57 protein-coding genes (1 of these 57 running past the window's edge) are annotated in these 57,671 nt (G+C 46.1%); 35 read left to right on the top strand and 22 right to left on the bottom strand.

The window, feature by feature from the left end; translation table 11 throughout:
• The 8 genes from KTG12_RS13565 to KTG12_RS13530 form a co-directional block, all read right to left on the bottom strand.
• Positions 1 to 271, bottom strand: the beginning of a protein-coding gene (locus KTG12_RS13565) for a putative porin (RefSeq protein ID WP_122300319.1). The gene continues 1,841 nt to the left of window position 1, outside the view; the window shows 271 of its 2,112 coding nt (coding positions 1-271); the start codon lies at positions 269 to 271; its stop codon lies off the left edge, out of view.
• 105 nt (positions 272 to 376) lie between these two features.
• Positions 377 to 931 carry a 2-oxoacid:acceptor oxidoreductase family protein gene (locus tag KTG12_RS13560; protein ID WP_005635292.1) on the bottom strand — a complete coding sequence of 185 codons (555 nt, stop codon included), beginning with the start codon at positions 929 to 931 and terminating at the stop codon, positions 377 to 379.
• Between the two features lie 25 nt (positions 932 to 956).
• Positions 957 to 1,721 carry a thiamine pyrophosphate-dependent enzyme gene (locus KTG12_RS13555; RefSeq protein WP_005635290.1) on the bottom strand — a complete coding sequence of 255 codons (765 nt, stop codon included), beginning with the start codon at positions 1,719 to 1,721 and terminating at the stop codon, positions 957 to 959.
• 139 nt (positions 1,722 to 1,860) lie between these two features.
• Positions 1,861 to 2,034, bottom strand: a complete 174-nt coding sequence (locus KTG12_RS13550) for a hypothetical protein (RefSeq protein WP_173022999.1) — start codon at positions 2,032 to 2,034, stop codon at positions 1,861 to 1,863.
• A 42-nt stretch (positions 2,035 to 2,076) separates the two neighbouring features.
• Positions 2,077 to 3,159 (bottom strand): 3-methyl-2-oxobutanoate dehydrogenase subunit VorB, encoded by a 1,083-nt coding sequence (locus tag KTG12_RS13545; RefSeq protein WP_005635285.1) that lies wholly within the window; start codon positions 3,157 to 3,159, stop codon positions 2,077 to 2,079.
• A gap of 97 nt (positions 3,160 to 3,256) precedes the next feature.
• Positions 3,257 to 3,490 (bottom strand): ferredoxin family protein, encoded by a 234-nt coding sequence (locus KTG12_RS13540; RefSeq protein ID WP_005635283.1) that lies wholly within the window; start codon positions 3,488 to 3,490, stop codon positions 3,257 to 3,259.
• 104 nt (positions 3,491 to 3,594) lie between these two features.
• Positions 3,595 to 5,940 (bottom strand): penicillin-binding protein 1C, encoded by a 2,346-nt coding sequence (pbpC, locus tag KTG12_RS13535; protein WP_005648697.1) that lies wholly within the window; start codon positions 5,938 to 5,940, stop codon positions 3,595 to 3,597.
• A 138-nt stretch (positions 5,941 to 6,078) separates the two neighbouring features.
• Positions 6,079 to 6,228, bottom strand: coding sequence for a hypothetical protein (locus KTG12_RS13530; protein WP_005635280.1), 150 nt, complete (start codon positions 6,226 to 6,228; stop codon positions 6,079 to 6,081).
• Positions 6,229 to 6,299: 71 nt separating this feature from the next.
• On the opposite strand from KTG12_RS13530, the gene KTG12_RS13525 reads away from it, so the two are divergent.
• A complete protein-coding gene (locus KTG12_RS13525) occupies positions 6,300 to 8,510 on the top strand; it encodes a BT4734/BF3469 family protein (RefSeq protein WP_229101486.1) in 2,211 nt (736 codons plus the stop codon).
• Positions 8,511 to 8,816: 306 nt separating this feature from the next.
• Here the strand turns inward: KTG12_RS13525 and KTG12_RS13520 are convergent, their stop codons facing one another.
• Both KTG12_RS13520 and KTG12_RS13515 read right to left on the bottom strand, forming a co-directional pair.
• Positions 8,817 to 9,065: a hypothetical protein gene (locus KTG12_RS13520; protein ID WP_005647203.1), complete on the bottom strand. Its 249-nt coding sequence runs from the start codon at positions 9,063 to 9,065 to the stop codon at positions 8,817 to 8,819.
• Positions 9,066 to 9,074: 9 nt separating this feature from the next.
• Positions 9,075 to 9,284 carry a DUF4248 domain-containing protein gene (locus tag KTG12_RS13515; protein ID WP_154291681.1) on the bottom strand — a complete coding sequence of 70 codons (210 nt, stop codon included), beginning with the start codon at positions 9,282 to 9,284 and terminating at the stop codon, positions 9,075 to 9,077.
• 208 nt (positions 9,285 to 9,492) lie between these two features.
• On the opposite strand from KTG12_RS13515, the gene KTG12_RS13510 reads away from it, so the two are divergent.
• The 6 genes from KTG12_RS13510 (at position 9,493) to KTG12_RS13485 (ending at position 14,912) form a co-directional block, all read left to right on the top strand.
• Complete coding sequence (locus tag KTG12_RS13510; RefSeq protein ID WP_005635270.1) at positions 9,493 to 9,999, top strand: HU family DNA-binding protein; 507 nt, start codon at positions 9,493 to 9,495, stop codon at positions 9,997 to 9,999.
• A 90-nt stretch (positions 10,000 to 10,089) separates the two neighbouring features.
• Positions 10,090 to 10,200 carry a smalltalk protein gene (locus KTG12_RS22295; protein WP_005635268.1) on the top strand — a complete coding sequence of 37 codons (111 nt, stop codon included), beginning with the start codon at positions 10,090 to 10,092 and terminating at the stop codon, positions 10,198 to 10,200.
• Positions 10,197 to 10,661, top strand: coding sequence for an N-acetylmuramoyl-L-alanine amidase (locus KTG12_RS13500; protein ID WP_005635265.1), 465 nt, complete (start codon positions 10,197 to 10,199; stop codon positions 10,659 to 10,661). Before KTG12_RS22295 ends, KTG12_RS13500 begins: the two co-directional genes overlap by 4 nt.
• Positions 10,662 to 10,780: 119 nt before the next feature.
• Complete coding sequence (locus tag KTG12_RS13495) at positions 10,781 to 13,156, top strand: ABC transporter permease (protein ID WP_155144282.1); 2,376 nt, start codon at positions 10,781 to 10,783, stop codon at positions 13,154 to 13,156.
• Between the two features lie 27 nt (positions 13,157 to 13,183).
• A complete protein-coding gene (locus KTG12_RS13490; protein ID WP_005635260.1) occupies positions 13,184 to 13,864 on the top strand; it encodes an ABC transporter ATP-binding protein in 681 nt (226 codons plus the stop codon).
• Positions 13,865 to 13,970: 106 nt separating this feature from the next.
• Entirely contained in the window at positions 13,971 to 14,912 is a 942-nt protein-coding gene (locus KTG12_RS13485) for a sugar phosphate isomerase/epimerase (protein WP_005635257.1), read from the top strand.
• A 223-nt stretch (positions 14,913 to 15,135) separates the two neighbouring features.
• Here the strand turns inward: KTG12_RS13485 and KTG12_RS13480 are convergent, their stop codons facing one another.
• Positions 15,136 to 15,564, bottom strand: coding sequence for an HIT family protein (locus KTG12_RS13480; protein ID WP_138273003.1), 429 nt, complete (start codon positions 15,562 to 15,564; stop codon positions 15,136 to 15,138).
• Positions 15,565 to 15,854: 290 nt separating this feature from the next.
• Between KTG12_RS13480 and KTG12_RS13475 the strand changes: the two genes are divergently transcribed.
• Both KTG12_RS13475 and KTG12_RS13470 read left to right on the top strand, forming a co-directional pair.
• Positions 15,855 to 16,160 carry a hypothetical protein gene (locus KTG12_RS13475; protein WP_005648700.1) on the top strand — a complete coding sequence of 102 codons (306 nt, stop codon included), beginning with the start codon at positions 15,855 to 15,857 and terminating at the stop codon, positions 16,158 to 16,160.
• Between the two features lie 204 nt (positions 16,161 to 16,364).
• On the top strand, positions 16,365 to 17,642 hold the full coding sequence (locus KTG12_RS13470) for a hemolysin family protein (RefSeq protein WP_005635249.1): 1,278 nt from the start codon (positions 16,365 to 16,367) through the stop codon (positions 17,640 to 17,642).
• Between the two features lie 7 nt (positions 17,643 to 17,649).
• On the opposite strand, the gene KTG12_RS13465 is transcribed toward KTG12_RS13470, so the two are convergent.
• Together KTG12_RS13465 and KTG12_RS13460 are read right to left on the bottom strand one after the other, a co-directional pair.
• The gene (locus KTG12_RS13465) at positions 17,650 to 18,336 is read right to left on the bottom strand and encodes a TrkA family potassium uptake protein (protein ID WP_005647197.1); all 687 of its coding nucleotides are present in this window, start codon (positions 18,334 to 18,336) and stop codon (positions 17,650 to 17,652) included.
• A 15-nt stretch (positions 18,337 to 18,351) separates the two neighbouring features.
• Positions 18,352 to 20,172 carry a TrkH family potassium uptake protein gene (locus tag KTG12_RS13460; protein WP_129943164.1) on the bottom strand — a complete coding sequence of 607 codons (1,821 nt, stop codon included), beginning with the start codon at positions 20,170 to 20,172 and terminating at the stop codon, positions 18,352 to 18,354.
• A gap of 225 nt (positions 20,173 to 20,397) precedes the next feature.
• Between KTG12_RS13460 and KTG12_RS13455 the strand changes: the two genes are divergently transcribed.
• The 7 genes from KTG12_RS13455 (at position 20,398) to KTG12_RS13425 (ending at position 28,109) form a co-directional block, all read left to right on the top strand.
• Positions 20,398 to 21,138, top strand: a complete 741-nt coding sequence (locus KTG12_RS13455) for an NUDIX domain-containing protein (protein WP_138273001.1) — start codon at positions 20,398 to 20,400, stop codon at positions 21,136 to 21,138.
• Positions 21,139 to 21,144: 6 nt separating this feature from the next.
• Entirely contained in the window at positions 21,145 to 22,632 is a 1,488-nt protein-coding gene (locus tag KTG12_RS13450) for a xylulokinase (protein WP_122202708.1), read from the top strand.
• A gap of 40 nt (positions 22,633 to 22,672) precedes the next feature.
• The gene (xylA, locus tag KTG12_RS13445) at positions 22,673 to 24,001 is read left to right on the top strand and encodes a xylose isomerase (RefSeq protein ID WP_005635242.1); all 1,329 of its coding nucleotides are present in this window, start codon (positions 22,673 to 22,675) and stop codon (positions 23,999 to 24,001) included.
• Between the two features lie 85 nt (positions 24,002 to 24,086).
• A complete protein-coding gene (xylE, locus tag KTG12_RS13440) occupies positions 24,087 to 25,631 on the top strand; it encodes a D-xylose transporter XylE (protein ID WP_005648710.1) in 1,545 nt (514 codons plus the stop codon).
• A gap of 35 nt (positions 25,632 to 25,666) precedes the next feature.
• Positions 25,667 to 26,485 carry a monofunctional biosynthetic peptidoglycan transglycosylase gene (gene mtgA, locus KTG12_RS13435; protein WP_138273000.1) on the top strand — a complete coding sequence of 273 codons (819 nt, stop codon included), beginning with the start codon at positions 25,667 to 25,669 and terminating at the stop codon, positions 26,483 to 26,485.
• On the top strand, positions 26,482 to 27,150 hold the full coding sequence (lipB, locus tag KTG12_RS13430; RefSeq protein ID WP_005647185.1) for a lipoyl(octanoyl) transferase LipB: 669 nt from the start codon (positions 26,482 to 26,484) through the stop codon (positions 27,148 to 27,150). Before mtgA ends, lipB begins: the two co-directional genes overlap by 4 nt.
• Positions 27,147 to 28,109, top strand: coding sequence for a tRNA-dihydrouridine synthase family protein (locus KTG12_RS13425; RefSeq protein ID WP_138272999.1), 963 nt, complete (start codon positions 27,147 to 27,149; stop codon positions 28,107 to 28,109). Before lipB ends, KTG12_RS13425 begins: the two co-directional genes overlap by 4 nt.
• On the opposite strand, the gene KTG12_RS13420 is transcribed toward KTG12_RS13425, so the two are convergent.
• The gene (locus KTG12_RS13420) at positions 28,079 to 28,840 is read right to left on the bottom strand and encodes an exodeoxyribonuclease III (RefSeq protein WP_005647183.1); all 762 of its coding nucleotides are present in this window, start codon (positions 28,838 to 28,840) and stop codon (positions 28,079 to 28,081) included. The two genes, KTG12_RS13425 and KTG12_RS13420, sit on opposite strands and share 31 nt — an antisense overlap.
• Before the next feature lie 351 nt (positions 28,841 to 29,191).
• Here KTG12_RS13420 and KTG12_RS13415 point away from each other — a divergent pair, with 351 nt between their 5' ends.
• The 11 genes from KTG12_RS13415 to KTG12_RS13365 all read left to right on the top strand — a co-directional run bounded on the left by KTG12_RS13415 (position 29,192) and on the right by KTG12_RS13365 (position 40,345).
• Entirely contained in the window at positions 29,192 to 30,241 is a 1,050-nt protein-coding gene (locus KTG12_RS13415) for a linear amide C-N hydrolase (RefSeq protein WP_119215948.1), read from the top strand.
• A gap of 44 nt (positions 30,242 to 30,285) precedes the next feature.
• Entirely contained in the window at positions 30,286 to 31,053 is a 768-nt protein-coding gene (locus KTG12_RS13410) for an ADP-ribosylglycohydrolase family protein (RefSeq protein WP_022321492.1), read from the top strand.
• A gap of 69 nt (positions 31,054 to 31,122) precedes the next feature.
• The gene (locus tag KTG12_RS13405; RefSeq protein WP_138272998.1) at positions 31,123 to 31,989 is read left to right on the top strand and encodes a hypothetical protein; all 867 of its coding nucleotides are present in this window, start codon (positions 31,123 to 31,125) and stop codon (positions 31,987 to 31,989) included.
• 253 nt (positions 31,990 to 32,242) lie between these two features.
• On the top strand, positions 32,243 to 34,831 hold the full coding sequence (gene clpB / locus KTG12_RS13400; RefSeq protein ID WP_022321493.1) for an ATP-dependent chaperone ClpB: 2,589 nt from the start codon (positions 32,243 to 32,245) through the stop codon (positions 34,829 to 34,831).
• Between the two features lie 110 nt (positions 34,832 to 34,941).
• Complete coding sequence (locus KTG12_RS13395; protein ID WP_138272997.1) at positions 34,942 to 36,648, top strand: ATP-dependent DNA helicase RecQ; 1,707 nt, start codon at positions 34,942 to 34,944, stop codon at positions 36,646 to 36,648.
• 176 nt (positions 36,649 to 36,824) lie between these two features.
• Positions 36,825 to 37,151, top strand: coding sequence for a hypothetical protein (locus tag KTG12_RS13390; RefSeq protein WP_005635220.1), 327 nt, complete (start codon positions 36,825 to 36,827; stop codon positions 37,149 to 37,151).
• A 45-nt stretch (positions 37,152 to 37,196) separates the two neighbouring features.
• Positions 37,197 to 37,880: an OmpA family protein gene (locus KTG12_RS13385; RefSeq protein WP_005647177.1), complete on the top strand. Its 684-nt coding sequence runs from the start codon at positions 37,197 to 37,199 to the stop codon at positions 37,878 to 37,880.
• Positions 37,881 to 38,094: 214 nt separating this feature from the next.
• Positions 38,095 to 38,577 carry a GNAT family N-acetyltransferase gene (locus KTG12_RS13380; protein WP_138272996.1) on the top strand — a complete coding sequence of 161 codons (483 nt, stop codon included), beginning with the start codon at positions 38,095 to 38,097 and terminating at the stop codon, positions 38,575 to 38,577.
• A 120-nt stretch (positions 38,578 to 38,697) separates the two neighbouring features.
• Positions 38,698 to 38,850, top strand: a complete 153-nt coding sequence (locus KTG12_RS21765) for a GNAT family N-acetyltransferase (protein WP_227226112.1) — start codon at positions 38,698 to 38,700, stop codon at positions 38,848 to 38,850.
• Between the two features lie 178 nt (positions 38,851 to 39,028).
• Complete coding sequence (locus KTG12_RS13370; protein WP_005635216.1) at positions 39,029 to 39,682, top strand: DUF4136 domain-containing protein; 654 nt, start codon at positions 39,029 to 39,031, stop codon at positions 39,680 to 39,682.
• A gap of 33 nt (positions 39,683 to 39,715) precedes the next feature.
• Positions 39,716 to 40,345 (top strand): porin family protein, encoded by a 630-nt coding sequence (locus tag KTG12_RS13365; protein WP_005647174.1) that lies wholly within the window; start codon positions 39,716 to 39,718, stop codon positions 40,343 to 40,345.
• A gap of 80 nt (positions 40,346 to 40,425) precedes the next feature.
• Here KTG12_RS13365 and KTG12_RS13360 read toward each other — a convergent pair whose 3' ends face one another.
• The 7 genes from KTG12_RS13360 to KTG12_RS13330 form a co-directional block, all read right to left on the bottom strand.
• Positions 40,426 to 41,067, bottom strand: coding sequence for a hypothetical protein (locus KTG12_RS13360; protein ID WP_173022552.1), 642 nt, complete (start codon positions 41,065 to 41,067; stop codon positions 40,426 to 40,428).
• The gene (locus tag KTG12_RS13355) at positions 41,048 to 41,854 is read right to left on the bottom strand and encodes a metallophosphoesterase (RefSeq protein ID WP_005648730.1); all 807 of its coding nucleotides are present in this window, start codon (positions 41,852 to 41,854) and stop codon (positions 41,048 to 41,050) included. The genes KTG12_RS13360 and KTG12_RS13355 overlap by 20 nt, the downstream gene beginning before the upstream one ends.
• Before the next feature lie 108 nt (positions 41,855 to 41,962).
• The gene (locus KTG12_RS13350; RefSeq protein WP_005635208.1) at positions 41,963 to 42,898 is read right to left on the bottom strand and encodes a phosphatase PAP2 family protein; all 936 of its coding nucleotides are present in this window, start codon (positions 42,896 to 42,898) and stop codon (positions 41,963 to 41,965) included.
• Positions 42,895 to 43,578 carry a CDP-alcohol phosphatidyltransferase family protein gene (locus tag KTG12_RS13345; protein ID WP_005647170.1) on the bottom strand — a complete coding sequence of 228 codons (684 nt, stop codon included), beginning with the start codon at positions 43,576 to 43,578 and terminating at the stop codon, positions 42,895 to 42,897. Before KTG12_RS13345 ends, KTG12_RS13350 begins: the two co-directional genes overlap by 4 nt.
• 17 nt (positions 43,579 to 43,595) lie before the next feature.
• Positions 43,596 to 44,102, bottom strand: a complete 507-nt coding sequence (locus KTG12_RS13340) for a GtrA family protein (RefSeq protein WP_005647169.1) — start codon at positions 44,100 to 44,102, stop codon at positions 43,596 to 43,598.
• Positions 44,087 to 44,560, bottom strand: a complete 474-nt coding sequence (locus KTG12_RS13335) for a phosphatidylglycerophosphatase A (RefSeq protein ID WP_005635202.1) — start codon at positions 44,558 to 44,560, stop codon at positions 44,087 to 44,089. Before KTG12_RS13335 ends, KTG12_RS13340 begins: the two co-directional genes overlap by 16 nt.
• A 182-nt stretch (positions 44,561 to 44,742) precedes the next feature.
• Positions 44,743 to 46,035 (bottom strand): inositol-3-phosphate synthase, encoded by a 1,293-nt coding sequence (locus KTG12_RS13330; RefSeq protein WP_005635201.1) that lies wholly within the window; start codon positions 46,033 to 46,035, stop codon positions 44,743 to 44,745.
• Positions 46,036 to 46,434: 399 nt separating this feature from the next.
• Here KTG12_RS13330 and KTG12_RS13325 point away from each other — a divergent pair, with 399 nt between their 5' ends.
• Positions 46,435 to 46,680 (top strand): RNA-binding protein, encoded by a 246-nt coding sequence (locus KTG12_RS13325; RefSeq protein ID WP_005635197.1) that lies wholly within the window; start codon positions 46,435 to 46,437, stop codon positions 46,678 to 46,680.
• Positions 46,681 to 46,788: 108 nt separating this feature from the next.
• Complete coding sequence (locus tag KTG12_RS13320; protein WP_138272995.1) at positions 46,789 to 48,039, top strand: hypothetical protein; 1,251 nt, start codon at positions 46,789 to 46,791, stop codon at positions 48,037 to 48,039.
• Between the two features lie 3 nt (positions 48,040 to 48,042).
• Here KTG12_RS13320 and KTG12_RS13315 read toward each other — a convergent pair whose 3' ends face one another.
• Positions 48,043 to 48,288: a hypothetical protein gene (locus tag KTG12_RS13315; RefSeq protein ID WP_022321345.1), complete on the bottom strand. Its 246-nt coding sequence runs from the start codon at positions 48,286 to 48,288 to the stop codon at positions 48,043 to 48,045.
• A 149-nt stretch (positions 48,289 to 48,437) separates the two neighbouring features.
• On the opposite strand from KTG12_RS13315, the gene KTG12_RS13310 reads away from it, so the two are divergent.
• The 6 genes from KTG12_RS13310 to KTG12_RS13285 all read left to right on the top strand — a co-directional run.
• Positions 48,438 to 49,037: an RNA polymerase sigma-70 factor gene (locus KTG12_RS13310; RefSeq protein ID WP_022321346.1), complete on the top strand. Its 600-nt coding sequence runs from the start codon at positions 48,438 to 48,440 to the stop codon at positions 49,035 to 49,037.
• A gap of 81 nt (positions 49,038 to 49,118) precedes the next feature.
• Positions 49,119 to 50,099, top strand: a complete 981-nt coding sequence (locus tag KTG12_RS13305; protein WP_138272994.1) for a FecR family protein — start codon at positions 49,119 to 49,121, stop codon at positions 50,097 to 50,099.
• Between the two features lie 181 nt (positions 50,100 to 50,280).
• Positions 50,281 to 53,610, top strand: a complete 3,330-nt coding sequence (locus KTG12_RS13300; protein ID WP_138272993.1) for a TonB-dependent receptor — start codon at positions 50,281 to 50,283, stop codon at positions 53,608 to 53,610.
• A gap of 11 nt (positions 53,611 to 53,621) precedes the next feature.
• On the top strand, positions 53,622 to 55,316 hold the full coding sequence (locus KTG12_RS13295; RefSeq protein WP_005635179.1) for a RagB/SusD family nutrient uptake outer membrane protein: 1,695 nt from the start codon (positions 53,622 to 53,624) through the stop codon (positions 55,314 to 55,316).
• A 24-nt stretch (positions 55,317 to 55,340) separates the two neighbouring features.
• Positions 55,341 to 56,516 carry an FN3 domain-containing metallophosphoesterase family protein gene (locus KTG12_RS13290; protein WP_138272992.1) on the top strand — a complete coding sequence of 392 codons (1,176 nt, stop codon included), beginning with the start codon at positions 55,341 to 55,343 and terminating at the stop codon, positions 56,514 to 56,516.
• A gap of 650 nt (positions 56,517 to 57,166) precedes the next feature.
• Positions 57,167 to 57,671: FecR domain-containing protein (locus KTG12_RS13285; protein ID WP_216945458.1), on the top strand; the 505-nt coding region annotated here is incomplete at its 3' end.

Below are 57,671 nucleotides of genomic sequence, written 5' to 3'. Positions count from 1 at the left end.
CTACCAGCGTGCTGTTGGCGAAATTCAATTTATGCGTGTCCAACGGGGCAATATAAGGATCGCCCAACAGAGGGGTTAGCCGATAGGCCGTGATACGTCTGTTGCTTATTGCTGCGCTGTCTGGAATCAGCAGGCTGTCAGGGACTTCCTGATTGGCTTTGGATAGGTTTCCGAGTGAGAATCCTTTCCGGTCTCCACCTGGTCGGCGTTGTGCATGCAGGGCCGAAGCGGATATTATCAAGAGTAATAATATGTATAGGCTATGCTTCATGAGGGGCAAAGATAGTGATAATGTACCAATATGAACAATGTGCCAATATGCCAATTAATATTAGTTATATTTTTATTGGCATATTGGCACATTTAGCTAAGCGCCTTAATGGCACGTTTGCACATTGGTTATAATCTCCATGCCTTTCTTGATAGCCGCCTCGTTCATCGGGATGAGCTTGTGGTGGCGTTCGGGCAGGGATTTCTTCAAGCCTAACAAAACGTTTTCCAGTTTCACCATCGGAACGATTTTCAGCAGTCCGCCGAGGATCAGCATATTGAATGCTTTCTCGTTTTTCATCTCGGTAGCCGCGTCCATCGCATCCACACGATATACACTGACATCGGTCCGTTTCACCGGTGTATGGATTCCGTATCCGTCATAAATAATGATACCGCCTTTTTTCACCTTGTTTTCGAACTTCTCCATCGAAGGTTGGTTCAGGATGATGGCAATGTCATATTCGTTCAATACGGGAGAGCTAATGCGGTCGTCGCTCAGGATGACGGTTACGTTGGCTGTACCGCCTCGTTGTTCTGGGCCGTAAGAAGGCATCCAACTGACTTCCTTTCCTTCCATCAGGCCGGAATAAGCCAGGATCTTACCCATTGACAAAACCCCTTGTCCACCGAAACCTGCTATTATAATTTCTTGCTTCATTGCTTCAAAAATTAATAATTACTTATTATTCCTTATTCTTGAGATCTCCTAACGGATAGAACGGGAACATATTCTCTTCCATCCATTTGTTAGCTTTCTCAGGTGTCATTTTCCAACCGGACGAGCAGGTGGAAACGAATTCGACAATCGAAGTGCCTTTGCCGGCCATCGAGTTTTCGAATGCCTTGCGAAGCATCTTTTTAGCCTTGCGGACGGCTGCCGCGGTCTGTACGCTCTGGCGGGTGACCAGGCAGGTCCCTTCCAGTTGTGCAAGCAGGTCGCCGATCTTCAAAGGATAACCGTTTAGGGCGATATTACGGCCATACGGACAGGTTGCAGTCGGCATTCCTTCCAGTGTGGTAGGAGCCATCTGACCGCCTGTCATACCATAGATGGCATTGTTGACAAATACGATCACGATATTTTCTCCACGGTTGGCAGCATGGATTGTTTCGGCGGTACCGATGGCAGCCAAGTCGCCGTCGCCCTGGTACGTGAACACCATCTTGCCCGGATTCAGTCGCTTGACGGCTGTCGCGATGGCAGGCGCACGTCCGTGGGCCGCTTCGATCCAGTCGATATCCAGATAGTTATAGGCAAAAACGGCGCATCCGACGGGAGAGATGCCGATCGTTTTATCTTCCATCCCCATTTCGGCGATCACTTCGGCTATCAGCTTGTGTATCACGCCGTGGCTGCAACCGGGACAGTAGTGCATGGGATTTTCATTCATCAACCTGGGTTTTCCATATACCAGGTTTTCCGGTTTTATTATTTCGTTAATTTCCATACTATGAATAATTTTTCAATGTGCTTATATTAATAATGTGGTAATTTGCCTATGTGCCAGTTAAGGAATGCGTCAACAACAATATGGATTGGCACATTGTCTGATTGGCACATTGTCTGATTGGCACATTGCCACATTATTAATTTATAAATCTCATCAGATATTGAACCAAGCGGAAACAGATCGCCGCGCCACCGCAATACAGGAATGGCAGCCGGTTTTCAGGGAAGGCGAAGTAGCAAACGACTGCTGCCACTGCCAAAACCATGAATAACCAGGTCAATATCGTATCAATTTTACTTCCGCGAATCATCGTTGTTAATTTATGATTTATGAATTATGTATTACAAATCAATCATAATTCAAAATTCTTTTTCAGCGCATTCAGCACTTCATCCGGCGTGAACACGATACCTCCGAGACGGCCGAAATGTTCAACCTTTACTTTGCCGTTTACGGCCAGACGTACGTCTTCGACCATCTGTCCGGCGTTCAGTTCGACGGAAAGCATGCCCTTTACTTTCTCGGCATAAGCGGCGATCGCTTTTGTCGGGAACGGCCACAAAGTGATGGGACGGAGCAAGCCGAGCTTGATGCCTTCCGCACGTGCTATTTCCACCACCTTCTGGCAGATACGGGCAGAAGAACCGAAAGCGATCAGCAGATATTCGGCATCTTCGCACTGGAACTCTTCGTAGCGGACTTCATTTTCTTCGATCTTCCGATATTTAGCTTGGAAGCGGATGTTGTTCTCCTCCATCTTTGCCGGGTCCAGCTCCAGTGAAGTAATGACATTCGGTTTACGGCCGGCTGTCTTTCCCTGTGTGGCCCACGGGCATTCGGCTATGATTTCTTCCTCTGTACGGCGTGTATGGAAAGGAGGCAATACCACTTTTTCCATCATCTGCCCGATGATGCCGTCTGCCAGAATAATGGCCGGATTACTGTATTTGAAAGCGAGTTCGAAACCCAGTCCGACAAAGTCCGCCATTTCCTGTACGGAAGAGGGAGCGAGCGTGATCAGGCGGTAGTCGCCATGTCCGCCGCCTTTGACGGTCTGGAAATAGTCTGCCTGGCTGGGCTGGATTGTCCCCAGGCCGGGACCGCCACGCATCACGTTTACGATCAGACAGGGCAGTTCGGCTCCTGCGATATAAGATATACCTTCTTGTTTCAGACTGACACCGGGGCTGGACGAGGAGGTCATCACACGTTTGCCCGTACCTGCACCTCCATATACCATATTGATGGCTGCCACTTCACTTTCAGCCTGTAACACGACCATTCCGGTTGTTTCCCACGGCATTTCGGCCATCAGGGTTTCGAGTATCTCCGACTGCGGAGTGATCGGGTAGCCGAAGTAACCGTCCACACCGTAGCGGATAGCCGCATGGGCGATGGCTTCGTTACCCTTCATTAATTTTACTTCTTCTGCCATACCTTATATTTAATTGTCAATTGACAATTGACAATTTTGTTTTGTGATTAATATTCTGATTCCTTTTTCTGTTTGTTAAATTGTCAATTGTGCATTGTCAATTGTCAATTCTCTTCTTGTAGATGGTCAAACAACCGTCCGGACAAACCAACCCGCAGCTTGCACAACCGATGCAGTCATCGGGGTTTTTCATGTACACATAATGGTATCCCTTGTTGTTTACTTCACGCGGGTGCAATTCGAGAACATCCGACGGGCAGGCTACTACGCAGAGGTTACATCCTTTGCATCGCTCTGTGTTTACAACAACAGCTCCTTTTATCTTCGCCATAATTTATTATATTTAAAAACTAATGTAACACTAACTATCTCACTTGCGACTGCCAAAGGTAGTAAAAACTTTACAGAAAGAGCCTTTTTTAGAAACTGTTTTGATTATTTCACCTCGAACGATATTGTCTTTCGATTGCCCTGGTCGTCGATCAGCGTCAGGCGATGTTTGCCGGGGGAAGCGGAGAAGCTGATCTGGTGGTGGTCTGTCGTTTCGCCGGCATACGTGTCGTCGAGATGCCAGTAGAGGATGGCATCCGGACGGGCGTGGGCAGCTTTGAAGACAAACTGCTCCCGTTTGCCGGAGAAGCCTTTCGGAAGATAAAGGATGGCGTTATGCTCCGGATAGATCAGTTCGATCTGCCGGCCCCTGTCTTCGCCGCATCCCGGTTTGACAGGAGGCAGGGGAGCGTAGTCGATATGATAGTTCCGGTAATAATATTCTTCGGAAGGAGGCAGTACGAACCACGGGCGTGCGATCATCCGGCCGACCGATTCGCACGAGCTGTTCACCCGGAAACGGCCGTCCGCAGAAAGATGGACAAGCCGGTGGTAGGGGCAGACTTCCGTCTTGTCGGCCGAGCGCGGCATGTAGAGCGTGTCTACCCGGTCACAGATAGCGGATGCCTTGTGCCCGCTGAGACGGCAGATGGCCATCGGGAGGAGTTCGTCGTAAGGCATGTCGAACCAGCCGCTTCCCGGAAGGAGCGAGAACAGGTCGAAGAGGACGGGAGCGGCATTGCCCACGCCTGTCAGTCCCGGCCGGCCTTCTCCCGAAGCGTTGCCCACCCATACGCCGACCGTATAGCGCGGGGTTGTCCCGATCGCCCAGGCGTCCCGTCCGCCATAGCTCGTCCCCGTTTTCCAGGCCACCTGCTTCATGGAGCCGAATTGCTGCCAGTCCGCCTCCTCTTCAGGGCGGTTCAGCGCCGACATCGCTTCGAAGGCGAACCAGATGGAGGCGGCGGAGAGGAACGGCTTGTCCGTAAGCCTTTTGTCGGCGACCGAGCGGACCGGATCGGCCGGAGGAGCCGGGTAAGGAGTGAGCGGATGGATATCCGCCGGGTCATACCGCCCGTTGTAAGTCCGGTAATGTGCGAGCGTACGCGCCAGTGAAGCATACATGCCGGTGAGGTCCCATAACGTCCCTTCGGCGCCTCCCAGGATCAGCGAAGCCCCGTAATGCTCTTCGGAAAAGCGCAGCGTGGTCATGCCCGCCTTTTTCAGCAGCGACATGAACCGCCCCGTGTTGTAGGCCGAAAGCATCCGTACCAGCGGGACGTTGAGCGAACGTTCGATCGCCCGGTGTGCCGGGACCGCCCCGTAGAACGTCTTGTTGTAGTTTTGCGGCGAGAAGCCGTTCAGGTTCAGGGGAACGTCTGAAACGAGCGTACCGGGGAGCAGCTGCCCGTCGTGCAGCATGGCGGCATAAAGAAAGGGCTTCAGGATGCTGCCCGTGCTGCGCGGCGAAGTGATGATGTCTACCTGGTTCCCTTTGCGGGCGTCGGCCTTGAAAGTGACGTTTCCCGCATAGGCCAGCACCTCGCCCGTTTCGGCATCGGCGATGAGGGCGGCCAGGTTATGGATGTGGTTGGAGGCGTAGTCGCGGGCGTAGCGGTTGACGATCTCCTGTGTCTGGCGTTGCAACATCCGGTTGACGGAGGTCGTGATACGCGTTCCCGGAGCGTCGGCCGCCAACCGTTCGAGCAGGTGAGGGGCTTCGTCGGGCAGAGGCACGGGCGCTTCGGGAAGCGGTTCGAGGAGCGACAGCCCGTATTCGGTTTCGTCCAGTATCCCTCTCTCCTTTAAGGCGGTCAGGAGCTTGTCGCGTTTGGCTTTCAGCCGTGCCCGGTTACGTCCGGGATGGATCAGGGCGGGCGAGTTGGGCAGGACGGCGAGTGTGGCGCTCTCGGCCCACGAGAGGTCGGCGGCGCTTCGCCCGAAATAGCGCCAGGCCGCCGTCTCGATGCCTATCACATTCCCTCCGAACGGGGCGTGCGAGGCATAGAGGTTCAGGATCTGATGTTTGTCGAAGGCTGTTTCCAGGAGAAGGGCGTAGCCGGTTTCGACCATTTTTTCATACAGGGTACGGTCGCGGTTGCCCCGCGCGATCCGTGCCAGCTGCATGGTGATCGTGCTCCCCCCGCTGACGACCTTACCCCGGCTGAGGTTGATCCGCATGGCTCGGACGATGGCAACCGGGTCTACTCCCGAATGCCGGAAGAAACGTTTGTCTTCGTAGGTCAGCAGGCAGGTCACGAACTTGCCGGGAAGACTGTCTGCCGGAGGGAAACGCCATTGCCCGTCCGGTGCGATCCGTGCCCCTAACAACTGCCCGTCGGAAGAATAGAGCAGGGTGGAGCAGGCCTCCGGAAAGAGTGTCCGGGGGGCGGTCAGATGCAGGACCGTTCCTATCAGCAGCTTTATGAAAAACAGGTGGAAGACAATCATTCGCCATTTGGTTTTACTCCTCTAAGTTAGTCATTATTTTCGCGATTTCCAACCATATTTCCTTGAATTTTTCTTCGTCCGTGTGCAGGCTGAGGGCATTTGCGAGGCGGAAGAACCAGTGGAGCGTCGTTGCCGGCTTCAGCCCCTTTTAAAGTCTATGTAGATACGTTTGCTGATGTGGGCCGATTGGCAGAGGGTGTCGATGCTGATGCCCTCTTCGATCCTTTTCTTGTCGATGAATTCGGCAACTTGGCTGATTAGGCCGGGATTTTTGAAGTCTTTTGTCATGATATGAGTTATAATTAGTTAAATAGCAGGAAGTTTCCGGTTGTCCGGTTCCCTTATGTGGGAACTTTTGTTTGCCGGATAGTCCGTATTTTTATGCTGCTTATGACAGCGAGTGCAAATGTATAATTAATTTTAATAGTATTATGGAAAAATCTTTCAGCCTGTTTGCCAATTTCAAGCAAACAACCCCATCGGAGATCACGTTGGACCGTGTTTACCGGCTCATCACTACCGACTCCGACTTGCGTGACCGTACCGAGAAATTCCGCTTCTACCTCCGGGTAGGAAACAAGCAAATGTCGGCCTGCGAAAAGACTTCATGCCCCGCCTTCACTCCCGCCGTGCGATGCGAAGGAGGCAGGAAGCGTATGCATATCAAGGCTTATACCGGTTTGAGCCTTTGCGATTTGGATCATATACCGGAAGAACGGATGGCGGAGGCTTTTGCGGCGGTCTGTGCCGACCCCCATGTCCTTTTGGCCTACCACACGATCAGCGGACGGGGGCTGCGCGTCATTTACGCTTTTCTCTTTGAAGACGGCAGTTCCGTCGCGGACGCCGACCCTGCCGATCGGAAGACGCTCCGGGTCTACCAGGAGGGCTACCGACAGGGTAACGAACTTTTCGCCCGCCTCGCCGGGCTGGAATACGACAGCAGTTGCAAGAATCCCGAACGGATCAGCGGTACGGCTTATGATCCGGACGCCTATTACAATCCGGAAGCCCTGCCGCTCCAGGTCAAGCTGCCGCCTGCTCCCTCCGCGAAACCGGGTCGGCCGAAAGGACAGAAGGCGAAACCGGGACGCTATACCGCAACGGCGGGCAAGGCGGCCGAGGTGTCCGGAAAACGGCTGGAGGACGAAGGAATCCGCTATGAGCCGGGCCACCATAACGAATATGTCATGCGCACCGGCTACCTCTTCAACCTCTATGGCGTGCCGGAGGCGGAGGCCGTCGCATGGGCGGTCGAGGCGTTTGCCGATTATGGCGCGGAGAACGTCGAGAGCACCTTCCGTTCCTGCTACGCGGGAGAGGAGGAGCATGGCTCCGTGCGCCTGCCCCGGAGCGCTGGCGGCAAAGGCAGACGGGAGGCAGACGAGGCGAACAAGCCGGCCGAGGTGGAGGCGATCGAGGCGTTCCTGCTTTCGCAGGCGGAGTTCCGCCACAATGTCATCACGCACCATTGTGAAATCCGCTGGACGGAGGAGGCCGGCTTCCTGCCGCTGACAGACCGTGACGTGAATACGCTTTGGGGGCGGATGAACAAAACGGTGGGACGCGTCTATCTGACGGATATATACAATGTGATACATTCCGAGTTCGTCCCCCTCTTCAACCCTTTCCAATCCTATTTCGACCATTTGCCATCATGGGACGGCGTGAGCGACCCTATCGGCGACCTGGCCGATACGGTGCATGTCAAAAGCGACCAGGCGGAGTTTAGGGACTATTTCCGGAAATGGTTTGTCGGCATACTGCCCGCGCTGCTCGACGATACGGTCGTGAACCATGAGATCCTGGTCCTTATCGGCGAACAGGGGCTTTACAAAACCACCTGGTTCAACTTCCTGCTGCCACCCGAACTGCGCTGCTATTTCTATACGAAGACGAACAGCGACCGCCTGAATAAGGACGATCTCTTTTCCCTTACCGAATTCGCCCTGATCTGTTTCGAGGAGCTCGACGGCATGCGGCCTGCCGAGTTGAACCAGTTGAAGGCGATGGTCACCATGCCCTACGTCAACGAGCGGGCGGCCTACGGGCGCAACAAGGAACGCCATCCGCATATCGCTTCGTTTTGCGGCACGGGCAATAATGTCCAATTCCTGACCGACCCGACCGGCAACCGCCGCTGGTTGCCTTTCGAGGTGTCGCAGATCCGGGATCCGCATCTGCATGCCATCCCTTACGAGCTGGTCTACAGCCAGGCCTATGCCTTGTGGAAAAGCGGTTTCTGCCACTGGTTCTCGCAGGAGGAGATACGGAAGCTGAACATGCATAACAGCCGCTTCGAAGTCCCCAACCTCGAAGAAGACCTGATCCGTACTCATTTCCGCAAACCGTTCGAGGGCGAGGCGGGCATCTTCGTCACGGCGGCCGATATCCTGGAGCAGATCAGTTCTTGCCTGCGTTACCCCCTGAGTCCGAATAAAATCGGGCGTATCATGGCGGGGCTGGAGTTCGAATCGATCCGGTATAAAGGGAAAAGGGGCTATATCACTGTGAAAAAGACCGGGGAGGATATCGACAGGGAACGGAGATCCGGCGCTTTGGGATTGTGATTTTTTGCTTCCGGCCCGTTTTTTTGACACAATTGGCACATTTGACATAGGGTTGTAGAAATATATATACGCGAGATAAATAATTAATTATTTAATATACCTACATAGGTATATATATACCTGAATATATATTATTACCTATATATAGTTTAGCAAACCGATGTCAAATGTGCCAATTGTGTCAAATCCCGCAAGGTCCGTCTTCCGGCATTTCCATGATTGCCGGCCCGCGTTCCTGCAAACGTCGGCCCGCATTCCTGCAAATGCCGGGCGGCAATCATGGGAATGCCGGGCGGTGTGGCAGGGTTATAGCTTCCCGATCTCTTCGGCCGTCAGCCCCGTGCAGCTTGAAATGGCGGCGGCATCCATGCCCATCCGCTTCATGTTGGCGGCGGTCTGGTGCAAGGCTTTCGCTTCACCTTTTGCGAGACCTTCTGCGAGGCCTTCTGCCTTTCCTTCTGTGAGCCCTTCCCACTTGGCATTCTCGATGGCGTCTTCCAGGATCACGACGTTGGTGAGGTGCTCTTCGTAGGCGTGGCGTTCCCCGCGTGTCATGGAGTCATCCTATGGTTCTCCCAGATATTCGAAAATCAGTGCCACCTGCCGGGAGGTGAAGAGCCGTTGTTTCGTGTAGTAGCCGGTCTGTCGCAACGCTTCCGTGAGCGGGCGGTTCAGGCGTATCCAGGCGGCGAGCCGGTTCAGTGCGGACTGGGAGGTGATCTCCGGTGCATAGGCCTGTGCCAGTTCGCTCTTGCTGTAGGGACGGATTTTCATGATTTTTCTGTTTGATTGTATGGTTATAAAGATACGGAAAAAATCTGGGATACGGAAGTGTTTCTGCTCATGAATTGGTTATATATCTAACCTTATTCATGGTTGGCTCACACTGTCTCATTCTGTCTCCCGATCGCCTTTTGCGCCTGCCGTATCTTTGTCTCAGAGATTAATAGCAGAGAAGTATTCATTTAAAAAAAGTAAGGTTATGCCATTAAATTACAGTATTGTTTTGTTGGGCAATCCGCGTAAGCCGGACGATCCGAAGAAAGCCTACGCCCGTTCGCAGGTCAGCAAGGAGCTTACGTTGAAAGGGCTTTCGCAACGTGTCGCGGCCCAGACGACCGTGAGCCGTGCAGATGTTTCAGCGGTGTTGATCAGTGTGGTCGAGAATATGATCGAGGCCCTGCGCGACGGGGAGCAGGTCGATTTCGGCGAGTTGGGCAAGTTCCGTTTGCAGGCGACCAGCCGGGGAGCCGATAGCGCGGAGGTGTTTACTGCCACCAATATCACCGGAGTCAATATCCAGTTCGTTCCCGGCGACGATCTGAAAAAGATCTTCAACGGTATGAGTTTCAATCCCGTACCCAGCCGTGCATCCGTACGTGCCGTACTCCGTGCCGAGAAGGCAGGCGAGACGACGGTCGACCTGTCGAAGAAACCGAACGAAGGAGGCGGGAGCGGAGGCGAAGATGACCGGCCGGGAGAACTTTAAGCAATTGATAATTGACAATTAAAAGCAAGAGAAAAGCGTAGGGCAGGACCCTGCCCCATGCTTTTCAAATCATAAATCATAAATCTCATCATGGAACAAAAAAACGAAAAGAAATCTGTCTGGGGAGTGCTCCTCAAAGTGATCATCGCCGTAGCCAGCGCCATTGCCGGTGCGCTCGGCATAAGCGCCTGCTCGTTATGACGGCGGGATGTTTCTATCAGAATTATCGGGAGGTACGCCTCCTGATAATTCATTGCAGCGCGACGCGCTATGACCGCGATTTCCCGGTGGAGGCCTTGCGGGCTTCACACAAGGCGAGAGGATTTGCCGATATCGGCTATCATTTCTATATCACCCGCGACGGCTATCTCCACCGTTGCCGTCCCGTCAACCAGATCGGCGCACATGCAGCCGGGTGGAACGACCGGAGCATCGGCATCTGTTATGAAGGCGGCCTCGATGAGGCGGGAACCCCTTCCGACACCCGTACCTACGCCCAGAAATGTTCGCTGCTCGACCTGCTCCGCCAGCTCCGGCGGGACTATCCGGAGGCGAAGATAGTGGGACATTGCCAACTGAGTCCTTACATCCGCAAGGCCTGCCCTTGCTTCGACGCCAGGGAGGAGTATGCGGGATTGGAAGAGGAAGTGTCAAGAAAATAGACAGTGGTGTCTAATTATTAGACAGTCTGTTCGAATTGTTGGATATCTATTTTATTGATTATTTGCTCGTTATGCTATTTGGCATATTTTTTGTTAGTATTGAAGCAAAACAGTTGGATATGAAAACGATTTTGCGAAATTTCTTTAGTGTGCTCCGCCGGTTCAAGACGGCTTCTGTTTTGAATGTGCTGGGGTTGAGCATTGCTTTTGTGGCGTTTATGCTCATTATGATGCAGGTGAATTATGATTATACGTTCGACCGCAGCCACCGGAACGCCGATGCTATTTTCCGGGTGGATATCGTACACGGAAGCAAAGGGTCGCAAGCCATTATCTGCCGTCCGTTCGCGCGGGCGTTTGCCGGGTCTTCGCCTCTTATAGAGGAAGGATGCCTTTTGAGTGCTTGGACCGAAAGCCGTTTTTTCTATATAGAGGATGGCGGACAGCGGACGAGCTACAAGGAAGATGCGTGGAACGTGACTCCCGGAGTCTTGGAAGTGTTCCGTTTCGATATGCTCGAAGGAAGCGAGCGCTCTTTGGATGAGCCCAACAGCGTAGTCCTTCCGGAAAGCATGGCGAGAAAGATCTTCGGTGACGAATCGGCGGTAGGCAAGCAGCTGATCTCTGCCAATCCTATGGAAGATGCGAAAATCGTGAAAGGCGTATATAAGGATTTTCCCCGTAACTCTGCTTTGAAGAACGTCATGTACACGTCGATGAGTCCGAAGGAAAACTATGATAACTGGGGAAACTGGAATTATTTTTTCTTTGTCCGTCTGGGCGAGGGGATGGATAAGGCTGAGGTGCTGGACAATTTCAAGCGTAATTTTAATGCGAAGGAAGCCTTCGGCAATGAGTTCGAATGGGGGGAGGAGAATAGCTTGGATCTCCGCCTGACCTCTTTGCCGGATGTCCATTTCCTGAGTAACGTGGATTTCGATTCGATGCCGAAAGCGAGCCGCCAGACGTTGCTGGTGCTTTTCTCCATCGCTTTTGTCATCCTTATTATCGCCGGTATCAATTTTACCAATTTCAGCACGGCGCTGACTCCTATGCGCATCAAGAGCATCAACACGCAGAAGGTGCTGGGCAGTTCCGACCGTACGTTGCGTGGAAGTTTGTTGGTAGAGGCGGTCTGCGTCAGTCTGTTTGCTTATCTGCTTTCGCTTCTTTTCTTATACATAATCCCCAAAACACCGGTAGTCTCGCTGGTGGATGCCGACATCTCGTTCGGGGCGCAGCCGATGATCATTGCCGGCACGGCCGTGATCGCGGCGATCGTGGGAGTGCTGGCCGGCCTTTATCCTTCCTACTATGTCACCTCTTTCCCGCCGGCATTGGTGTTGAAAGGAAGCTTCGGCCTCTCGCTTGCCGGGCGCCGGATGAGGAGCGTGCTGGTGGGGGTCCAGTTTGTGGCTTCTTTCATCCTGATTATCGGCTCTTTATTTATGTACCTGCAAAATCATTATATGCAGAATGCGCCGTTGGGATATGACAAGGAGGAGATGATTATCGTGCATCTGAATAATACTATAAATAAGAACCGGGATGCTTTCACGGACCGGTTGAAATCGTTCTCCGGCGTGCAGGACGTGACCTATTCCCAATTCCTGCTTTCGAGCCAGGACCAGTACATGGGATGGGGGCGTGACTATAATGGGAACAACATCAATTTCCAGTGTCTTCCTGTTTCTTCTTCTTTCCTGAAAGTGATGGGGATAGAGGTCAAGGAAGGTCGTGATTTCCGTCCGGAAGACGATCAGAAGGAGACGGGTTGCTATATATTCAACGAAAAGGCGAAGGCGCAGTACGAATTGAAGTTGAACGAAAAGATCGACGGTGACGAGATCATCGGTTTTATCCCGGATATCAAGTTCGCCTCATTCCGCCAGGAAGTTACCCCGATGGCTTTCTATCTTTGGGGCAAATACCAGTGGGGGCAGGAAGGCAACTATTATAATACCGCCTATGTGAAGTTCAAGGCGGGAAGCGACCTTCGCTCCGGAATGGAGCATGTGCGCGAGTCGCTGGAAAAGTTCGATTCGGAGTATCCTTTTGTGGTCCGTTTCTATGACGAGGTTTTGCAGCATACCTACGAAAAGGAATTGAAGATCGGTTCTTTGATCACCTTGTTCAGCCTTGTCGCTATCTTTATCTCGATTGTGGGCGTGTTCGGCCTTGTCGTGTTCGAAAGCGAATACAAGCGGAAAGAGATCGCCGTGCGCAAGGTGTTGGGATCGACGACGGGAGAAATCTTGTATATGTTCAATGTGAGCTACTTCTGGATTTTGCTGATATGCTTCGTCTTCGGTGCTCCGGTCGCCTGGTACGGCGTACACCGTTGGCTGGAGAATTTCGCCTACCGTACGCCGATGTATTGGTGGGTGTTGCCGCTGGCTTTCCTGGCCGTAGGCGTGATCACGTTTATGACGGTGACGTACCAGAACTGGCATGTCGCTAACGAAAATCCGGTAAAGAACATAAAATCAGAATAAAATCAAAAAAACATAATTCAGAAAGTCATGATAAAGATCGAAGGTTTAAGTAAGTTTTTCCGTACGGAAGAGGTGGAGACGATTGCATTGAATAATGTTTCCCTGGAAGTGAAAGATGGCGAGTTTGTGGCTATCATGGGACCTTCCGGATGTGGCAAATCTACATTGCTGAATATCTTGGGGCTGCTGGACAATCCGACTTCGGGCGATTATTACCTGGCAGGCAAGGAAGTCGGGCATCTCAAGGAGAAGGAGCGTACGCAGGTCCGCAAAGGCAACATCGGTTTCGTGTTCCAGAGTTTCAACCTGATCGACGAACTGAACGTGTTCGAAAACGTGGAACTCCCGCTTACCTACCTGAAAGTAAAAGCCGGCGAGCGTAAGCAGATGGTGAACGATATCCTGAAAAGGATGAACATCAGCCACCGCGCGGGCCATTTCCCGCAGCAGCTTTCCGGAGGACAGCAGCAGCGTGTGGCCATCGCACGTGCTGTCGTTTCGAATCCGAAGATCATCCTCGCCGATGAGCCGACCGGTAACCTGGACTCGAAGAACGGAGCCGAAGTGATGCAATTGCTCACCGAACTGAACCGGGAAGGGACCACGATCGTCATGGTGACTCACTCCAAGCACGATGCCAGTTTCGCCCACCGGATCATCAATCTGTTCGACGGAAGCATCGTCTCGTCGGTGAACGAGTTTATCTGAGGTGCAGAAGAAAGAACAGGAAGCCGTTTGATTTTTTTTCAAACGGCTTTTTGTATGATTTCCAGAATAAAATCATACCTTTGGAGCAATCTAAATTTAATAGACCATGATCAATAGAAGAAACTTTTTGAAAAACGCGTCCCTGTTTACGTTGGGTGGCCTGATGGCCGGTAAGGTAGGGAATGCCGTTGCAGCGCAGCCTGCGACATCTGCCGCTTTCGAAGCGACGGCGGCCAAGAACATCGGTTTACAAATCTATTCTTTAGGCGACGAGCTTTACAAGGATGTTCCGGGAGGAATGAAGAAGTTGAAAAAGATGGGGTATCAGACCATCGAACTTGCCGGTTATGGGAAAGGCAAGATCCGTGATATCGAATTGATGGATTTCAAGAAGATGGCGGATGATGCCGGCATTACGATTCTGAGTTCGCATGTGAATCCTCCTGTTCGCGAATACACGAAAGACAACCTGAATACAATAAAGGAATACTGGAAGAAGACGGCTGACGACCATGCCAAGTTAGGAGTGAAATATCTGGTGCAGCCCGGCCAGCCCAGTACCCGTAACGTGGAAGAAACGAAATTTGTTTGTGAAGTCTTCAACGAAGCCGGAAAGATCGTGAAAGCGGCCGGCATACCGTTCGGTTACCACAATCACGACATGGAATTTGCCAAGGTGGTTCCCGGCGGCACGGAAATGAAGTTCGGACGCCATAACAAAGGCGAAAAAGTGTATGACATCTTCCTGGCGAATACGGACCCGTCATTGGTTTTCTTTGAGATGGACGTTTACTGGGCCGTGATGGGCCAGCAGGATCCGGTCGAGTATATCACGAAATATGCAGACCGTATCAAAGTGCTCCATATCAAAGACCGCTATGTCCTGGGGGATTCCGGCATGATGAACTTCGAGCAGATATTCAAGCATTTCTATGCAAACGGCCATAAGGACTATTTCGTTGAAATGGAAGGTACGGGTAGCGGACATCAGTTCGAAGGCGTGAAGAAAAGTGCCGATTACCTGCTGAAGTCTTCGTTTGTAAAGTAAGCAGACACGGAAGCATTAATAGAGTAAGAGGTGTGTCGAAACTATCCTGTTCCCGCGCTTGACGCGGGATCGCATTAAAACCAGCCCTATAAAAGTCTGATTGATAAGGTCTGTCCTTTTGCATCCCCGCATCAAGTGCGGGGACAAGGAGATTTTGACACACCTTCCTATATGTTATGTCCGGAAATCTTCCGCGTCCACTTTTGCAACTTCTGTGCCTGCCTTATAACGCCTCTTTGATCTTTTCAACCATATCCTGGTATTCCGCATCCGTCAAGTATACTTTTTTCGGGTTCATGGTAAATGTCCCGCCGAAGTCAGGGCCTCCTTCATATTTCGGGGCCAGGTGGAAATGAAGGTGCGACAGTTTGTCCGAATAAGCGCCGTAATTGATCTTTTGCGGATTGAATATTTTCTGCATCGCGCGGGTCACCCGTACGACATCGGCCATGAATGCGTTCCGTTCTTCGTCGCTGAGCATGTTCAAGTCGTGTACATGGTCTTTGTAGGCAACCAGGCAACGCCCGCGATACGTTTGTTCCTTGAACAGGAACAGTCTGGATACCGAGAGAGGAGCGATTTCGATCATCAGCTCGTGTAAAGTCTGATTGTTCTGGCAATACAGACAATCTTTGGGATCACTTAAATTCATATTTTATTAGATTTCATTAATGATGTGGCTAAATTAACAATTAAAATGGAGATTGGAAGAGGTGTGCCACATTTATTGTAGAAAAAATACACGGACTTCTACACTTTTTCCCATGTTTTATGGTTGGGTATCCGATGGTTTGCTCTTTTTCTACCCCTTATTTTGTAAGCTCTGGGACACTTTATCATGTTTTTGGCATGCTGTTGTGGTACGATCCTTGTACTTGTTTTATCAGATTGAATAAAGGTTTTAGTAATCACTTAGGTATTAACTTTTAAATTGTTAGAGTCATGAAAAAGATTGTTTTAATGGTAGCGGTAGTAGCATGTGTGGCATTCGCATCACAAGGTGTACAGGCATCGACTGTACAGGTATCAGTCGAAAACGTAATGCAGGACGATTTCGTGAAAATCGAGGTAAAGGAACTTCCCCAGGCCGTGCAGGATGCAATCGCCAAGTCTTACGAGGGCAGTACGGTGAAGGAAGCCTATGTTGCCGGTGCCGACGGTGCTAAGAAGTATAAAGTCGTCCTTGTCGACAAAGATCAGAAGGAACAGACGGTTGTTCTGAATGAGAAGGGCGAGGTAATCGAGTAAGTATGTATCTATCTCCCGATACTGTTTTCTAATAAAATTTTAAATAAGAGTTAGTGAAACTTATCGACACATGAAGCCGTTCTGTCTGCGAAGATAGAATGGCTTTTTTTATATATTAATTAGATTTATTTTCATCTTGTTAGATGTGAGAGTTCGAATAATTCATATCTTCGCCTCTCTAATCAATCGCTGTGTATATAGCAAATGGAAATATTTATTATTATCGGTCTTATCTTATTGAACGGCCTTCTTTCTATGTCGGAAATTGCTTTGGTGTCAGCTCGTAAGGCTCGTCTTGAGCTGGAAGCAAAACGTGGAAACAAATCTGCCAAGACTGCTTTGAAGCTGGCAAACGAACCGGACCGGTTTCTCTCTACCATCCAGATCGGGATTACGCTTATCGGTATTCTGACCGGTTTGTATTCGGGCGAGGCTTTTGCCTATGACCTGGCCGAGCATGTCCGCCGCATTCCTTTTCTGGAACCTTATGCGTTGGGAGTTTCCAAAACCACAATTGTCGTGATCGTCACTTATCTGACATTGATTATGGGCGAGCTGGTCCCCAAACGTATCGGTATGGGCTATGCTGAGCGTGTGTCGATGCTCGTTGCCAAACCGATGAATTTCCTTTCGCTGGTCGCCTCGCCTTTCGTGTGGCTGTTATCCAAGAGTACGGCGTTGACCGTCAGACTGATCGGAACCGATGCGACTGAAGAAAACAAGGTGACGGAGGAGGAGATCAAGGCAATTGTCAAAGAAGGCTTTGATGTCGGCGAAGTGCAGGAAGTCGAGCAGGACATCGTGGAACGCGTGTTCAATCTGGGCGACCGTAATGTCGGTTCTATCATGACACACCGCAGCGAGCTTGTCTGGCTGGACCTGACGGACAGTATCGAGCAGATACGCGAGAAAGTCCAGGAAAATCTTTTCAACATCTATCCGGTTGCTGCCGGAAAGTTTGACGATATCAAAGGCGTCGTCTATCTGAAAGACTTGTTCGGCCGTATCGACGAGCCGGATTTCTCTTTGTCGCAGGTGATTCGTCCGGCGGAGTTTATGCCGGAAAACCAGAGTGTGTATAATGCGTTGGAACAGTTCAAGCAGGCACGTGTGAAATATGGCATCGTCACGGACGAGTTCGGAGGCATCCAGGGGATCGTCACCTTGAAAGATATCATGGAAGGTCTGATCGGGCAGGTTCCCGATGTGGGGGAAGAAGCCGAGATCGTCGAGCGGTCCGACGGGACCTGGCTGGTGGACGGGCAGTACAACTTCTATGACTTCCTTGAATATTTCGACATGGAAGATTTGTATGCCGAGCATGACTATAATACGCTCAGCGGCCTGATCCTGGAGATTCTGGAACGGGTTCCGAAGACCGGTGAGAAATTGAGCTGGTTGAACTTCGAATTCGAGATCGTCGATATGGACGGCGCCCGTATAGATAAGGTTTTGGTTTCCAAGATACCTCAGAAAGAATAAACCGGCGTCAGATATCTGCCAGCCTGTGCAACACTTCCATCTTGCCGAAAAGGATGAGCAGATCACCTTCTTCGACTCTCAGGTCTCCGGTGATTTTGTCGATGACGGAGTATTGGGTTTGTTTTAACCCGATCAGGTTGCGTTCTGTCTTGGGGCGTTCGATGCCGACAAGGCGCACTCCGAAATTCTCTTCTATGTCTATGGTCTGCAGGGTCTGTCCGACAAAGGTGACAGGTGCTTTTATCTTGTAGAGATGGTGTGTGTCCGTCACTCTGTACCATTGTTTGAAGAGTTCCCCAAGTAAGGATTGGGATGCGTACATACCGGCGAAATCATCTTCCGGAGTGATGATCTCCGCTACACCGATCGAACGGATCACTGCCTCGTGGATGGGAGAAATCCCTCGTACGATCAGTTTGTTCACATCTAAGTTCTTTAGCAGGGCTACAGTCTGTATGGAGGTCCCGAAGTCCTTGCCGAAGGTGACGAAGATGGCATCCATCTCGTTCAGTGGTAGCGTGTTCAAGGCGTCTTTGTCCGTCGTGTCGAGGCTGATTGCTCCGGATATGGTGTGTTTGACCGCTTCGGTCTTGTGCGGGTTGATATCTACGCCGATCACTTCATTGCCGATGCGTGTCAGGCTTTCGGCGATGGCGCGTCCCAGGTTTCCTAATCCGATTACTAAATATTTCATATTGTATTCTTTATGTTACATTAATATATTTTCCTGTGGATAGGTGTAATTCTTCTTTTTGTATTCCTTGTAGAAACTGATAAAGAAGGCCAGTATGCCGATACGTCCGACCAGCATGGTGAAGATGATGACCAGTTTTCCCGAAATGCTCAGTAACGGGCTGAAGTTCAAACTTAACCCTACCGTGCTGAGTGCCGACACGACTTCGAAGGTCAAGGTGAAGACCGATACGTCTTTTTCGGTAATGGACAATATCCAGACGGCCGCCCCCAGCCAGCAGAAATAGAAAACGATTGTGGCGAAAGCCCTGCGTATGGTTTCCGGTGATATTTCACGTTTGCGGATTTCCACATTCTCTTTCCCGCGGGCGGCGTTGTGCGCGGTCAGCAGGGCGACACAGACGGTCGTTACTTTCAAACCGCCGCCGGTAGACATGGGAGCGGCGCCTATTATCATCAGGATCAGCGTCAGCATGAGCGTCCCGGTGGCCAGCGTCCCCATATCCGCGACGCAGAATCCGGCCGTACGCGGGGTGACGGCTCCCAGGAATGCATTGGCAAGCTGTCCTCTGAACGGCAATCCGGCGAGCGTATTGTCCATTTCCAGCAGATAGTAGAAAAATGTACCGCCGGCAAGCAATACCAACGTGCTGATCATCACGATGTACGTGTTGATATTGATAATTCTGGGGGTATGGATATAATGCTTCTGCTGTCCGATTACGATCTTGAATGTATTGACAAGCAGATGTCGTAACAGCTTCAGGTAGTTGAAAACAATCGGGAAACCTAGCCCGCCGAATACGATGAGCAGGGCGATCCAGACATGCAGGTTGTATTTTTGGGCGACCAGCGGGTCATACATGTTTCCGCTCAGCGTCGAGATCCCAGCATTGCAGAAAGCCGAAACGGCATGAAACACAGCGTAGAACACTTCTTCCTGCGTGCCTCCCGGCAGCCCTCCCTTTATATCCAGATAAATCAGGTAGGCCCCTACACCTTCGATAAACAGTGTCACGAACAGGATGTTAAGGATCACCCGGAACAGCCCGTTCACCCGGTCTTCGTTCAGCATGTCTTTCAGAACGAGCTTGCTGGTGAAAGATGAATGCCCCATGAAAGAAAGGGCAAAAAAGCTGGTGAAAGTCATGACTCCTATACCGCCGATCTGGATAAGAAACATGATGATGATATGTCCTGTATGCGTGAATGTCGTTGCCACATCGACTGTCGTCAGTCCGGTCACACAGACGGAGGTGGTCGAGATGAACAGGGCATCTACGAAATGAATCCCGTGCACCGTGGCGTTTGGCAACATCAGCAATCCCGAACCGACAAGGATGACGAACACGAAACTCAGCAGGAACAGGAGGGACGGCTTGATATGGCTTTGTAACAGCGTGAATGTCTGCCGCGACAAATGGATGGCGCTCAGCAACAGCAGGAGGAAATAAACGAACAGCGGTTCCGTGAGGAAACCGAGGTAGGGCAGCGACTGGTGGATGGCTTCTTTGAAGAATACTTTGCCCGATAGCACGGCAAAGAGGAAAAAATAAATGCCGATATCCAGGTATAACATTTTCTCTTGTATGATCTCTTTGAATTTCAAAATATACCGAAGCGATATCCCGGTAAAGAAAGCCAGCAGGAGGTAAACCCGGCTGGTTTCCAACATATGGGTGACATGGGCCGAATATTTGAATCCGAACTGATAGACCAGGATGAAGAGGGAGGCGAGAGAGGCGACGAGTATGATTCCTTCGGCCACCATGTTCAGCAAGCCCTTCATATTCGCCCAGTACATTCGGAATGAGAACTGTAGATGTTTGATATCCATAGTACGTCTTTTTTTAATAACAAATGTATTGAATAAATGTTAGAAGTTTCTTCCCTTTCCGGATAATCGCATTAAAGTTCAGGTTTGGTACAGTTCCTTTTTCTGTGAGTGATAATGTATGTTAAATAACGGGCTTTTTAGCCTTTTGAGTAGATATTGTTCGAATTACATTATGTCGTATGTCGTTTTAACCTTATATTTGCGGAGAATCTTTATTGGGATATTATGGAAACACAGGAAAATAAGCATGAAATGTTTTATCCGCACGTTTCGGTCGATTGCGTATTGCTTGGGGCAAACGAAGATAAACTGTGCGTGTTGCTCGTCGAAAGACAAGTTGCCGGTAGTAACGAGAAACACTACAAATTGCCGGGAAGCTTGATTTATGAGAGTGAAGATCTGGATACGGCCGCTTATCGTGTCTTGAACGAAGCGACAGGTCTGAAACGTGTAGCCTTGAAACAGTTCCGCAGTTTCGGCTCTCCTGCCCGTACCAAGAATAAAGAGGATGTGCAATGGCTGGAAAATGCTTCCAAAATGAAAATCACACGAATCGTGACGGTCGCTTATCTGGCGTTGTGTAAGTTCGGGAAGAAAATGACGATGGGGGAGATGTCCGATACCCTTATCTGGGCACCTATAAATGAATTGCCACATCTGCCATTCGACCATAAGGAAATTGTTGAAGCTGCCGGCGAAGAGATACGGCGGTGGGTGGATGTCGAACCGGGTATCGTTTTCGATTATCTTCCGTCAAAGTTTACGGCCTATCAGTTGCGGCGCATTTTTGAGATCATTTATAATAAGACGATAGATGTACGCAATTTCCATAAAAAGATGACGGCGATGGAATATGTCGTGCAGACGGATGAAGTGGAAACGGGAGTGAATCATCGGGCAGCCCGCTATTACCGGTTCGATAAGGTGAAATATAACAAGTTGCATTCGAAGTTTAATAAGATATGATATAGTATGTGTTTATTAGGTTGTGATATCGGAAGTTCTTCGGTGAAGGCTTCTATTGTCGATAAAGATACGGGGTTGACGCTTGCCTCTGATTTTTATCCGAAAGAAGAGGCGGCGATCAAAGCCGTGCGTCCCGGATGGGCGGAGCAGAATCCGGATGACTGGTGGATGTATCTGAAAGAAGCGATAAAGGGTGCGATCGCGAAGGCGGGCATCAAGGGAACGGAGATAGATGCGATCGGCATCTCGTACCAGATGCATGGGCTCGTATTGGTGGACAGGAAGATGCAGGTGCTGCGTCCGTCGGTGATCTGGTGCGACAGTCGTGCGGTGCCTTATGGGGATCGCGCTTTCAAGTCGATCGGCGAAAAGCAATGCCTGGCACATCTTTTGAATTCTCCCGGAAACTTTACGGCTTCCAAATTGGCATGGGTAAAAGAGTATGAACCGCAGATATTCGGACAGGTGCATAAATTCATGTTGCCTGGTGACTTTATTGCCATGCGCATGACGGGCGATATTGTCACGACTGTTTCAGGCCTTTCGGAAGGAATTTTCTGGGATTTCCGGAATAATAGCGTTTCTGAAGATCTGATGAACTATTTCGGGTTCAGCAAGGAACTGGTTCCGGATATCCGTCCGACTTTCGGTGTGCAGGGGGAATTGCTCGGATCGGTCGCTTCGGAGTTGGGTTTGAAGAAGGGTACGCCGGTTACCTATCGGGCCGGTGACCAACCCAACAATGCGTTGTCGCTAAATGTCCTGAACCCGGGTGAGATAGCTGCTACGGGCGGTACGTCAGGGGTTGTGTACGGTGTGAATGGCAAGGTGAACTACGACACGCTGTCCCGAGTGAATACTTTTGCGCATGTGAACCATTCGGCAGACCAGACACGTTTAGGAGTCCTCTTATGTATCAACGGTGTGGGAATCCTCAATTCATGGGTGAAGCGGAATGTGGCTCCGGAAGGTATAAGCTATCCTGCTTTGAACGAGTTGGCGGCGACCGTTCCGATCGGTTCGGAGGGCCTCTCGATTCTGCCTTTCGGGAACGGTGCGGAGCGTATGTTACAGAACAAGCAGGTGGATTGCTCCATTCACGGGCTGAATTTCAACATTCATAATAAAGCTCATATCGCTCGTGCCGCACAGGAAGGGATCGTCTTCTCTTTCAAATATGGCATGGATATCATGAATGAGATGGGGATCGATATCGGGGTGATCCGTGCCGGTAATGCCAACCTGTTCCTAAGCCCTATTTTCCGGGATGCGTTGGCTGGTGTGACAGGAACGGTGATCGAACTTTACGATACGAACGGGGCTGTCGGGGCTGCCAAAGGCGCCGGTATCGGGGCCGGCATCTATGCGTCGGCGGAAGAGGCGTTTGCTTCCCTGAAAAAGATCAATGTGATAGAGCCGGACGGACTGAAAGCGGATAAATACTGCGGGGCTTTCGAGGTCTGGAAAGAACGGTTGGAGAAAGCATTGGCGTAATAAACGAAAGCATTGTATAATCAATAAAATACTTATTATCATGAATTACTTTAAAGGTGAAAAAGAATTTTTTCCGGGAATTGGAAAAATAGAATTTGAAGGACGCGAGTCAAAAAATCCGATGGCTTTTCATTATTATGATGAAAACAAGGTCGTAATGGGTAAAACTCTGAAAGACCACCTGCGTTTCGCTATGGCCTATTGGCATACATTATGTGCGGAGGGAGCCGACCAGTTCGGTGGCGGAACGAAGACATTTCCTTGGAATGCGGGCGCAGACCGTATTTCCCGTGCCAAGTATAAGATGGATGCTGCTTTCGAATTTATGACGAAATGTAACATACCTTACTATTGTTTCCACGATGTGGATGTCGTAGATGAAGCACCGACGTTGGCCGAATTTGAAAAGGACCTGCATACGATGGTCGAATATGCCAAACAACATCAGGAAGCGACGGGGAAGAAGCTGTTGTGGTCTACCGCCAATGTGTTCGGGCATAAACGTTATATGAACGGGGCTGCCACAAATCCTTATTTCCCTGCTGTGGCTTGTGCCGGCACGCAGATCAAGAACGCGATCGACGCTTGTATTGCCTTAGGTGGCGAAAACTATGTGTTCTGGGGGGGACGTGAAGGCTATATGAGCTTGCTGAACACCAATATGAAACGCGAAAAGGAACATCTTGCCATGATGTTGACGATGGCACGTGACTATGCCCGCAAGAACGGGTTCAAAGGAACTTTCCTGGTAGAGCCTAAACCGATGGAACCGACTAAACACCAGTATGACGTGGATACGGAAACGGTTATCGGCTTCTTGCGCCATTATGGTCTCGACAAGGATTTTGCCATTAATATCGAAGTGAACCATGCCACATTGGCCGGGCATACATTTGAGCATGAACTTCAGGCTGCCGCCGATGCCGGTATGTTGTGCAGTATCGATGCCAACCGTGGTGATTATCAGAATGGTTGGGATACGGATCAGTTCCCGGTTGACATCTACGAACTGACACAGGCTTGGCTGGTTATTCTCGAAGCAGGCGGCTTGACTACCGGAGGTACGAACTTCGATGCCAAGACACGTCGTAACTCGACCGATCTGGATGATATTTTTCTGGCTCATATCAGTGGTATGGATTCTTTTGCCCGTGCTTTGATGGCTGCTGCCGATATCCTGGAACATTCTGATTACAAGAAAATGCGTGCCGAACGTTACGCTAGTTTCGACCAGGGTGACGGTAAGAAGTTCGAAGAAGGTAAACTTCTCCTCGAAGACCTGCGTACAATCGCTCTTGCCTCTGGCGAACCGAAGCAAATCAGCGGGAAGCAGGAATTGTATGAGATGATTATCAATCAGTACATTTAATAACATATAAATAATTTTATCCGTTACTTTTGAATCAAACCAAAAGTAACGGATAAAACATTATTTACCTATATGAATCTCTATCGTGAAAAACAACAACTATTACATTTTTGGAATTACCCTTGTGGCGACATTGGGGGGATTATTATTCGGATATGATACAGCGGTGATATCCGGGACGGTTGAATCGCTGCGTAAATTCTTTATCGAACCTTTCGGGCTACCATTGGATCAGGCAAATGCGCTTGAAGGATTCGTTGTGAGCAGCGCTCTGATCGGTTGTATCTTAGGTGCTTCTTTTGCCGGTTGGATCAGCCAGCGGTATGGACGGAAACCTACGCTTGTGTTGGCTGCCATCCTGTTTTTGTTGTCGGCAATCGGTTCGGCGTGGCCGGAGTTGTTTGTCGGGATGCCTGGTAGCGGAGATCACACGTTCATGTACCTTTTTGTGTTTTACCGGATTGTCGGAGGAGTAGGAGTCGGTTTGGCTTCTATGGTTTCCCCGATGTATATTGCTGAGATGGCCCCGGCGGAGAAACGAGGAAATCTGGTGTCATGGAACCAGTTCGCGATTATTTTCGGTATGCTTGTCGTCTATTTTGTGAATTACAGTATCGCGTTGCAGGGAGATGCCGCCTGGTTGCATACGATCGGCTGGCGTTGGATGTTCGCGTCCGAAATCGTCCCGGCTTTGCTCTTTCTGGCCCTTCTGATGTTTGTACCGGAAACGCCTCGTTATTTGGTGATGCGCGGTAAGATGGATAAGGCACTGTCTGTATTGGATCGTTTGATGGGAAAAGAAAGAGCAGCACCTGAATTGGTGGAAATAAAAGAAAGTTTCAGGAAACAGGAACCCTCCATGCGTCCCTATTTTCTGTTTATGGGGATGTGGCTGGTGTTGTTTCTGCTTTTGTATGGAGCATTGGAACTGGCTGGAAACACGAGTGCTTTGGAGATCGCTTTGATTGGTAGCTTTTTTGTATCTCTGGTCTTCCCGGTGCGTTCATTCGGCGTGCTGATCATATTTGTCGGTGTCCTTTTGTCCGGTTTCCAGCAGTTTGTCGGGATCAACGTCGTGTTGTATTATGCGCCGGAGATCTTTAAGACAATGGGGGCCGCCACTGATGCCGCCTTGTTACAACAGATCGTGGTAGGAGCCGTGAACCTCTCTTTTACCGTGCTGGCTATCTTTACGGTCGATCGGTTCGGTCGCCGTCCGTTGATGATTATCGGAGCATTGGTCATGGCCGTCTCGATGATGATCTTGGGGACGACTTTCTATACGCATTCTGTCGGTATCGGTTCGTTGGTTTGTATGTTGGTGTACACGGCTGGTTTCGCGATGTCGTGGGGGCCGGTCTGTTGGGTATTGCTGGCAGAGATTTTCCCGAATACGATCCGTTCGACTGTTATGAGTATTGCCGTTGCCGGGCAGTGGATTGCCAATTTCCTTGTCTCCTGGACTTTCCCGATGCTCGATAAGAACCAGTATCTGACCGATACGTTCAATCATGGCATGGCCTACTGGGTTTATGGTGTCATGGGAGTTCTGGCTGCCCTATTTATCTGGAAATTCGTTCCCGAAACAAAGGGTAGGACACTAGAGCAGATGGAACAATATTGGAAATAAATCCGTAAGTTTGCTGTCCGAAAAGACAAGAATCGATGCGCATATTGAAAAAAATACTGATAGGAAGCCGGAACCTGTTGCTGTTCCTGTTTGTTTCTAGTTTGTTGGCTGTGGTGGCATATAAGTTCATACCTGTTTACTACACTCCGCTGATGTTCATCCGCGTCTACGAACAGGTGCGGGATAGCAAGTCCATCAAGCTGGAACACAAATGGATGCCTTTGAAACAAATTGCCCAGCCATTGGCACAGGCGGTCGTGGCTTCGGAAGACAATCTTTTTCTCGACCATGACGGTTTCGATATGATACAGATTCAGAAAGCTCGTGCCGATGCCGAAAAAGGCAAACGTGTACGAGGAGCGAGCACTATCTCGCAACAGACTGCCAAGAACGTGTTTCTCTGGCCCGGAAGGACTTATTTGCGCAAAGGCATCGAGGCTTATTTCACCGTCCTGATCGAATGGATTTGGGGGAAAGAACGTATCATGGAAGTTTATCTGAACTCGATCGAAATGGGAGACGGTATTTATGGTGCTGAAGCAGTCGCACAGGCTCATTTCAAAAAGCCGGCCTATAAACTGACAAAGGCGGAAGCGGCTTTGATCGCTGCGACCTTGCCGAATCCCCGCAAGTTCAACTCTGCAAAACCTTCTCCTTATATGCTGAAACGGCAGACGAAGATCATGTCGCTGATGGGGAAACTGCTTAAGATCGAAATGGGGTATGACAGTGGTGATCCCGATTCTGAATCCGGCAGTAGGAAGGTGCGTAGACGGAAGAAGCTCCGGGCGGAATCCGACACGACGGTCCGTCTGCCCGAAAAAAATATTTACATAAGAACGATAATCATATGAGTCATTTTATATATCACGACCTCGGACGTATCGAATATGAGAAGGCACTGGAACGCCAGACGGTTGCTTTCAACGCTTTGTTGGAAGCGAAAGCACAAGGCAGGACCGGGGAAAACCGGTTGTTTTTCTGCGAACATCAGCCGGTACTGACTATTGGAAAAAGTGGTAAGGACACCAACCTACTGATCCCGAAAGAACTGCTTGTGCAGCGAGGTATCTCTTTCTACCATATCAACCGGGGAGGGGATATCACGTATCACGGTCCCGGACAAATTACCGGATATCCGGTCTTCGATCTCGATACCTGGAAGTTGGGACTCAAGCAATATATCGACAGGTTGGAAGAAACCATTATCCGCTTTTTAGCTATCTATGGCATTAAAGGGGAGCGGCTCGCGGGAGCTACAGGTGTGTGGATCGATCCTGGTGTACCGAGAAAAGCCCGTAAGATTTGTGCGATCGGTGTGAAAAGCAGCCGTTTTGTCACCATGCACGGTTTTGCTTTGAATATAAATACCGACTTGGATTACTTCTCTTTGATCAACCCTTGCGGTTTTAAAGATAAAGGGGTTACTTCGCTTGAGAAAGAGATGGGGATGGAGCAGGATTTTGAAGAGGCCAAAGCACGTCTTCATTCACTTTTCACTGAAATGTTTCCGGAATGATGGAACCGTATGTTATTCATTTTGCCCCATTGCAGGGTTATACCGACTCGGTTTATAGGGAAGCACATGCACAAATATTCGGAGGTGTCGAAACCTATTACACTCCGTTTGTCCGTCTCGAAAAGACTGGCTTTCGCAATAAGGAGTTGCGGGATCTTGTACCGGAAGCAAATACATCCGCCTCACTTGTTCCCCAGATGATCGCAGTTTCGCCCGAAGAGTTCCGCCGGATTGCCGGTTTGTTTCGTGAATCAGGGTACCGGCATGCTGATATTAATTTGGGTTGTCCTTTCCCGATGCAGGCACGACAACATCGGGGAGCGGGTATCCTGCCTTATCCGGATGAGGTGAAAGTGTTGTTGGAAACGATTTTTGAATTCCCGGAGATACAATTCTCGGTCAAACTGCGGTTAGGTTGGGATTCTCCTGAGGAGGCGCAAGCGCTTCTTCCTTTTTTGAACGGATTGCCCCTCACACATCTCACATTGCATCCCAGGATCGGTACGCAGCAATATAAAGGAAAGACTGACCTAAGTGCCTTTTCCCGATTTTATGATTCATGCACGCTTCCGCTTTTCTATAATGGAGACATCCGGACTTTGCCGGATATTCGTTCGTTAACCAGACGTTTTCCCCGTTTGAAAGGTATCATGATCGGACGTGGTCTGCTGTCTTCTCCTTGGCTGGCAACGGAATATATATCCGATACCCCGCTTACCGCTCAGGAGAAGATAGAGAAGTTGTCTGCTTTCCATACCTTACTGTTAGCGGGCTATTCTTTCCGTCTGGAGGGAGGCGAACACCAGGTACTCGACAAGATGAAGACCCTTTGGGATTACCTGTTGCCGGATGCAGAGAAACGGCTCCGGAAAAAAATATTGAAAAGTTCCCGGTTGGCAGATTATCAAGAGGCAGTGCGGAATTTGATTTACGACACCTCGATCACTGCCGGGCAATGATCCGAATGAACAGCCTCATTTAAAATATACGCTTTTTCCACTTGTGCTTTCATCGGTTCGCTGACCATGCAATAGTCAATACGCCAGCCCTTGTTTTTGGCACGAGCGCTGAAACGATAACTCCACCAAGTATATTCCTGTTTGTCCGGGTTGAGGAGGCGGAACGTGTCAATATAGCCGGCATCCAGGAAACGAGTCATCCATTCCCGTTCTTCCGGAAGGAAGCCGCTGTTCGTCGCATTGCGTACTGGGTCATGAATATCAATCGGTTCGTGGCAGATATTGTAGTCTCCGCATAAGATCAGTTTCGGACGCGATTTTTGTAGTTCCATTACATAGTTCTGGAAATCTTCCAACCATTCCATCTTGAATGCCTGACGCTCATCGCCGCTCGTACCCGAAGGGTGGTAAACGCTGATCACCGACAGATCCCCGAAATCGGCCCGGATGAAACGCCCCTCGTTATCGTATTTTTCGATTCCCATTCCATATTCTACATGGTCCGGTTCTCGGCGGCTCAGGATTGCGACTCCGCTGTAGCCTTTCTTCTGTGCACTGAAAAGCCATGCTTTGTAGCCAAGTGCTTCAAATGCTTCGGCTGGATATTGTTCTGGTTGTAACTTGGTCTCCTGCAGGCAAAGTACGTCGGGTTGTTCTTGTGCCAGCCATTCGGGCAATCCTTTTCCTACGGCGGCACGCAGGCCGTTTACATTGTATGTTATAATTTTCATCTCCTAATACTTATTTTAATGATAAGACAAATGTAATGTATTTTCTTCTATTGACATATTTTCAGTGAGGTAACCTCACCAAAATATAATTTCTCCTTTTTCACAGGGAGGAAACTTTCGGCACAGTTATCAAAATGACACCTCTTTCCTATCTAAATTGAATTAATAGGGCATCCTAATCTTGCCAAAACGTAAGAACAGTATGGATCGGAATTTTCGATGAAATAGAAAAATGGTGTAAAAAGGAGGGATTGTTGATTTTGTTCTGTTACAAGTTGTTTTGAACAACTGGAACTATCATTCTCATATCCCTGTTATAAATATAGTTTGGACATATTTAAAATTATAGTTATGGCAAAAAGAAATAAGTTAGCCGTCTTTTCAGTGGTAGCTTTAGGCATGATGTTTTTTGCAGAGCAAAACAAAGCTTGTACGCGTGCGGTCTATCTGGGACCGGATGATATGATCGTGACAGGGCGGACGATGGATTGGAAAGAGGATCCGCAATCGAATATTTACCTTTTCCCTCGGGGAATGGAGAAACGGGGAGGGGTTACGGACAATACGGTGACGTGGACTTCCAAATATGGGAGTGTCGTGACTGCCGGATATGATATCGGAGTTTGTGACGGTATGAATGAGAAAGGCCTGGTGGCGAACTTGCTTTTCTTGACCGAATCCTCTTATCATCGTCCGAATGATAGTCGTCCGGTGATGGGATTGAGCATCTGGACACAATATGTCTTGGATAATTTTGCGACGGTGGACGAAGCTGTGAATGAATTGAGCCTGGAAACTTTCCGTATCGATGACCCTGATTTACCTAACGGAGCAAAATCGACTTTGCACCTCTCGATTTCGGATGCGACCGGGAATAGTGCCATCTTTGAATATATCAACGGCAATCTGATTATTCATGAGGGACGAGAATGCCAGATAATGACAAATTCCCCTACCTATGACAAACAGTTGACTTTGAATGATTACTGGAAAGAGATTGGCGGTCTGGTTATGCTACCCGGGACAAACCGTGCTTCTGATCGCTTTGTCCGTGCATCGTTTTATATCCAGGCATTACCGCAAACCGATAATTTCAGGCAGGCTGTTGCCGGAGTTTTTAGTGTGATGCGCAATGTTTCGGTTCCTTTGGGAATCTCTATCCCCGAACAGCCTAATATTGCTTCGACTCGCTGGCGTACGGTAGCGGATCAAAAAAATAAAGTGTATTATTTCGAGTCAACGCTTAGCCCCGATATTTTTTGGATCAATTTCAAAGATTTGAATTTTAAAACCGGAGCTCCGGTGAAGAAGTTGACGCTCACGGGTAGAGAGATTTATGCGGGTAATGCCGCCGGAAGGTTTCAGGCTGGAAAGTCACTTCACTTTCTGTTTGGGATATAGAAGGTTGTTTTGTATTTTTATGTCCGAATAAAAATGAGAGTAATATGATAGGAGCAATAGCCGGAGATATTATCGGTTCCGTATATGAGTTTGATAATATAAAGACAACGGTTTTTCCGTTATTTACCAGGAAAAGCAATTATACGGACGACACGATTATGACGGTTGCCGTGACTGACTGGCTATTGTATGGAGGGAATCTCGTGCAAGTTATGCATCGTTATGGCAGGGAGTTTCCGTGTCCGATGGGAGGCTATGGAGCACGTTTCGGGCAATGGCTTTGTGAAACGAATCCACAGCCTTATAACAGTTGGGGGAATGGTTCGGCTATGCGGGTTAGCGCAGTTGGGTGGGCTTTTGGTTCATTGGAAAAAACATTGCAAGTGGCTGAAGAAACGGCTGCCGTTTCCCATAACCATCCGGAAGGGATCAAAGGGGCTCAAGCTGTGGCTGCTGTCATCTATCTGGCTCGTACAGGAAAAAGCAAGCAAGCTATCCGGGAATACATTGAAACGACTTTTTTATATGATTTGAATTTTTCCTGTGACGAGATCCGGCCGGACTATTGCTTTAACCCAAGTTGTCAGGGAACTGTCCCGGAAGCGATTGTCGCTTTTTTGGAAAGTACGGATTTTGAAACTGCAATTCGTTTGGCCATTTCTCTCGGTGGCGATTCAGACACGTTGGCCTGCATTACGGGAGGGATAGCAGAAGCTTTTTATGGAATGTCTGAAGATTGGAAAATCGAAGTGTTGAGACGGTTGCCAGAGGCTTTTGTCGAAGTTGTTGAAGAATTTTATCAAAAAATATGATTGTAGGATTTCTTTTTTTGTACATTTGCGATATTCTTTATTGATGAAAACCTATTTATACATTTGAATATGAAACGAGTTCCCTTTTTGTACTATATCATGGCATGCCTGTTATCCATATGCATTACTGCGTGTGATAAGGAAGAGCAATTGATTGAAGATGAAATCCCGGAGATGATTAAGGCTGATCTCTCAAAAAGATATCCTTCTGTGGAAATCCTGAATTATCAGGAATATTCGAATTTTTCTCAAATAAATGTTATAGATAAAGACCAAAATGAAGCTTCGATCTGGTATGTGGATGATATTTGGAAAATGACTCGCACGAAGATTGCTGATTTCAACCAGCTTTCGCTTGAAGCACAAACTGTTTTTGAAAATTCCAAGTATCGTTTTGCCCAATTTGAAAATATATACAAAACGGAGCGGGAGGGGATGGATAGAAGCCTTTATACATTACATTTCCTGTATCAGTGGAAAAATGTTAAAGATATGACACATTACGTTTGTCTGAATGATGACGGGATGTTCTTGGCTGTATATACATGGACACCGAATGACTCTACCTGGTTTGTTGATTTGCCGAAGGCTCATTTTGACTTTATCTATAAGAAATATGACGGTTCTGAAATTAGAGGATATCAGAATAATGGAGGATATTATGATTATTTTGTCCTTCATAACGACACCCTTAAATTTGTTTCTTTTAGAGGAGAGGTTGAAACTGATTATTATTTTTGGAAAGAGACAAGGTATGAAATCAGTTTAGATACGAAAGTCCCTGATAATGTGGCCAGGGTCTTGAAACGGGACAATCCCGATTTTGTTTATACAAACCTTTATTATATTGAATCTCCTGAAGGGAATGCCTATTTTTTCCAAGATAAGAATGATGACCGGGAATTAGGATACACTATTGCCGAAGATATTTCTTAGATTTATATTTCTGAAATTCTATAAGTAGAAAAGTCCCGTCTTGACAAGGTAAAAGTAAACCTTTTTCCCAGCCGCCTTGTTCTTTTCCCGAAAACATGTAAAAAACGGCGTGAAACGAGACTGTTCGACAGGCTCTTTTAATGCGAAGTTTTAAAATATATGACAAAATGGCATATTTTGTTTCTGGTACTTGTTTTGTAGGAATGTCTGTGGAATTTAGAAATAAAAATAGAATTGAAAGGAGTATAACTATATGAATTTAAACAATTTTACAATTAAATCACAGGAGGCAGTTCAGCAGGCCGTGCAACTTGCTACCCAGAATGGGCAGCAGGCGATCGAAGCCGTACATTTGCTGAAAGGTGTCATTATGACGGGTGAAAGTGTGACCAATTTCATCTTCCAGAAACTGGGTGTCAATATCCAGAATCTGAATCGTGTATTGGATGCGCAGATCAGTTCGCTACCGAAGGTATCAGGCGGAGAACCTTACCTGTCAAGTGAAGCAAATACTGTTTTGCAGAAAGCAATCGGCTATTCATCCAAAATGGGAGACCAGTATGTGTCTTTGGAGCCGATTATTTTGGCCTTGTTCACGGAAAAGAGCACTGCTTCTCAAATTCTGAAAGATGCCGGTATGACGGAGAATGAATTACGCCAAGCGATTGAAGAATTGCGGAAAGGGAATAAAGTAACCAGCCAGTCGGCCGAAGACACATATGATGCACTGGGGAAATATGCGATCAATCTGAACGAACGTGCCCGTAGCGGCAAGTTGGATCCGGTGATCGGTCGTGACGACGAAATTCGCCGTGTACTTCAGATCCTGAGTCGTCGTACGAAAAACAACCCGATTTTGATTGGTGAACCGGGTGTTGGTAAGACGGCGATTGCCGAGGGGCTTGCTCATCGTATCGTCCGGGGTGACGTACCGGAAAATTTGAAATCGAAACAGATTTTCTCTTTGGATATGGGAGCTTTGGTTGCCGGGGCCAAATATAAGGGCGAATTTGAAGAACGTTTGAAAGCTGTAGTGGGTGAAGTGACTAAATCGGATGGGGAAATCATTCTTTTTATCGATGAGATCCATACATTGGTCGGTGCCGGTAAGGGCGAAGGTGCGATGGATGCCGCCAATATCCTGAAACCTGCTTTAGCTCGTGGTGAATTGCGTTCGATCGGTGCGACGACGCTGGATGAATATCAGAAGTATTTTGAGAAGGATAAGGCGCTCGAACGTCGTTTCCAGATTGTTATGGTGGACGAACCGAACGAATTGGATGCTATTTCCATCCTGCGTGGTTTGAAGGAAAAATATGAAAACCACCATAAGGTCCGTATCAAAGATGATGCCATCATTGCAGCCGTCCAGTTGTCTACACGATACATCACTGACCGGTTCTTGCCCGATAAGGCGATCGACCTGATGGATGAGGCAGCAGCCCGTTTGCGTTTGCAGATCGACTCTGTGCCGGAATCTCTCGACGAGGTTTCCCGCCGTATCAAGCAACTGGAAATCGAGCGTGAAGCGATCAAGCGTGAAAATGATAAAGGAAAGCTGGAACAGCTCAATAAGGAAATTGCCGACCTGAAGGACGAAGAAACGAAACAGAAGGCTCAGTGGCAAAGCGAAAAAGAGCAGATCAATAAGATTCAGCAGAATAAGATTGATATCGAAAACCTGAAGTTTGAAGCCGATAAGGCCGAACGTGAAGGCGACTACGGTAAAGTAGCCGAAATCCGTTACGGAAAGATCAAACAAAAGGAGGAAGAGATCAGGGAAGTCCAGGAGAAACTGAAGACGATGCAAGGTGCTTCCGCCATGATCAAGGAGGAAGTGGACAGTGAAGATATCGCCGATGTGGTATCTCGTTGGACGGGAATTCCTGTCAGCAAGATGATGCAGAGTGAAAAGGAAAAATTACTCCATCTGGAATCTGAATTGCACACGCGTGTGATCGGGCAGGAGGAGGCCATCAGTGCTATTGCTGATGCAGTGCGTCGTAGCCGTGCCGGATTACAGGACCCGAAACGACCGATCGGTTCATTTATTTTCCTCGGTACGACAGGTGTCGGTAAGACAGAGCTGGCCAAAGCGTTGGCGGAATATCTGTTCGACGACGAGAATATGATGACGCGTATCGATATGAGTGAATATCAGGAAAAGTTTAGTGCGACTCGTCTGATTGGTGCGCCTCCGGGATATGTCGGCTATGATGAAGGTGGCCAGTTGACGGAAGCAATCCGCCGTAAACCTTATTCGGTCGTTCTATTTGATGAGATCGAAAAGGCTCATCCGGATGTATTCAATATCCTTTTGCAGGTATTGGATGATGGACGGCTGACCGACAATAAGGGACGTGTCGTCAACTTCAAGAATACGATCATTATTATGACCAGTAACATGGGATCGTCCTTGATTCGTGAAAACTTCGAGAAGATGACACCCGAAACGCACGATCAGGTAGTGGATGAAACGAAGGTCCAGGTGTTGGAATTACTGAAGAAGACAATTCGCCCAGAGTTCCTGAACCGTATCGATGACATCATCATGTTTACTCCGCTCAACGAAGAAGAGATCCGCAAGATCGTTACCCTTCAGTTGAATAGCGTGAAGAAGATGCTGGCTCAGAATGGCATAGCCCTGGAATTTACAGACGCGGCTCTGGCGTTTATCTCGGACAAAGGGTTCGACCCGCAGTTCGGTGCCCGTCCTGTAAAGCGTGTCATCCAGAAGTATGTCTTGAACGAATTGTCCAAAGAGTTGCTGGGCGGAACGGTCAATAAAGATCGCCCGATTATAATCGACAGCGACGGTAGCGGCCTGGTCTTTAAGAACTGACCGAAGATGGTTTGATTGATATATATTTATGTAAAAGGCTTGCTCTCAAAAGGGGGCAGGCCTTTTTTTGTTGGTTCGGATGTCCTATCTTTGCAGAAACGTTCGATACAATGCACAATCCATTACAAGTTTTGAAACATTACTGGGGCTATGACGGGTTTCGGCCGGGACAGGCTGAAGTCATAGACAGTATTCTGTCCGGGCACGACACATTGGCGCTTATGCCGACAGGAGGAGGTAAATCCATTACTTTCCAGGTTCCGGCATTGGCGAATCCGGGTATTTGCCTTGTGGTCAGTCCGCTTGTCGCTTTGATGAAGGACCAGGTGAAGAACCTGCAAAAGCGAGGCATTCTGTCGGCGTTTATCAGTTCGGAGATGCCGCATTGGGAGATTTTGCAACAACTGGATAATTGTATCTTGGGAGATTATAAGTTCCTTTATATTTCTCCCGAACGTATTTCCTCCGAACTGTTTCAGGAGAAGTTGAAGACCTTGTCCCGCAAAGTGAATTTGCTGGTCGTGGATGAAGCGCACTGTATCTCCCAATGGGGAAACGATTTTCGCCGGGACTATCGTTTGATCGCGGATATCCGCGACGTCATACCGCATGTTCAGGTAATTGCCGTAACAGCTTCAGCCACGGCAGCTGTGGTTGCCGATATCTGCGAGCAGCTCCATTTTCGCAAAGGATATAGGATATTCAAGACCTCTTTCGAGCGGAAGAATCTTTCGTTTGTAGTTCGTAAGACAGACAATAAATTAAAGGAAATTTGTCATATCTTATCTGCCGTACCCGGCTCCGCGGTGATCTACAGCCGTACCCGCAAAGGAGTGGAAGAATATGCCGGAAAATTACGGGCGGCGGGCATTTCTGCTGAATATTTCCATGCTGGCCTGGACCCGGTTCTGAAGACAGAGCGGCAGGCCGATTGGGTAAAAGGATTTACGCGTGTGCTGGTTGCCACTAACGCGTTCGGAATGGGGATTGATAAAGGGGACGTGCGTGTGGTGATCCACACGGAGTTTCCTGACTCGATGGAGGCTTATTACCAAGAGGCGGGACGTGCTGGTCGTGACGGGAAACGGGCCTACGCTGTCGCTTTGTTGGGACCGCAGGACATAACGGATATAAAAAGGCGTCCTTCCAATGCTTTCCCGACAATCGAATATATCAAACGGGTTTATGAAGCTTTGTGCAACCGTTTCCAGATCGCGGAAGGTGATGGGGAAGGGGTGTCGGTCTATCTCGACGAACCGGAATTTTTGAGAGATTGGCATTTCGATAAAGGTCGTTTACGTTCTTCTCTTGAAATTTTATCTTTGTCGAACTATCTTACTTTTGAACCCTATCCTAATTCACAACCTTATCTGCGGTATGACCAACCTCGTTGGATGATGGATCGTTTCCTGAGTGACGATTCTCCGGCAGCCAAAGTCGCTGTTGAGGTTTTACGAAATTATGAAGGTCTTTTTTCTACCGGGGTTTTCGTCAGTGTCGATATGCTGGCGCGAAAAACCGGGCTGGAAGCTCGTGAGGTGGCGAAAGTCTTAGGGTATCTGCGGAATGTCGGCTTCTATTATGTCCCTCCTCGAAAAGAACCCCGGATCACTTTTAAGATGATCCGCGTCCCTTTGGACCGTCTTGTCATTACGACTGCATCTTATGAAAATCGTTTGGCTGCTTTCAAGATGCGAATCGAAAAGGTGGTTGAATATCTTGAGACTCATGGTTGCCGTCAGGAGTTTATTTCCGAATATTTTGGCATGGAAGGGGCGCGATGCGGGTGTTGTGATAATTGCTTGCAGAAGCGGTAAAAGGTAGTTTACTTAACCCTATGTGTTACGATGGCTAATGCATAGGGTTAGTCCCCGTAATGCTATGCTTTAGGAATCTGTTTAAGGTATTCGGATTGATTTTTTGAGATGCCTGCATGGATAACGAATATTTTTGTTTATGTTTGTAGCATCTATCAACCAAAAATTAAAAAGATATGAGTGACAAAGATGATTTAATTTATGATGAAGATGATTCTGTAGCATTTATCCAGAACTATCTTCCCCAGGAATTGAAAGGAAAATTCAGTAATGACGATATTAATTATATTGTGGATCTGATTTATGAATTTTATGAGTCGAAGGGTTTCCTTGATGAAAATTCCGATGACAATGCTGAAATTGATATTGATGAAGATGAATTGATCGGGTTTGTTGTAAAGAATGCGCAAAAAGACGGTGTAGGCAAGTTCTCACCTGAAGACATCACTTTTATTGTACAGGGAGAACTTGAATATTGCGATTCCATCAACATGTTCGATTAATAGACTGTTGTATAGTTACAATATAGTTTATAAAAGAATAAGAAGATGAGAAATTTTAAGTTGTTATCAGTTTTACTGCTTTGTATGGCAGTCGTTTTTACGAGTTGTGGAACATGGAATAATACCGCTAAAGGTACGGCTATCGGAGTCGGCGGAGGTGCGGCTGTAGGTGCCGGAGTCGGTGCTTTGGCTGGTAATACTGCATTGGGTTCGATAATCGGTGCTGCCGTGGGCGGTACTGCAGGTGCCCTAATCGGTAAAAAGATGGACAAACAGAAGAAGGAATTGGAAGCTACGTTGCCGGAAGAAACGACTGTCGAAACCATTAATAATGGCGAGGCACTGAAGGTTACGTTTGATTCGGGTATCTTGTTCGCAACCAATTCAAGCACTGTCAGTGCCGCTTCCAAGAGTGCGTTGCGTGACTTGGCTGCCAGTTTGAATGCAAATCCGGATACGGACATAAAAATCATAGGACATACGGATAATACAGGAAAAGTTGATTATAATCAGACGTTGTCAGAAAAACGTGCAAAGAGCGTATTCGATTATCTGATGGAAGACCAAGGTGTGAGCAGTAAGCGCATGACTTATGAAGGCAAGGGAGTACATGAACCGGTTGCCGATAACAGCACTCCTGAGGGACGTGCTTTGAACCGCCGAGTAGAAATCCTTATCCTTCCCAACTCAAAAATGGTACAGGAAGCACAGCAAGGAACTTTGCGATAAGAAATAATAGAAAGCAGAATCAAGAAAGGGATGTCCGAAAGCCGGGCATCCCTTTTTTTGACGATAAACACATCTACTTAAACATAAACCGGTAATAAAACATATTTATCTGAGAAATGTCCATATATTTGTATTGTAGTGTTTGATAACTATTGATAAATAGCAATTATCAAGTATATAAAGCCTTGCCATAGATAATATGAGTGTTAAGAATATGAATACAGATTTTACAATTAGAATTGCCCAACCTGCTGATGTCCTTGAGCTCAAAGACTTATTTCAAGATACAGTCCTCAATATAAACAGGCGTGATTATTCAAAAGCAGAAGTGGAAGATTGGGCATCGTGCGGAAACGATATCTCCCATATAAAAGAAATGATTAGAACGCATTTTTTCATTGTAGCAACTAATCAACAGTTACAGGTTGTCGGCTTTGCATCTATTACCCAACAAGGTTATTTGCATTCTATGTTTGTTCATAAAGATTTTCAAGGTAAAGGTATTGCTACGATACTTCTAAATGAAATAGAACGGTATGCAACTGCAACAGGAATCATACGGATTACATCAGAAGTAAGTTTAACAGCCCGTCCATTCTTTGAACAAAGGGGGTATATAGTAACGGAAGAACAAAAACGGAGAGCAAATCAGCTTTCTCTCACCAATTTTTGGATGACAAAGAATCTGAGCAAATGAAATAAATTCAAAAGTTTTGCAAATCGTTGGTTGAAGTATGGGCAAAATTTTATTGAAAATCAAAAACTTATTGAAGTAATAGGTGAAATATTTGATTCTGTCTATGCCGATCAGCTTCAAATGCAGATAACTGTCAATTCATCGTCATACGCTGTGAAGTTCTATGAAAGTTTAGGCTTTTCAAAGACTTCTGAAGAACAGGAAACAGATGGATTAAAATATACCCCGATGCACTACTGTCCACTAAGAATGGACGGCCTTATCACTGGATAATACACGAGATTGCTGTGTTCATTAACAGTCGTTTATAACCGTTCTAAAATCTTCAGACAAGTTAATTAACACTCTTGAAAAGGGAGAATGCAAACCTTTTTTAGTTCATGTTGTTTAAATAGTAACTTATATATAAGTGCATAAATAATAGTATAAACTGTTTTAAACGTTGAATGAGATGAAAAAGATTCTTCCTTTTTTCTTATTGGTTCTTTTACTGGCGTCTTGCCAGAAGGATCCAGACATGTCAAAACTAAGCGATGATTTCGTAGTATTCACTGATCACAACAAGGATGCTAATTTCGAATCCTTTACAACTTTCTACATCCCTGATAGTGTAATGGTTATCGGTAGCAGTGAAAAACCGGAATTCTGGAGTGCAACAGAAGCTGACGATATCGTCTCTACTTTGGTTAGTGGCATGGAAGGCCGTGGTTACACACGTGCATCAGATAAAGAATCTGCGGATTTGGGTTTGCAGGTTTCTTTTGTGAAAAATGTAAATTACTTTACAAACTATCATGACAATCCTTACTGGTGGTGGGGGTATCCGGGATATAACTGGTGGTATGGCTACTGGGGTAACTGGACTGGCGCATGGAATGGATGGTATTATCCGTATCCTGTTGTATACAGCTATAGCGTAGGTTCTTTATTGGTTGAACTGGTCAATTTGAAAGCTCCGCTGCCAAAATCTGCAGATGCTAAACTTCCGGTTCTATGGACTGCTTACATGACTGGCTTGCTGTCCGGTTCCGACAAGGTAAATATCGAACTTTCTACTCGTGCTATTGAGCAGGCTTTTGTACAGTCACCGTACCTGAAAAAATAATTAAACGCGAATTAAAAGATAAATTTGAGTCTTATGAAAAAGATATATAAATCAATAAAATTAATCGCTTTACTTGTTGCCTGTTTAGCGATACCTTCCCTGGCTGGTGCCCAGGTTGTAAAGAACATGTATTTTAATGTTGACTGGCAGATTAATTCTCCGTTCAGCCAGGATTTCTCAGACAAGACAAGTGGTTGGGGTGCACATGCGGAAGCCGGTTATTATGTAATTCCTAATTTCTCGGTAGGTGCATTTATCTCTTATCATACCAACAATAAGTATATCGACCGTCAGACGTTGCCGGTAAGTTCTACATCGGCCATCACTTCTGATCAGCAGCATTCTATCTTTCAGTTGCCTTTTGGTGCAGCTTTTCGTTACAACGTAGCTCCCGAAAGCCAGTTCCAGCCTTATGCTGGTGTGCAGTTAGGTGCAAGCTATAGTGAAATGTCGACTTATATGAATGTAATGAAAGTATACGACCGTAATTGGGGTTTCTATGTATCTCCCGAAATCGGTATGACTATGTATTTTACACCTCAGAAACAGATCGGTCTGCATGTCGCTGCCTACTATAATTATGCAACCAATAAAGGAGAAGTCCTGAGTTATTCGATCGATGGATTGAATAACTGGGGCATCCGATTAGGTCTTGCCTTCTAATGGAAGTTTGTTCTTTTAAGTGTTTTATGTAGTTTATGGGGAACGGGAGGCTGTCGTAATGACACCTCCCGTTTTTTGCTTTATAGGATTTGTAGTTTGAGGCCGAACGAGAGGCTTAGATAGTCTTTGGGTTTCAGATAACCGTTCCCGATCTTGTTTATCAGATATAGGTCACAGGTACTGAGCTCGTAGAAGAAAGAAATGGATTTATGCCAGCTCTTTTTTGTGTTTAGCTTCAATGTGAATCGCTCTCCAATAAAAACATGGGTACGGATGCGGGTGGAGAACCAGTAGTAACCTTGTGGATATTTGTCCGGCTGCTTACCCCAGAAGTCACGATCTAAAAGAGTATTGATATAGACACCGCAGGCGAGAGGTTCGAAAGATAACTTGTCGGCGATATGGATGTTCCAAGGGTAATAATTCTGTTTGAGTGTAAGAGTTGCCATAGCATGGCGATCCGAGTTGCGGGGAACTATCCCCAAATATACATCTGTTTCCCAGTGATTACGATAATAATTCCAACCTGTTCCGAGGGAAAGCATACCCATTGATCCGGCGAACTGTAGCTTGGTATAGTGGGGAATGAGTTTTTCCCATCTGGATATATATTTTTCTACGCGTTTTTTATATCGCACATCATCCTCGATTTCCTCCTGTGCCTGTAAAGTGCCGGCCAGGAAAAGAAATAAGAGCATCCATTTAAAAATTGATAATTTCATACGTGTAGCCGTCCGGGGTTAGGGTAAATAATAGGTAGTTACGTTTGGCTATATTGCTACAGCCGTAGTAGATGATCCCATCGTCAAAAAGGTCTTCCACCTGTAACTGATGGTTATGTGCGTTCAGGCAAAACAGCAAAGAGGGAAATTCACGGATATATAGCTGAAATACGTCTTTTACATTATTATCGAACTGTTCGCTTCCGGGACGTGCATGCATGGCGACGATCGTGCGGCTGTAATGCCGGGTACTGTCTTGCAGCTCTTCTTTCAGAAAACCGAAATCAGGGACAGGGTGGGAGTAGTCGTATTCGATCGCATTGGTATTGAGGCAAACGAATTTGACGTCCCGGACGATAAAGGAAAAGTTTTCTTCTCCGAACAATTTGTTGAAAACCTGGTCACCATTGCCGATTACGTCATGGTTACCGATCAATCCGACATACGGGATATCGAGCTTCGACAGGATATTGACAGTCCACTCGTACTCTTTCTTCATGCCGAACTCGGTATAGTCTCCTCCGTGTATGATGAAATCGATGCTGTCTTTTTTAGTATTGATATGTTTTACGAAATCTTCTGTCTCGTCGTAGCTACGTTGGGTATCGCCCATCAGGACGAAGCGGATCGTGTCTTTATCTTTTGTTGCTGCCTCGATAAGCGGGATGTTGTGGTCGTTGATATCGCGTTCGGAAATGGTGAGCCGGCCGTCATACGGATGGTAATCGATCAGATCACATGCAGACAAGAATATGCATAGGAATAATGGTAGAGTTTGTTTATACATGACATCCTAACTTTTATTTGTGGCAAAGTTAGGATGTCATGCTACTTCAAAAAAGGTCAAGATGCAATGAATAATGTGCCAATACGAAGAAATTCTTTCATTGGCACATTATTTAATGTAATTATAATATCGGTTGAAGAAGTTTTTGAACCAGCCTGTCTTCATCAATCCTTTTTCGAAAAGCAGGATTCCTAAAAGAGCGCAACAGATTCCCAATGTCACATCTATAATATAGTGATGTGAGGTGTAAACTGCTGTTCCCCAAATTCCCGCCATGATGATGGCAAACAGGATAATCACAAATTTATTGCATTTATTGACAATCGCATAACATAGTGCCACAACCATATATGCAGCATGTAATGATGGAACTGCTGCGAATACGTTTGCGTTGCGGCCATAGATGGAATCGAAGATAGAAAGGCCGGTCAATGTGTCGAACCTGCCGAGACCGGCAACATTACCCGGTGTGTCGAGTATCGGTTCAAAACCATAATTGATTGCATACCAAGGTGGTGCTGCCGGATGGAGATAGTATCCGGCAAAGCCAATCAGGTTGACGAACAGGAATACCATCGAGAAATGGAGGTACAAATTACGGTATCCCTTGAGATAGAGCCACAATCCGAAAGCTATCGGAACAGGAACCCAGCAGAGATAAAATATACCTGCAAGGATGTCCGCAATCCGGCAATTATGGATCGCGAAATATTCGCAAGGAATTAGGATATTCCCATTATCATTTATACCGAACAAGCTTTTTTCCAGATTATATAGGTTTTCCACGTCAATCGAGTTAGCCTCGTAATTTGGGAAAACACGCATCCAGTCGTATGAAATGCCGAAAAGAGCGAATGGCAATAAGGCAACAGCTAATTTACGGGTTGTCTTGCCAGCGAAGAAGAGGAGGAGGTAAAGCCCAACCATGAACACATGCTCCGGGCGTAATCCGATACATACGGCTGTCAGCAAAAGAAACAGCGCTGTCAAGCCGATAACAGTCCCTGCCTCCTTCTTTGACGGGAGTACAATTGTTCCTTTCATTCGTTATCTTTGCTGCTCAATAGTTTACGACAATGATTCAGGCGTGCGAATGCCGTGATGTTGGAGAATATCGCAACGATCAGCAAAGGAATGACGAATATCATGATCGGTTCGAATATCTCGTTGTTTTCCATCATGGGTGCAAAGATACCGCAGCAGAGAGCCCCTAATCCGGTCAACACTACGCGTTCGGGACGTTGCATGAAACCGACTTTGCATTCAAGTCCCAATCCTTCGGCACGGGCGCGGACATAGCTTACCATTAATGAGCCGATCAAAGCAATGAAAGCGACGATCGAACTGATGACATATCCCTGATTGATCAGGTAGAAACATATCCCGAAGAAAACCGTCAGTTCGCTGTAGCGGTCCAGTACCGAATCGTACAAGGCTCCGAATGTGGAACTCATTTTGCCGATACGCGCAACCTGTCCGTCCATCATGTCGAACAGTCCGGCAAACAAGATGATGCCGCCACCCCAGCCGATATAGTAGAAATCACCTCGTTCTCCTTTCATTCCGGCATAAAGGAATATGCAAGCAGCCACAATATTCAGGATTAATCCTGTTGTCGTAATAAAATTGGGAGTGATCCCAATTTTAATCATTCCATGTACGATCGGGTTGATGATCTTGTAGATCGTCTGTTGCAACCAATCTCTAAAAACTTTGAATTTCATATATTACTATTTTGTTTTTATTTTGAGTTCGCTTTCTGAAAACGGTCCCTGATCCTACAGTTCTTGTAGACAAAGATACGTTGCATATTATAGTTCCAAAGAAATCCGACAAGCAGTGAGACTACTATCTTGGAAAAGACGAACAAGTCGTCGATATAATGTTTCAGTGTTTCCTGGACCCAGGGATTCCTGCTGATCGTTTCCGTCATGAAGTAAATTCCCCAGGTATTCAATAAGATACTACCAATCCAAACCAGTAGATATTTGACTATTACATGTCGTTTCTTGCATTCTTTGGATTTGAATGTCCATTTGTAATTGATGATGCAATTTACGATTCCGCCGCAGACAGAACCAGTGAAGGTTGCATACACGTAATAAACTCTAAATAATTTAACCAACAAGATTGTGACCAGAAAGTCTGTCGCACTGGCGACTTGTGAAGAAAATTGGGCTCGTATAAACATGAATATCCCGCCTTTCTCCGAAAACGCTCTTGCACTTTTCTTTATCCAATCAACCATCTTGCAACTATTAGCAGGATGAGGCTATATATTCCAGCCAAAATATCATCCATCATTACTCCGACTCCTCCCTTGAGATATTCCATTTTGCGTATACCCAATGGCTTGAAAATATCGAACAGGCGGAATAGCGCGAATGCTGCCAGAGCATACCACAAGTTACCGGCCGGTGCTGCCAAAAGCGGAATCCAGACACCTACCATTTCGTCTACTACTACCCGCGAAGGGTCTTCTCCCCAAATAGGTTCGACTGCGTTTGCCGAACGGATGCCGGCAATCGTAAAAATACCGATCAATAACGCGGTTATAATAAGAAGTAGAGTAGGAGATACGGCGCACGACAATGCAAGCCAGATCAGCGTAGCTAACAAGGCTCCCGCCGTTCCCGGAGCAAACGGAGAAAAACCGGAACCAAAGCCTGTTGCAATAATAATATGAATTAGTGGAACTCTTTTCATCCTGTCAGTAAAATGTGTGCAAAGTTATAAAAATAATATAACTTTCCCCCTCGTCCGGGAGAAAGTTATATCGAGAATTCCATCAGCATGAAATTTTAGTTTCATAGGCATGGAACAAAAGTTTCGCTAAGATGGAACAAATGTTTCATCCCTATGAAACTAAATTTATATTACCCTGAATTTTAGTCCAAATAATTAGGGGCTTTTTCTCCGATCATATCGCGCAACGTCTGCTTAACCATTCTCCATTGCTGGAAGAGGTCATGTACGGGCTGATGTTCGAAGTCGTGCATCGGACTCTTGCAGAAGAAAGACAACCAAGTCTGGATACCATACATACCGGCACGCAGGGCCAGATCGCTGAACAACACCAGGTCGAGTGCGATAGGGGCTGCTAGGATGGAGTCGCGGCAAAGGAAGTTTACCTTGATTTCCATCGGGTAACCCATCCAGCCGAAGATGTCGATATTGTCCCATGCTTCTTTATTGTCCTTGCGGGGAGGATAGTAATTGATGCGTACCTTATGATATACGTCTCCATACAGGTCCGGGAATTTTTCGGGTTCGAAGATGTTGTCAATGACAGATAGCTTGCTGACTTCTTTTGTCTTGAAGTTTGCAGGATCGTCCAATACCTCGCCGTCACGGTTTCCTAAGATATTGGTAGAGAACCAGCCGCTTACACCTAACATACGGGTTTTGAACATCGGAGCCAGTACTGTCTTCATTAAAGTCTGTCCGCTCTTGAAGTCCTTACCGGAGATAGGCACATTCATCTTTTTAGAGAATTCCCACATGGCGGGAGTGTCTACACACAGGTTAGGAGCACCCATGATGAACGGAGCACCTTCTGCTATAGCGGCATAAGCGTAGCACATACTTGGAGAAACGGCTTCCGTATTGTTGTCCTTCATTGCTTTTTCCAAAGCGGCAAGCGACATGTGCTCGTCAGACAGCGGAATATAGATTTCCGTACTTGCAGCCCATAGAACGGCGATACGTTCACAGTTGTTGGCTGCCTTGAATTCACGGATATCCTGGCGGAGCTGTTCAACCATGTCCCAACGGGTAGCGGCCTGTTTGATGTGTGTGCCGTTCAGACGTTTTGCCCAGTTATGGTCGAATGCGGCCGGCATCGGTTTGATTGCCTCCAATTCGTCTTTTACGCCGTTCAGGTCTTTTTCTTTCAAGACTTCTGCGTATAGGGCCGCTTCGTATGCATTATCAGGGAAAATATCCCATCCGCCGAAAACGATGTCATTCAGGTCGGTCAGAGGAACAATATCTTTGATCGCTTTTTCTTCTCCGTTTTCTAAACGCATTGTAGCTAACTGTGAGATTGAGCCGATAGGCTTAGCCAATCCTTTACGTGCAGCCAACGTACCTGTAATCATGGTAGTCGCAACTGCACCGCCTACCCCAACAACCAGAATACCAAGTTTTCCTTTGGCTTCTTTAACTTCGATTTTTTCCATGTCAAATTAAGTTCAAAATGATTGGGGCAAAATTAGGTTTTCTGGTTGAGACATAAAAGGCTATATGCTGGCTTAATTGGTCAGAAATACTATAAAATAGGCCTTTTTTACATATTATTGTATTGAAGCCTCTTTTTCAAACTTTTTATGGTTATTAAGGATGTTCTTAGGGAAAAGTCTTTTCTATGTGTTTTTTTGAATTGTTATGAATTAAATCTTGGTTTCATGGTGCAATATCCATTTTTAATGCTTTTCTTTGTACCCGACAAGCAAAACTGTTTGTGTAGTTCTTTATCTCCGACTTAATATTCATTGCAGAATATGATTTAGCAGACATTGATCTTTCCTAAAAGTTTTATTGTTTCAATTTTTTATTAATTATTTTATATCATTTTTTGTATGAATATTTACATTGGTAACCTGAACTATCGGGTTAGAGAATCAGACTTACAACAGGTTTTGGAAGAGTACGGTACGGTTGAATCAGTTAAATTGATCATTGACCGCGATACTCGTCGTTCTAAAGGCTTTGCTTTTGCAGAACTTCCTAACGAAAACGAAGCAAGAAACGCTATCGAAGAATTAAACGGCGCTGAATACGAAGGTCGCCAGATGGTTGTAAAAGAAGCAACACCGAGACGCTAATAAATAATAGCATCAAAGTATACGAACGGGGATATGGGCAAGATTCTATATCCCCGTTCTTCGTTTATTCCTTTTTAATTGTTACGTTTGTACTTAAATTTGCAATAGATGAAAAGTCTTTTAAATATTTCTTGTTTGCGCATTAGTTTGTGTATCCTGTTCTGTTTGGCGGGTACTTCATTTATCTACACACTTTATGCCCAGATTCCGGACCGCGTTTTCAAGACGGATTCCCGGATAGATCCGGAAAAGAAAGGGGAACTTTCGGTCGAATTTGATAATCTGAGTTTCTTTAAGGATGATGAGTATACCGGTTCGTTTATGAAAGGTTATACATTGCCGGGACTTTGGTTGCAGGCAAAGGCTGTCTATTATCCGTTGGAAATGCTGAAACTCGAAGCTGGTGTTCATTTGCAACGTTTTTGGGGGGCGAATCGCTATCCGAATATGGCTTATCAGGATATTGCGCATTGGAAAGGTGATCAGTATCAGAGAGGTTTTCATGCACTTCCTTGGTTCCGGGCGCAGGTGGCCTTGTCTGATCATGTGAATATCGTGCTGGGCGATTTGTATGGGGCGGCCAATCATAATCTGATAGAGCCATTGTACAATCCGGAATTGAATATGGTCGCCGATCCGGAGATGGGATTGCAATTGTTGTATAATTCCTGCCGGTTCGATTTGGATGTGTGGGTGAATTGGGAAAGTTTTATCTTCAGGGAAGATATCCATCAGGAGGCTTTTACGGTTGGTTTGTCTACCCGTTTCAAGTTTAACGATCCGGATTCGCGTTTTCATTTTTATGCTCCTTTGCAAGTTTTGGCCCAGCACAGAGGAGGAGAGATTGATACGATCCTGACCAATTCTGTCCAGACATTGATGAACGGTGCTGTCGGAATTGGGGGAGTGTGGAACACGGGGCATAAGATATTCAAGAGTGTAAATGTGGAACTGGATGTTGCCGGCTATTATCAGCAGGCCGGTAAGTTGTGGCCTTTCGATAACGGCTATGGTGTATATGCACGTGCATCTGCCGATATTTACGATTTCCGTGTGAAGACTTCCTATTGGAGGTGTCATCAGTTTATTTCCATGTTCGGCAGTCCGTTTTATGGAGCTGTCTCGACATCCGATGAAGGTCTTACCTTCGATGATCCTTCTTGTGTTTACTTTGGCTTAGAGTATTCGCGTGAATTGGCAAAAGGTTTTTCGCTTGGCATTGATTTGGATATCTATGAGCATTTGCCTGTCGTGTTTCGCGGTACGGAGCAGAATGGCTATAAATCATTTGCCAAAACCAGTTTCTCTGCCGGGATTTATCTGAGGGTAACCCCGTCTTTCCTGATAAAGAAATTCTAGTAGTTAACAGTTATTCTGTTTTCTGTTCGGGCGGAACAGGGTGAAAAGCAGGGCTGCAATGATAACCCAATTCGTGACAATCATTGTCGTGAACAGGTCGATTAGCTGCGGTAGCTGCTTTCTTGTGCAGTCGGATAATTCGTTCAGAAAACCGTTGAAGTTTCCATATAATCCCCAAATCATAATCGCTTGTATTATGAGTAAGGCGATAGCCAATCCGGCACAGATATATTTTGTGAAATTATTCATGTTTTTAAAGTATTATCTACAAAAGTATAAAAAATACCATTGTCTTGCATTTTATTAAAGGAGAATGTCTGTAAATAAGCAAAGTTTGTAAAAATATTATTATTTTTGCGGGTGGGATGTTAATTGAATGGTCTTAAATCGCTGGTAGTATGTTCGATATTTCTTTATTGTATGAACTGAAGAAAGGGAATAGAGAAGCCTTTAATGGTGTTTTCCGTTACTATTATCCCCGGATAATGGCTTATACTGCTTCTATGGTTGAGCAAAAAGCAGCGGAGGATATTGTTCAGGATGTTTTTCTGTATGTTTGGGAAAACCGTGAAAAGCTATATGTCAGTGATGGTTTCCATTCTTATCTTTTTCAATCCGCTTATACTCGTTGTCTGGACTATTTCAAGAAAAACCTCTCGATTGAAAAATACCATTCTCATACTTACGAGAAGTATTTGGAAGATTATCAAAATCTATTGAAAGGTGATGATTCTGTTATAGAGGAACTTTCCGTTAAGGATTTTTATCGCCATTTGTACGAATTACTGGAACACCTGCCAGCGCAGCGTCGTGAAGTTTTCATCCTTACTTATATAAAAGGGTTGACGGCTAAAGAAGTTGCGGAGCAGACCCGGATGCCGCAACGCACGGTAGAGAGTCATTTGTATTTGGCGCTCCGGTTTTTAAAGGGGCATATGTCCAGAAATGATTATTATATGCTTTGTGCCGTTTTTCTTTCGCATGGCACATACGCTTGATAAATTAAGATGAACGAAAAAATCATTTTAGCTCAGTAGTTTTTCGTTGCTGGTCGTTTTGCCTAATATAACAAGGTGAAAATGGAGTTTAATTACGCACTTTTAGTAAAATATTTGATTGGCAGCCTTTCCTCGGAAGAAATGGAGGAAGTGATGAGGTGGCGTGATTTGTCGGCTGAGAATGAAACTGTTTTTTCTGAAGTGTTACGTTTGCGTCTTTCGTGGAATACAGCAAAGTATGCGGATAACGAGCGGATAGATATGGCTTTGGAAAAGGTAAATGTCCGGATTAACCGGGCAAGGCGTTACCGGATTGCCCGGTCTTTGTTGAAATATGCAGCTGTTATCTTGCTGCTTGTTTCGTTTTCAGCTGTCGGATGGAATTATTTTAAGCCGGAAACTTATATGACTATCGCTTTAGGAGATAGTGAAGGCGTAAAAAAAGTAACGCTGGATGATGGTTCGATAGTTTGGTTAAGGGGAAATTCCGTATTGAAAATACCGCAGTCATTCAGTGCCGTCAACCGGACGGTCTCCTTGCAAGGAGAAGCATTCTTTGACATCGCAAAGAATGCTAATTCACTATTTATCGTTGCTACCGATTATGTGAAAGTAGAGGTACATGGAACTTCTTTTCATGTTAATGTTAATGCTGGAAATAAGTCTGTAGAAACCGTTTTAGTAAGAGGATGTATCAGCTTGCATGCCTTGAACGGAAAGAAAATCTTAGAAATGAATCCGGGAGAACGTGTTGCCTATTCCTGGGATGAAAATACCTGTTTTACGGATCATGTCGATGTGAATGTCTGTGCTGTATGGCGGTTTAACCAACTGGTTTTTGAGAATACTACACTTCGTGAAATCGCCAATCAATTATCAATCAAATATAATGTAAATGTAAACATCGAGTCGTCGAGGCTGGCTCAACGCAGGTTTCGTTGCGTGATCAATGAAGACGAGCGCTTGCCGGATGTTTTGGAGCAGCTTTGCTATTTGGCGCCGATTACCTATCGAATTGAGAGTTCCGAAATTTATATATCTGAAAAACAAACAAAAAAATGAATGTCTATGGGAAATTGAAATGTAATCTGAGGTAAACAGTTCCGTAATATCGGGGGTATTCCTTTGCAACGGTTAATTAAAAAAATGCTGTCCGGTATGGGAAGTGTTATTGGCGGGTACGGGTGTATCCGGTAAAAAGTTAACTGTTTTTTATAGTACTAACAAAAACGAATCACATGGTATGAATAAAAAAGTATCTATTGCGACATTATCAGCATTTTTAGTCGCAACATCGCCTGCGATGGCGGTAAATGAAGCGAATACTTTGTATGTGAATCTGGAATTGTCTTTGAACAGGACAACTGTAGGTCTGGTCATACAAAGTATCAGCGAGCAAACGGGCTATGAATTTTCTTATGATGAATCTATTTTAAGTAAAGAAATTTCAAAAGTATCCGTCCGTGTAAAAAATGAACACATCGAAAGTGTTTTAAAGAAAGTCTTTAAGAATACGGATATTTCTTATCGGATAGTCGATAATCGGATTTTCCTACAAGATAACGCAAAGACAGAAAATGTGTCTTTTGCAAGTGTTCAACAAGTCAAGAGAACGATCAGAGGTACGGTTGTCGATAATACCGGTCTTCCTGTTATCGGGGCAAATGTCATAGTGAAAGGAAGTGCTGGTGTTGGTACGGTGACAAATGTCGACGGTGATTTTACATTGGAGGGAATTGAAGACGGTGCGACATTGATGATTTCCTATATTGGTTATGTAGATCAGGAGGTTGCTGTAGCGAAAGGAAAAAACGATTATAAAATCACAATTCACGAAGATACACAGAATTTAGATGAGGTGGTTGTTGTCGGTTATGGAACACAAACGAAAGTAAACCTGACAGGAGCGGTAAGCACAATTGGCAAAGATGAATTGATCAACCGGCCGGTGACGAATGTATCTTCTGCTCTCCAGGGATTGACTCCGGGGGTTACGATAACATCTGGAACAGGGCAGCCTGGTAGTGACGGGTCAACTATACGTGTTCGTGGAGTCGGAACCTTGAACAATGCTAACCCTTATATTCTGGTGGATGGGATAGAAACTGGAACTTTCGATTCGATCGATCCGAATGATATCGAATCGATTTCGGTTTTGAAAGATGCCGCTTCGGCCGCTATTTATGGTTCTAAAGCTGCCAATGGGGTAATCTTGGTTACGACCAAGCGAGGGAAAGCCGGAAAAGCAACAGTCTCTTATAATGGTAATGTTAGTTTTTCGAATGTATCGACTTTGATTGATCGCTTAAGTTCTTATGATTATGCCCGTCTTTATAATCAGTTATTGACACAGGATGGGGCGTCTCCTCGTTTTACAGACGAAGATCTCCGTTTATTTCAGGATGGAACGGATCCTTATGGGCATCCGAATACAGTTTGGACAGACTATATTTATCGGACCGGTTTTATGCATAAACATAGCCTCAATGTCAGTGGTGGGTCGGAAGATGTGAAATATATGGCTTCTGCAGGTTTCTTAGGGCAGGAAGGCACATTGAGGAATTCGGATCGTCAACAATTTAATTTGCGAACGAATCTGGATATCAAATTGTCGGATAAATTTACCATGAGGACTAACATGGCTTTTATTCATAACGACTATTCCGAACCGAATGCGTCTTATGGAGGCGGTTCTACTCAATTGATACGTCAAGCAGACCGTATAGCCCCTTGGATTCCGTATAAGAAGGAAGATGGTTCTTACGGTTCGATCTCAGATGGAAATCCTGCCGCTTGGGTCGATATTAATAGTCGGAAATATCATTTGTTGCAAAATTTCTCTGGAATACTGGCCTTTGACTATCATATTATAGATGGGCTGACATTCACATTACAAGGTGCTTATGTAACGAATATAAAGGAAACAAAAGATTATCGTAAGGAATGTTGGTATGACGATGTGAATTATCATGGACCTGATCAATTGGGTGAAACGATTTCGAGATGGAGCCGTTATACGTTGGATGCATTGTTGAATTATGACAAGACTTTTAACCAAGATCATCATTTCAAGGCAATGGTTGGTTATAAGATCGAGAAGTATGATTATCGGAATTTATATGCTTTCCGCAAAAGTTTCCCGAATAGTGAAGTGACCGATTTGAACGGTGGCGATTCTTCGACACAAACGAACAGTGGTTATTCCCGTGAACTGGCTTTGTTATCTTATTTCGGACGTCTCAATTATGACTATAAAGGCAAGTATCTTTTGGAAGCCAATTTCCGCGCCGATGCTTCTTCTCGTTTTGCAAAAGGCTATCGTTGGGGATATTTTCCTTCTTTCTCTGCTGGATGGCGCATTTCCGAAGAAGATTTTATGGAAAACACGCATGGCTGGTTGCAGTCACTGAAGCTTAGAGGATCTTGGGGGTTGCTCGGAAACCAGGATGCCGTATCGGATGAATATTATCCTTATTTACCTACGTTATATATAGGAAAGAATTTCCCGTTTGGCGGCTCTGTTCATCAAGGTATTACGGTTGTAAGCCATAAGGTAACGACTATTTCCTGGGAAAATTCGACAAACTGGGGAATTGGCTTTGATGCAAATTTCTTGAACGAGTTTATGCTGAGTGCCGAATATTATAATCGTAAGACCTCTGACATCATTATGGATATTCCTGTTTCTGATACGTTTGGTATATCGGGGACGTATCAGGACAATAAAGGCTCTTTACGGAACAGTGGTGTGGAAGCAAGCTTTGCTTGGAATCATTCCTTCAATAAGGATTGGAGAATGGGAATCAATACGAATTTCTCCTATAATAAGAATGAGTTGTTGGATTTGGCTGGGGTCAATGAGATTATCGATGGCTATATGATTAATCGAATCGGAGAGCCCTATCAATCTTTTTATGTATATGAAGTAGATGGGTTGTTCAAAAGCGACGAGGAGGCTGCCGCTTACGAAAAACAGTATGGCAATCCATGGTCTTTGCCTTTCAAAGGCGGCGATTTTCGGATTAAAGATGCGGATGGAGATGGAAAGTTGACAGATAAAGACCGGGTGGTGAAAGGCACGCAACAGCCTAAAACTACTTTTGGTTTGACACTGAGTGCTGGTTGGAAAAATTTTGACTTGTCGGTATTTATGCAAGGTGTGACTGGAACAAACCGTTATTTCTCAAGAGATGTCGTCGGTTCATTTATCGGGGATACTTCACATCCGAGTACGAATTGGTTGGATGCCTGGACTCCTGAAAATACAAATGCGGAATGGCCGCGTCTGTTCCTAGAGGAAAACTCGATCAGTTCTCCTCAGCGCGTGAATTCATCTTTTTGGTGTATGAACACGAATTACCTGCGTATTAAGAACGTCAATTTGGGTTATACGTTGCCGAAGAGTTGGACGAATAAGTTAGGAATAGCCAATGCGAAGATTTATTATACAGGCGAAAATCTGTTTACATTCGACAGTTTGCCGTTCAATGCAGATCCGGAGTCGCCGTCGGGAAACTTGGATGTTTATCCTATTAGCAGAAGCCATTCATTCGGTATTAATGTAACTTTTTAAATGAATTATATATGAAACTGAAAAATATATTAGGTCTTGCTGTTTGCTTGGTTGGGACAGGTATCTTTACTTCTTGTGATGATTTTTTTGATTTGAATCCGAAAGATCAGTTGACGACAAACACATTCTGGAACACGTCCGAGGATGTCGATGCAGCAGTAACCGCTGCCTACAATTGGTGGGTCAATAACTATGTTGGATCGAAGTTTATCTTCTACGAAGACAGCTATTCGGATATCGGCTTCAATTATACGAATGCTTCTAACATGAGAAACATGGGTAGAGGTAGCGTTTCTCCTACTGCGGCTCCGAATTATTGGAGGCAGTATGAAACGATACGTCGTTGTAATTTCGTAATTGAAAATATCGATTTGGTTCCGGCTTCAGCCATGACAGAAACGGAGAAGAATGATTTTCTGGCGCAAGTACGGGCAATTAGGGGATATAGTCATGCTTATTTGGCAACTTGGTATGGGGATGCTGTTATTATGGATTTTGTACCAGCAACGGCTGACGATGCTAAACTGCCGCGTGAACCGGAAGCAAAGGTGAAGGAGCATGCTATGAACGACTTGATGTGGAGTGCCGAACATATAGCGGAGAAACCGGCAGAAAAAGGACGCATTGCCAAAGGAACGGTCCTCTCGATGATCGCCCGCTTCAATTTGTTGTGGGGCAACTATACGGAGGCCTTGGATGCTGCCAATAAAGTAATAGCTCTGAATCAGTATGAATTAGATCCTGATTTTCTGAATATGTTTTCTATGGCCGGACAGAATTCAAAAGAAATTATTTGTACTTATGAACATGTCCAAACGACTTATGCTTATGGTGATGTGATCCGTTTCTATAATAATTCGGATGGTGGCTGGGCTTCTTTTGTGCCGACTCAAAACATGGTTGATATGTTTGAAATGGCAGATGGCAAGTTGATCGATGAAGCTGGTTCCGGTTATGATCCGGTCCATCCGTTTTTCAATCGTGATCCGCGATTGAAAAATACGGTTATTTATTCCGGATTGGATTGGGTGGGGCGTAATAATGTATCCCGGGTTTTCAATACGCTCGACAAGACGCTGCCGAACGGCTCTTCGAATAAAGATTATTATACGGCGGCAGATAATGCTTCCCATACCGGTATGTTGTGGGCTAAATATTTGTATCCCAACCAGGGACAATATTCAGCTGCAATGAATGACGATGCCTTGTGCCCGATTATCTTCCGGTATGCAGAAATATTGTTGACAAAAGCCGAATGTTTGGTCGAACTGAATCAGGATTTGCAGGAAGCTATGAACATCATCGACCGGCTACGTTTGCGCGGAGGTCATATCGCTGTTGACCGTTCTAAATATGATACACAGGCCAAAGTACGTGAACTGGTAAGGAGGGAACGTACGATAGAATTGGCTGGTGAAGGTTTCCGTTTTGAAGATATCGTTCGCTGGGACGAGTATGACCAGAGCGGAGCCAAAACTGGAAAGAAAGTGGCAGAGACTGTTATGCCGGGTGACTTGTATCGTTTGTGTGGTACTGTCGACTATGATGAACCGGATCCGGACCGTCGTGCCGTGATCGATGTGAATGCTTCTCGTGAAGACCGTTTGGTTGAAGTTCGTTATTTTGACAAGAAGCAATTCCATCTGCCTATTATGCAGGCGGAAATGGACGCGAACCCTCAATTGGTTCAGAACGATGGTTATTAATAGATGCAATAAAACTTATTTACAATGAAGTATATTAAAAAATTGATATATGTCCTTTTACTCACAGTTGCCACTCAGGTGGCAACTGCGCAGATAAAGATCCTTTACGGGCCTTATCTGCAGAATGTAAAAGAGAATGAGGCAACTATTGTCTGGGTAGCGGATAAACCGTCTATCGGCTGGGTAGAGTTGGCTCCGAATGACGGAACTCATTATTATGGAGAAGAACGGCCTAAGTATTTCGATACGACTAATGGGGTTAAAAATACCTCCTTGCTGCATGCCGTGAAGGTAAAAGCGTTGACTCCCGGAACAACCTATCGTTATCGTATTTATTCTCAGGAAGTGTTGTCGCATGAAGGGATTAATGTCATATACGGACGTGTGGCAGCATCGGATGTATACAAAAAGAATGCTTTGACGTTTACAACGTGCGATTCAAATAAAAAAGAAACCTCTTTTGTCATGATCAATGATATTCACGGACGTGAAAACATCATTACGAAACTGCTGAATAATGCGAACTACAAGGATAAAGACTTGATTATTTTCAATGGTGATATGGTTTCGGAATTTAAAGACGAACAAACAATCTTTAATGGATTCATGAAAGAAAGCATCGATTTGTTCGCTTCGGAGAAACCTATGTATTACGCTCGCGGAAATCATGAAACCCGTGGTGAGTTCGCCACTTCGTTCCAGAAATATTTCTCTCCGAAAGAACCGTTCCTATATTATCTTTTCAGACAAGGACCTGTATGTTTCATAATGTTGGATACGGGGGAAGACAAACCGGATTCCGATATCGAGTACAGCGGTATTACTGATTATGACGGTTATCGTACGGATCAGGTGGAATGGATGAAGGAACTATATAAAAATGAAGATTTCAAGCAGGCTAAATTTAAAGTTGTCATTGCACATATGCCTCCTTCTGCTGACCTCAATATCTGGCATGGACAGAAAGACGTCTTGAAGAAATTCGTACCTATCCTGAATGAACTCGGAGTGGATCTGATGCTATGCGGACATCTCCATCGAAACAAATATGAGGAACCGAGTGACGGTATCAAATTTCCGGTATTGGTAAATTCAAATAATAGTGTGGTTTCTGTGGAGACTAGTGGTGATCAGATGAATCTGGAGGTTCTAGATTTGGATGGTAAAGTCGTTACAAAGAAGTCATATACGGCAAAATAATCTTCATCATTCAATGCTACACTTCGCATAAGTGCGATTACTCTGACAGAGATCCGAGTAATCGCACTTGTCTCATTTTGCGTAAAAATATAAATAAAAACACACAGGAAACTGATATCTGACATTTTTGCTCGTATCTCTCTAATAAACATTTAATTAAAGGATGTCGGTTGAACTTTGTAACCGGCATAGAACCGACACCTTTTTGTTTCCGGCGGTTTGTCCGGAGTTTCCTCGTTTTCACGGAGCAATTAATACGGAACATGCCGGAAACTAATTCGAAAGTCATAGTAAACTAACTCAAAGCATATAATATATTATTGATATGTAGTACTACCTATCGTCCTTATATAGTACTACCAATCGACAATAGGTAGTACTACATAAGGGTAATAGATAGTAACTGCTAACGGCTACTTTACTATATGTTTTCATTTAGTTCTTCGGGTGATTTGACTTAGTTTGCGACAGGAAACGAGTTAGTTTGTCCGGTTGCCTGAGATTGAAACTTTTGTTTTTGTTGTAAGTGGTTAATTATTAATGTCTTATTTGCCTGATGAATGACTGCCCATTAATTGTATGAAAAAAATGCTTTTTTGCTCCGTATTTTTCTGAAGTTGTTCGTTTAGTATAAGTAATAGGAAATAAAAATGGATTTTGATTATAGACTTTTAGCAAAATATTTGACAGGCATGCTTTCTCCTGAAGAAATGAAACAGGTGGAAGAATGGCGTGAATTATCAATTGATAATGAGGAGGTTTTCTCTGAATTGATGAAACTTCGCGTTTCGTGGAAGTTCACTCAATATAATACGCCTGAGCATATCGAAGAGGCATTGAATGGATTGAATGCCAAGATAAATAGTAGAAGGCGATTTCAAATACTTCGCTCTGTGATGAGATATGCAGCCGTAATCTTGTTACTTGTCTCTTTTTCTTATGTGGGATGGGGCTATCTGAAACCGGACAATTGTGTAACGATCAGGGTGGAACAAGGGGAAGATGTGAAAAAAATCGTGCTTGCGGATGGATCGGCTGTTTGGTTAAAGGAGGGGTCTTCTTTGAGGATACCTGAGGTTTTTGCCGAAAATAACCGAAAGCTCTCCTTGCAAGGAGAAGCATTCTTTGACGTTGCAAAGAATGCTTCTCCTTGCA

Source organism: Parabacteroides sp. MSK.9.14 (assembly GCF_019041495.1).
In the GTDB taxonomy this organism is placed as follows: domain Bacteria; phylum Bacteroidota; class Bacteroidia; order Bacteroidales; family Tannerellaceae; genus Parabacteroides; species Parabacteroides merdae.
This window is presented reverse-complemented; position numbering and strand designations above follow the sequence as displayed.

Coding starts and splice junctions, on each gene's coding strand:
- KTG12_RS13340 (WP_005647169.1), bottom strand. CDS start 44,102: ATGGTTGATTGGATAAAGAAAAGTGCAAGAGCGTTTTCGGAGAAAGGC.
- KTG12_RS13515 (WP_154291681.1), bottom strand. CDS start 9,284: ATGAAAATCCGTCCCTACAGCAAGAGCGAACTGGCACAGGCCTATGCA.
- KTG12_RS13425 (WP_138272999.1), top strand. CDS start 27,147: ATGATGGAACCGTATGTTATTCATTTTGCCCCATTGCAGGGTTATACC.
- xylA (WP_005635242.1), top strand. CDS start 22,673: ATGAATTACTTTAAAGGTGAAAAAGAATTTTTTCCGGGAATTGGAAAA.
- KTG12_RS13290 (WP_138272992.1), top strand. CDS start 55,341: ATGAAGTATATTAAAAAATTGATATATGTCCTTTTACTCACAGTTGCC.
- KTG12_RS13365 (WP_005647174.1), top strand. CDS start 39,716: ATGAAAAAGATATATAAATCAATAAAATTAATCGCTTTACTTGTTGCC.
- KTG12_RS13325 (WP_005635197.1), top strand. CDS start 46,435: ATGAATATTTACATTGGTAACCTGAACTATCGGGTTAGAGAATCAGAC.
- KTG12_RS13470 (WP_005635249.1), top strand. CDS start 16,365: ATGGAAATATTTATTATTATCGGTCTTATCTTATTGAACGGCCTTCTT.
- KTG12_RS13370 (WP_005635216.1), top strand. CDS start 39,029: ATGAAAAAGATTCTTCCTTTTTTCTTATTGGTTCTTTTACTGGCGTCT.
- KTG12_RS22295 (WP_005635268.1), top strand. CDS start 10,090: ATGGAACAAAAAAACGAAAAGAAATCTGTCTGGGGAGTGCTCCTCAAA.
- KTG12_RS13385 (WP_005647177.1), top strand. CDS start 37,197: ATGAGAAATTTTAAGTTGTTATCAGTTTTACTGCTTTGTATGGCAGTC.
- KTG12_RS13480 (WP_138273003.1), bottom strand. CDS start 15,564: ATGAATTTAAGTGATCCCAAAGATTGTCTGTATTGCCAGAACAATCAG.
- KTG12_RS13545 (WP_005635285.1), bottom strand. CDS start 3,159: ATGGCAGAAGAAGTAAAATTAATGAAGGGTAACGAAGCCATCGCCCAT.
- KTG12_RS13410 (WP_022321492.1), top strand. CDS start 30,286: ATGATAGGAGCAATAGCCGGAGATATTATCGGTTCCGTATATGAGTTT.
- KTG12_RS13500 (WP_005635265.1), top strand. CDS start 10,197: ATGACGGCGGGATGTTTCTATCAGAATTATCGGGAGGTACGCCTCCTG.
- KTG12_RS13300 (WP_138272993.1), top strand. CDS start 50,281: ATGAATAAAAAAGTATCTATTGCGACATTATCAGCATTTTTAGTCGCA.
- clpB (WP_022321493.1), top strand. CDS start 32,243: ATGAATTTAAACAATTTTACAATTAAATCACAGGAGGCAGTTCAGCAG.
- KTG12_RS13510 (WP_005635270.1), top strand. CDS start 9,493: ATGCCATTAAATTACAGTATTGTTTTGTTGGGCAATCCGCGTAAGCCG.
- KTG12_RS13420 (WP_005647183.1), bottom strand. CDS start 28,840: ATGAAAATTATAACATACAATGTAAACGGCCTGCGTGCCGCCGTAGGA.
- KTG12_RS13320 (WP_138272995.1), top strand. CDS start 46,789: ATGAAAAGTCTTTTAAATATTTCTTGTTTGCGCATTAGTTTGTGTATC.
- pbpC (WP_005648697.1), bottom strand. CDS start 5,940: ATGATTGTCTTCCACCTGTTTTTCATAAAGCTGCTGATAGGAACGGTC.
- KTG12_RS13460 (WP_129943164.1), bottom strand. CDS start 20,172: ATGGATATCAAACATCTACAGTTCTCATTCCGAATGTACTGGGCGAAT.
- KTG12_RS13485 (WP_005635257.1), top strand. CDS start 13,971: ATGATCAATAGAAGAAACTTTTTGAAAAACGCGTCCCTGTTTACGTTG.
- KTG12_RS13450 (WP_122202708.1), top strand. CDS start 21,145: ATGTGTTTATTAGGTTGTGATATCGGAAGTTCTTCGGTGAAGGCTTCT.
- KTG12_RS13395 (WP_138272997.1), top strand. CDS start 34,942: ATGCACAATCCATTACAAGTTTTGAAACATTACTGGGGCTATGACGGG.
- KTG12_RS13310 (WP_022321346.1), top strand. CDS start 48,438: ATGTTCGATATTTCTTTATTGTATGAACTGAAGAAAGGGAATAGAGAA.
- KTG12_RS13405 (WP_138272998.1), top strand. CDS start 31,123: ATGAAACGAGTTCCCTTTTTGTACTATATCATGGCATGCCTGTTATCC.
- KTG12_RS13360 (WP_173022552.1), bottom strand. CDS start 41,067: ATGAAATTATCAATTTTTAAATGGATGCTCTTATTTCTTTTCCTGGCC.
- KTG12_RS13550 (WP_173022999.1), bottom strand. CDS start 2,034: ATGATTCGCGGAAGTAAAATTGATACGATATTGACCTGGTTATTCATG.
- KTG12_RS13490 (WP_005635260.1), top strand. CDS start 13,184: ATGATAAAGATCGAAGGTTTAAGTAAGTTTTTCCGTACGGAAGAGGTG.
- KTG12_RS13345 (WP_005647170.1), bottom strand. CDS start 43,578: ATGAAATTCAAAGTTTTTAGAGATTGGTTGCAACAGACGATCTACAAG.
- KTG12_RS13330 (WP_005635201.1), bottom strand. CDS start 46,035: ATGGAAAAAATCGAAGTTAAAGAAGCCAAAGGAAAACTTGGTATTCTG.
- KTG12_RS13335 (WP_005635202.1), bottom strand. CDS start 44,560: ATGAAAAGAGTTCCACTAATTCATATTATTATTGCAACAGGCTTTGGT.
- KTG12_RS13305 (WP_138272994.1), top strand. CDS start 49,119: ATGGAGTTTAATTACGCACTTTTAGTAAAATATTTGATTGGCAGCCTT.
- KTG12_RS13350 (WP_005635208.1), bottom strand. CDS start 42,898: ATGAAAGGAACAATTGTACTCCCGTCAAAGAAGGAGGCAGGGACTGTT.
- KTG12_RS13455 (WP_138273001.1), top strand. CDS start 20,398: ATGGAAACACAGGAAAATAAGCATGAAATGTTTTATCCGCACGTTTCG.
- lipB (WP_005647185.1), top strand. CDS start 26,482: ATGAGTCATTTTATATATCACGACCTCGGACGTATCGAATATGAGAAG.
- KTG12_RS13465 (WP_005647197.1), bottom strand. CDS start 18,336: ATGAAATATTTAGTAATCGGATTAGGAAACCTGGGACGCGCCATCGCC.
- KTG12_RS13415 (WP_119215948.1), top strand. CDS start 29,192: ATGGCAAAAAGAAATAAGTTAGCCGTCTTTTCAGTGGTAGCTTTAGGC.
- KTG12_RS13495 (WP_155144282.1), top strand. CDS start 10,781: ATGAAAACGATTTTGCGAAATTTCTTTAGTGTGCTCCGCCGGTTCAAG.
- KTG12_RS13295 (WP_005635179.1), top strand. CDS start 53,622: ATGAAACTGAAAAATATATTAGGTCTTGCTGTTTGCTTGGTTGGGACA.
- mtgA (WP_138273000.1), top strand. CDS start 25,667: ATGCGCATATTGAAAAAAATACTGATAGGAAGCCGGAACCTGTTGCTG.
- KTG12_RS13355 (WP_005648730.1), bottom strand. CDS start 41,854: ATGTATAAACAAACTCTACCATTATTCCTATGCATATTCTTGTCTGCA.
- KTG12_RS13555 (WP_005635290.1), bottom strand. CDS start 1,721: ATGGAAATTAACGAAATAATAAAACCGGAAAACCTGGTATATGGAAAA.
- KTG12_RS13315 (WP_022321345.1), bottom strand. CDS start 48,288: ATGAATAATTTCACAAAATATATCTGTGCCGGATTGGCTATCGCCTTA.
- KTG12_RS13530 (WP_005635280.1), bottom strand. CDS start 6,228: ATGACAAAAGACTTCAAAAATCCCGGCCTAATCAGCCAAGTTGCCGAA.
- KTG12_RS13380 (WP_138272996.1), top strand. CDS start 38,095: ATGAATACAGATTTTACAATTAGAATTGCCCAACCTGCTGATGTCCTT.
- KTG12_RS13520 (WP_005647203.1), bottom strand. CDS start 9,065: ATGACACGCGGGGAACGCCACGCCTACGAAGAGCACCTCACCAACGTC.
- KTG12_RS13390 (WP_005635220.1), top strand. CDS start 36,825: ATGAGTGACAAAGATGATTTAATTTATGATGAAGATGATTCTGTAGCA.
- KTG12_RS13475 (WP_005648700.1), top strand. CDS start 15,855: ATGAAAAAGATTGTTTTAATGGTAGCGGTAGTAGCATGTGTGGCATTC.
- KTG12_RS13540 (WP_005635283.1), bottom strand. CDS start 3,490: ATGGCGAAGATAAAAGGAGCTGTTGTTGTAAACACAGAGCGATGCAAA.
- KTG12_RS13560 (WP_005635292.1), bottom strand. CDS start 931: ATGAAGCAAGAAATTATAATAGCAGGTTTCGGTGGACAAGGGGTTTTG.
- KTG12_RS21765 (WP_227226112.1), top strand. CDS start 38,698: ATGCAGATAACTGTCAATTCATCGTCATACGCTGTGAAGTTCTATGAA.